Source organism: Streptomyces sp. AC627_RSS907, from assembly GCF_019049165.1.
Map to the genome: position 1 here is coordinate 20,114 of NZ_JAGMUE010000103.1, position 41,509 is coordinate 61,622.

Below are 41,509 nucleotides of genomic sequence, written 5' to 3' on the forward strand. Positions count from 1 at the left end.
CCCGGGACCGAGCCGTCGGCCCTGCCGACCACGGCCCCCTCGCCCTCGGCCCACGACGGCGCGGACGCCGCGGCACGGTGAGGAACACGGCAGAGGGCGGGACGGAGGTGAAAACCTCCGTCCCGCCCTCTGTCCACAGATCCCGCGCTCACCCGTCCAGGGGCGTGGTGCCACCGAGCAGCGCCGAAGCGGTCTGGACCGGCGTGGCGGCGGGCGCCGGCGCCGGCGCGGCCTCCGGGTCGGGGTGGCAGGTGAAGCCGAGGCGGGTCATGGCCCGCACGACCTCGCCGCTGGAGAAGTCGCGGCGGTCCTGCCGGGTGACGACCTCGCCCACCTGCTTGACGGGGTAGCGGCGGCGTCCGATGGTCACGGACTCACCCGTGACCGGTTCGGGCGTGACGCCCTTCATCGAGTCCAGCACCCCGCCCTTGGTGAGGTCGAACGGGTACCGGGCGATGACACAGCGCATGATGCCTCCACAAAGGGGAGTCGGGACTGGGGGGTTGCCGAAACGCCGAAGGCCGGCGGGCTAGGCCGCCGAGCCGTCGGTGGCCTGGCGCCGCGGCCTGCGGCGCGGGGCCTCACCCGCGGGCCGGCCCTGGGCGCCGCGGCCCTGGCCGGTGCGGCTCTGCTGGGTGGAACCCTGTCCGGTGCGGCCCTGCGCGGTCCGGCCGCGGCGGCCACGGGACGAGGAACCCCCGCCGGACGCGGCGCGACGGGGCCGCTCCACGACCGGCACGGTGATGACGACCGGGACACCGGAGGGTTCCTGCGCGCCGGTGATGCGGGTCAGCTCCGCCTCACCCGCACGGACCGGGGTGACCTGCGGGGTGATGCCGGCCGAGGCCATCAGCCGGGTCATGTCGCGTCGCTGGCCCGGCGTCACCAGGGTGACGACGCTGCCGGACTCGCCGGCGCGGGCCGTACGGCCGCCCCGGTGCAGGTAGTCCTTGTGGTCGCTGGGCGGGTCCACGTTGACGACCAGGTCGAGGTTGTCGACGTGGATGCCGCGGGCCGCGACGTTGGTCGCCACCAGCGCCGTCACGTGCCCGTCCTTGAACTGGGCGAGGGTGCGCGTGCGCTGCGGCTGGGACTTGCCCCCGTGCAGACCCGCGGCGCGCACACCGCTCTTCAGCAGGTGCTTCACCAGCCGGTCCACGGCGTGCTTGGTGTCCAGGAACATGATCACCCGGCCGTCCCGCGCCGCGATCTCGGTCGTCGCGCGGTGCTTGTCCGCCTCCTGCACGTGCAGCACGTGGTGCTCCATCGTGGTGACGGCGCCCGCCGACGGGTCGACGGAGTGCACCACCGGGTCCGTCAGGTAGCGGCGCACCAGCCGGTCGACGTTGCGGTCGAGGGTGGCCGAGAACAGCATCCGCTGCCCGTCCGGGCGTACCTGGTCGAGCAGGGCGGTGACCTGGGGCATGAAGCCCATGTCGGTCATCTGGTCGGCCTCGTCCAGGACGGTGATCGCGACGTCGTCGAGTCGGCAGTCGCCCCGGTCGATGAGGTCCTTGAGACGCCCGGGCGTCGCGACGACGACCTCCGCGCCGCTCCGCAGCGCACCGGCCTGCCGGCCGATCGACATGCCGCCGACCACGGTGGCCGACCGCAGGCCCACGGCACGGGCGTACGGGGTGAGCGCGTCGGTGACCTGCTGGGCGAGCTCGCGGGTGGGGACGAGGACGAGGGCGAGCGGCTGCCTGGGCTCGGCGCGCCGGCCCGCCGTACGGGCCAGCAGGGCGAGGCCGAAGGCGAGCGTCTTGCCCGAACCCGTGCGACCGCGGCCGAGTACGTCGCGCCCGGCCAGGGAGTTCGGCAGGGTCGCCGCCTGGATGGGGAACGGCGCGGTCACGCCCTGGTCGCCGAGCGCGGCCAGCAGGCGCGCCGGCATGTCGAGCTCGGCGAACGACTCGACGGCGGGCAGCGCCGGTGTGACCGTCTTCGGCAGTGCGAACTCGCCCTGGGGGGCGGCCGGCCGGCGACCGGAGACCTGGGAGCGCCCCGAGGCCTGGGAACGCCCGGAGGCCTGGGAACGGCGGGGACCGCCGCCGGAGCGTCGGCGGTCGTTGGTGCGTACGCGGTTCATGCGGAACCTTCCTTGATGTGGCACGTATCAAGGGAGACCCGCAGCAGAAGAGCCGCGCAGGGAATCGCAAGAACGAGCCGGCCCCGGTCAATTTCGGCGTCTGGAGCCGAGTGGACCGAGAGAATTGATGAAACCTGGGAAACCTGGGAAACCTCGGAAACCGAGGAAACCGGGCGAACTGAATCCGCGGGGAGGGAAACGGACCCCCGCGGAACGCTCTGCGCCCGGAAACGCGGCGAGCTGGGTCCCGCACCCCAAGGTGCGGGCCCCAGCTGCGAAGTACGCGTGAGCGTCAGGCGGGAACGATGTTCTCGGCCGTCGGGCCCTTCTGGCCCTGGGCGATGTCGAACGTCACCTTCTGGCCTTCGAGCAGCTCACGGAAGCCCTGGGCGGCGATGTTCGAGTAGTGGGCGAAGACGTCGGGGCCGCCGCCGTCCTGCTCGATGAAGCCGAAGCCCTTTTCCGAGTTGAACCACTTCACGGTGCCGGAAGCCATAATTTTCTCCTTCGGTACGGTGCTCGGAGTTCACCCTGTGTGAACTCCGGTCGCCGCGATGATCACCCCGTCGGAAAAACCTTCAGGCAACCACAACTGCAACTTCCCACGACAGTAGCACGCCGTGATCGACCGAGCGCGTGGAATAAACTTGCTCCGGCTGGCCGAGTGAGGAATATTCCCGGGGCGTCCCGTTGATTTCTCCCGCCATGGCGACAGATATTGGCCCGCCCGGGCCGCAGTCTTGCCCCGGGCCGCCCCGCCCGCACCGCCGTGACCTCGCCTTTCGGGGCCCGTGCCGCCGCCGGGACCACCGGCTCGGTGAAAGCGGCGAAATCGCCGAGATCGCGGTACGGAGACAAAGGACACGTTCGGCGGCGCGGCGCGTCGAGCGGCATGCCCGGGGGTCCGGCACCGTGCCGGGGGGTGCCGCCCCGTCCTAGAATCCCGAGCCATGGCCCTGACCGTGAACGACGTGGACCGGTTCGAGGCGTCCAGGCCCCGTCTGGAGGCGATCGCCTACCGTCTCCTCGGCTCGGCGAGCGAGGCCGAGGACGCCGTGCAGGAGACGTTCCTGCGCTGGCAGGCCGCCGACGTCGACCGCGTCGAGGTCCCCGAGGCGTGGCTGACCAGGGTGCTCACCAATCTGTGCCTCAACCAGCTCACCTCGGCCCGCGCGCGGCGCGAGACCTACGTGGGCCAATGGCTGCCCGAGCCACTGCTCGCCGGGGACCCGATGCTGGGCCCCGCCGACACCGCCGAGCAGCGCGAGTCGGTCTCGTACGCGGTCCTCGTCCTGCTGGAGCGCCTGTCCCCCGCCGAGCGGGCGGTGTACGTGCTGCGGGAGGCCTTCGAGTACCCGCACCGGGAGATCGCCGGCATCCTCGGCATCAGCGAGGCGGCCAGCCAGCAGATCTTCCACCGCGCGAAGAAGCACGTCGCGCGGGGCAGGGCCCGCACCGAGATCGACGAGGCCGCCGCCCGGCGGATCGTCGACGAGTTCCTCGCGGCCGCCACCAGCGGCCGGACCGAGCCGCTCGTGCGGCTGCTCACCCAGGACGCCGTCTCGATCGGCGACGGCGGCGGAAAGGTCCCGGCCCGTGCCAAGGCGTTCGAGGGGGCCCGCGCGGTGGCGACGTTCATGCGGGGCCTGTTCAAACCGAGCAAGGCCAAGCGCGCCCTGGTCGGCGGCTCGCCCGAGGTCTACGCCACGACCGCCAACGGCGACCCCGCCATCGTGGCGGTCGTCGACGGCCGGGTCATCGGCGTCCTGTGCCTGGAGGTCACCCCGGAGGGCATCGCCGCGTTCCGCAACCAGGTCAACCCCGACAAGCTCGAACGCGTGAACCGGCGGTGGGCGGCCGTCGACCACGGCGCACCCCTGCTCAACGCCTTCTGACCCGGTGTGACGTGCTTCACATCCTGCTCCTGTCAGGGTTCGGCGGGCTGCCCGGTTCAAGTGGCGAACCCGCCGAAGAACCCGGAGACCCGAAGAACCCGGAGACCCGAAGAACCCGGAGACCCGGAGACCCGGAGACCCGGAGACCCGAAGAACCCGGAGACCCGGGAGACAGGGAGCCAGGAATGCAGCACCGCATCGTCGTCCTCGGAGCCGGATACACGGGAGCCATCGCCGCCGGCCGCCTGGCCAGGCGACTGCACCGCGAGGACGTCACCATCACCCTCGTCAACGCCGAACCCGACTTCGTCGAGCGTGTCCGGATGCACCAGCTCGCGGTCGGCCAGGAGCTCAGGCCCCGGCCGTTCGGCGAGATGTTCGCGGGCACCGGCGTCGAACTGAAGCTCGCGACGGTCACCGGCGTGGACGTCGACCGCAAGGCCGTCGCCGTCCTCGACGCGAACGGCGCCGGGGAACTGACCTACGACACCCTCGTGTACGCCCTCGGCAGCGGCTGGAACCACCAGGGCGTCCCCGGCGCCGACGAGCACGCCCACGAGATCGCCAGCCGCCCCGGAGCGCTCCGGCTGCGCGAACGCCTGGCCCGCCTGGACGCCGGACAACCCGTGGTCGTGGTCGGCGGCGGCCTCACCGGCCTGGAGGCCGCGGCCGAGATCGCCGAGGCCCGGCCGGACCTCGACGTCGCCCTGGCAGCCCGTGGCGCTCTCGGCGACTGGCTCTCGCCCAAGGGCCGCCGCCATCTGCGGAGCGTCTTCGGCAGGCTCGGCATCACCGTGCACGAGCACACCGCCGTCACCGCCGTCGGGGCCGACCGCGTCACCACCGCCGACGGCGGGACCCTCCCCGCGGCGGTCACCGTGTGGACCACGGGCTTCGCCGTCCACCCGATCGCGAGGGCCACCACCCTCCAGGCCGACGACACGGGCCGGATCGTGGTCGACGGGACCATGCGCTCGGTCTCGCACCCGGACGTCTACGCCATCGGCGACGCCGCCCTGGCGATGGGCCCCGGCGACAAGCCGCTGCGGATGTCGTGCGCCTCCGGCACGCCCAGCGCGTGGCAGGCGGCGGACGCCGTCGCGGCACGCCTGACCGGCGGGAAGCTCCCGAACGCACCGCTGCGCTACTTCAACCAGTGCGTCTCGCTGGGCCGCAGGGAGGGCCTGATCCAGTACGTCACCGCCGACGACCGCGCCGTCCGGGCGGCCCTGACCGGACGGCTCGCCGCCGTCTACAAGGAGCTGGTCTGCAAGGGCGCGGCCTGGGGCGTCGCCAACCCGACCCTCGGGATACCGACCCGGCGCCGCCGCGTCGTGCGCGCATCGGTGACCGTCGGCTGAGCGGCGGCCCGCGCCCGTGCGCCGTGACCGGCCGACCGCGCCGGCCGGCCGGCCGGTGCCGGACGACCGGGTGCGCCGCCCCGCCAGGACGGTCAGTTTTCGAGAAGCGCCGCTGACCTGGCCGCCCGTACCGTCGAGGACATGAACTCCATCGACTCCGTCACCCTGGAAGTGGCCGATGCCGCGGCCGCCGCCCGCTTCTGCTCCGCCGCCTTCGGACTGGACCCCGCGCGGGTCCGCGTACGCGCCGGTGACTCCCCTACGACCGGCTTCCGCGGCTTCACCCTGTCGCTCGTGGTGTCCCAGCCGGGCAACGTCGACGCGCTCTTCGCCACCGCCCTCGACGCCGGTGCCACCGTCCTCAGGCCCGCCTCGAAGTCGCTGTGGGGCTACGGCGGAGTCGTCCAGGCCCCGGACGGCACCATCTGGCAGATCGCGACGTCGGCGAAGAAGGACACCGCCCCGGTCACGCGGGACGTCGACGAGCTCGTGCTCCTGCTGGGCGTCGAGGACGTCAAGGCCACCAAGCAGTTCTACGTCGAGCGGGGCCTGACCGTGGGCAAGAGCTTCGGCGGCAAGTACGTCGAGTTCGCGGCGGCCCCGGGCACCGTCAAGCTCTCCCTCTACAAGCGCCGCGCCCTCGCCAAGGTCGCGGGCGTCCCCGCCGACGGCACCGGCTCCCACCGCCTCGTACTCTCCGGCGCCACCGACCCGTTCACCGACCCGGACGGCTTCGTCTGGGAAGCCGCCGCCCCGCTGACGGTCACCCGCTGACCGCCGCGTCACGGGCCGCCGGGGGTGCCGGCCGCGGGGCCCGCGCGTCCGGCCGGGTGGCGGTCAGCGCACCGGGAAGCCGAAGACGTAGCCCTGCTCCTTGAGCCAGGGCAGGACGCGGCGCAGGGCTTCGACGGTCTGGGAGCGGTCGCCTCCCGCATCGTGGAAGAGGAGCGTCGGCCCGTTGGACAGCTCCCGCTCGACGGTGGCCACGATGGCGTCCGTGCCCGGCCGCTCGAAGTCCTTGGTGTCCACGTTCCAGCCCAGCGGGCGCATCCCGTGGGAGGCGGCCAGCTTCCGGCTGTAGGGGGTGAAGGCCCCGCCGGGTGCCCGGTAGTACATCGGCCGTACGCCCCCGGACGCCTCGATGATCATGCGCTCGGCGTCGAGGATCTCCTTCGACTGGTAGGCCTCGGACTTCTTGTCCATGCCCGTGTCGTGCGACACCGCGTGGTCGCACAGCCGGTGCCCGTCCGCGACCACCTTCTTCACGAGGTCCGGGTGGGCCTGCGCCTGTATCCCCGTCACGCAGAACGTGGCCTTCACCCCGTGTTCCCGCAGCAGGTCGAGCACTTGAGGGGTCCACGCGGGGTCGGGGCCGTCGTCGATGGTGATGTTCACGCCGCGCGCCCCCGCGTCCGAGGCGTGCGCGATGGACACGTCGACCGGCTTGGCGTCGCTGCCCGACGTGGCGGACGCGGACGCGCTCGCCTTCGGCGACGAACTGCTCACGCCGTCGGCCTGCGCGGTCCACACCGAGGCGCCGACGGCGAGCATCGTCACCCCGAGCGCCGCCCCGACCACCTTGCCGTACCAGCCCCGTCCGCCGCCGTGCCGTGCCATGTCCGCCCCACTCTCCCGTTGTTGCCGTCGGTCCTCGGTCACCTCGAGTCCACCTGCCAGGACGGAGAACGGTGGCCCCGGGATGCGTCCGTTACCGATCACGGACAATACCGGGAGGGTTCGCGGACAACTCGACCGGTATCGGCCGGAACGGGCCAGGAAGCCCGGGACGGACGTGGCCGTGTAACCGGTCGGTGTCAGCGTCGTCCTGTGACGGCGACGACGGGATCCCCGCGGCTCGTGGCCGCCTCATAGTGGTCGTACAAGCACTGAGCAGCCGAGGACGCTTCGGCCTCACCACCACCGACCCGATCAGCAAGGGGATCTCATGTCCGGCAACCGTCGCAAGGCCGTCCTCGCCTCCGTCGCCCTCGTGAGCGGAGCCGTGCTCATGACCGCGTGTCAGGACTCGGGCGAGACCGCGGACAAGGGGGCCGGCCAGGCATCCACCTCCTCCTCCCCCGTCGCGAACGTGGGCACCCCCTCCGGCTCTTCGGCCCCGGACAGCGGCCAGGGGACCGGCACGACGGGCGACGGTACCGGCACGAGCGGCAAGGGATCCGGCGCGGCCGGCAAGGGAACCGACGGAGCCGGCTCCGGTGTCGACACCGGCAACGGCGAGCGGGTGCCGGTCGAGCAGAGCTGCGGCGCCAACGACCTCTCCTGGAGCGCCAGGTCCGAGTCCCAGGCCGGCGGTTACATCCTGATCAGCGCGAAGGCGAAGCCGGGGATCAGCTGCTACCTGCCCGCCGCCCTTCCGACCGTGGCGTTCGGGTCCGACGGCACCCAGGCGGGTCCGGCGGAGCAGTCCGTCGGCGAGCAGATCAAGCTGGGCGGGAGCACCACCGCCTACGCGGGAGTGAACCCGAAGACCACCAACGGGGACGGCGGCAAGGAACTCGACAGCATCATCGTCGCCGTCGGGGACGGCGACCCCAACCCCGTCTCCCTGCCGGTCGACACCATCCTCGTCGAGAAGCCCGTCGTCACCAACTGGCACACCTCCCCGGCGGACGCGGTTCCCTTCAACTGAACGGAGCGCCCTCCGCGTCCGCTTGCCTCGCCGCGGAACGCCCAAGCCCCAAGCCCCAGGCCATCGGCCTGGGGCTTCGCTGTGGTGCGGGTGGCGAGCACCGAACTCGCGGTCTCAGCACGGGAAGCCGCGGTCACGCGCCGCCGGTACGGGCGCTGTCGTGGGCGGATCGCCACTGGTCCAGCGCGAGTGGTCGGCTCGCGGACGGCAGCCCCCGCCCCTCGCGCCCTGCCTCCTGTCGCCTGTCGCCTGTCGCCTTCGGCAGCCCTGGCCCTGTGTGACCGGCTCGGTGGTGGGCCCAGCGATCGGGACAGCAGGCCGTCCGGGCCGTTCGGGCCGTCCGGGCCGTCCGGGCCGTCCGGGTCGTCCAGCCGCCCGGCGCCCGCTTCGCGCGCGGCCGGGTGGCACCTGCCGGCGGGCACGCCCGCGGCGGGACATGCGTGAGGCCGCCGTCCGGCCGCGGGTGCGGCCGGACGGCGGCTGTGGGGTGGTGCGCCGGGGTGGTTACCAGACGAGGGCGTCCGCCGCGTTGTCCTGCCAGTAGGAGACGGTGGCGGCGCTGTTGAAGACGGTGCCGCCGTTCGGCAGCGTCAGGGTCTTCTCCTTGCCGGTCGCGCCGCCCGACTTGCCGGCGAGGGTCACGCCCAGGGTCTTCGCGTTGCCGCCGCCCTCGCCGTCGGGCGAGTACGTCAGGATGCCCGCGTAGGCGGACTGACCGGGCTTGACCAGCACCACGGCCTGCGGGACGGACTCCTGAGCCCACGGCAGCGGTGCCTGGGCGTCGGCGCCGGCCTTCAGCAGGGGGGCGTTGTAGGCGTAGCAGGGCTTGGCGCCGGTGTTGGTGGCCTTGAGCAGCAGGTGGTTGACCGGGCGGGTCGCCTCGGTGACCGTGAGCTTCATGTTCGCCGCGGTGCAGGCGGCGACCGTGGAGGCCGACTTCGTGGCCGTGGCGGCGGTGGCCGTCTGCCCGGCGGCCTGGACGCCGACGAACGCGAGGGCGGCGGCGACGACCATGGAGGAGGCGGCCGAGCGGGAGAGGAAGCGAGTGGCGGTACGCATGATGAGGCTGCTTTCTGTGAGTGTCGGGAAGTTGCCCGCGTGGTGGTGAACCGTGCGCCGAAGCGCGGGCCGGCAGTGCGGAGCGGGGCGGATCACCGTGTCCGGCGAGGCGCCGTGCTTGCTGACCCAAGCCTGTGCCACGCGTCGTCCCATCCGCCATTCCATCCGCGATCGCGGGACGCTGGGATGCCAGAACCGGCTCTGAACTGCGGGAACGCGATCTGTCTGGGAAGCCGGATGGAATGCGGACGGGGGCCGGACGAGGTGGTCGCTGTTCCCCCGGCGGTGGCGCGTACAAGGGCGCCTCGTCAGGGAACACGCGCCTCCACCGGGGGCGGGTGGCTGCCCGGCCTCCTCCGCCCCCGGGCGCGGACGGCGCCGCTCAGTCCTCGCCTTCGCCTTCGCCCTCGCCCTCGCCCTCGAAGAAGTCCCCCACCTCGTCGACGACTTCGGCGGCGACCATGCCGCCGACGACACCGACGGCGAGCCCGGCCGCGCCGGCCGCGACCGCCGTACCCACACCGGGACCGGAGCGGTGGTGGTGGCCGTCGTGGTGGTGGTCGCCGTGGCCGTGGTGCCCGTGCGGTCCGTGCCCGGCGTACGGAGCGCCCTGCCCGTACGCGGCTCCGGAGCCGTACGCCGCCCGGTGCTCGACGAGTTGCCGGATCCAGCCGTCCACCTCGGCCGTCCAGTCGCGGACGTCATGGTGGCCGACCGTGAAGCGGGTGAGCGCGTCGTGGCCGGAGGAGAAGAGGCCGCCGCGCTTGTCGGCCTCCAGGACGACCTCCAGCCCGCCGGGACCCGCCAGGAAGGTCACCTCGATCTCGTTGACCTGGTGGGCGTACTGGGGGGCCGGGGTGAGCTCGATCTCCTGGTAGAAGGGCAGTCGCTGTCCCGTGCCGCCGATGCGCCCGTACTCCAGGTCGGCCGACCTGAAGCCGAAGCCGAGCTGCCCGAGGGCCTCCAGGACGGCCTCCTGGGCGGGCAGCGCCGTGACGGTGAGCGGGTCGAGGTCGCCCTTGTCCCTGGCGCCGGCGACCGCGACCTCGGTGCGCACGCCCAGCACGATGCCGAGCGCCTGCCCGTACAGCTCGGTGATGGGCGTCTCCCAGGGCAGCGTGACGCTGAAGGACACGCTGTGCGGTTCCTCGGCGGCCAGCCGGAAGCCGCCGCCCACGGTGAACCGGTCGAAGACGACGACGCCCTCGCTCTCGCCGTCCTCGTGCTCCGCCTCGACCCGGGCCACGAGTTCGAGCGTGATGTGCTCGATCTCGAAGTCGGCCTGGCCGCCCTGGAGGTGCACCTGCCCGGTCAGTGTGCCGCCGGGCAGGGCGGGGGCCGGGTCGAGGACCGTGTCGACCGTGGGGGCGCCCACGCCGAGCGAGCCGAGAAGTCGCTTGAACACCATCGTGGCGTCCACTCCTTTTACGTGCGTGTGGTTCGTGAGGCGGTGCCGTCCGGTTGCACGGGGACGAACGGCACCGCGGCCGTCCGCCGGCCGGCTGCCCGGCCGTTCCGGGAGCGACCTTGCTTCTACAAGCACGTAGAAGCATAGGGTGGCTCCGGCGGGCGGGAGCGCGCTCCGGGGCCGCCCCGCCGGGAACGGCCGAAAGACGCTCCTGGTCCGGCCGCAGGCCGTTCATGAGCGGTGGTCCGGTCATGCTCCGGGACACCGCGCGGCGGGCCCGGTACCGCCGGAGTTCCGCGACGGCTCTCTCCGGCCGGGCGCGCCCTCGCGTGAAGGACCGGCCGCGGGGTACTCCGCATGCGTCCGGACCAGTCGGGACCGCGCGTCCCACAGCCGTGGACGGGGATGTCCCCGTCGGGTGAGGACCACCATGGCCGCCTTCGCTGACGACGCTCTCGACGTCCACTTCATCGGCACCGCGACGGTCCTGTTGCGGTACGGCGAGCTCACACTGCTCACCGATCCCAACTTCCTGCACCGGGGTGAGCGCGCGCACCTGGGGTACGGGCTCGTGAGCCGCCGGCTGACCGAGCCGGCCCTGGACCCGGCCGAGCTGCCGCCGCTGGACGCCGTGGTCCTTTCCCACCTGCACGGCGACCACTGGGACCGCCGGGCCCGGCGGCTGCTGGACCGGTCGGTGCCCGTCGTCACCACCCCGCACGCCGCCCGGCGCCTGCGCACCTGGCAGGGGTTCGACCGGGCGGGCGGCCTGCGCACCTGGGAGAGCTGCACCTTCGCGCGCGGCGGCTCCCAGGTCCGCGTCACCTCGCTGCCCGGCCGGCACTCCCTCCAGCCGGTGCTGAGCCGGCTGCTGCCGCCGGTGATGGGCAGCATGCTGGAGTTCGGCCCGCGCGACGGTGCGGCCCGCCTCCGGGTCCACCTCTCCGGCGACACCCTCCTGTACGCCGGGCTGGACGACATCGGCCGCCGCTTCCCCGGCGCCGAGCTGGCCGTGCTCCACCTGGGCGGGACCCGGCTGCCCGGTGGCTTCGTCGTGACGATGGACGGAGCGCAGGGCGCGGAACTCGCCCGTCGTCTAGGAAGCCGCCGGATCCTGCCCGTCCACTACGACGACTACTCCGTCTTCCGTTCGCCTCTGGAGGACTTCCTCGCCGAAGCCGGCCGGCTGGGCCTGCGGGAGCGGATCGTGCACTGCGCACGCGGGCAGCACGCGCGCGTGGAGCCCGGGAGCCGTGTGGGGTGAACCGTCGCCGTCGGCGCCGAAGGTGGCACTGCCAGTGACAGTCTCCGCAGGAGTGGCGTCAAGGGGGATCTGGCCCGCCGCGGTCGTGCGCCGGAGTCTGGGGGCATGACCACCGCTGATACCGCCACGAGCTCCGCAGTCGCGCAGCCGGCCGCCGTCCGGATGACCGGACGCCAGGTCGCCGCCCTGGTGGTGCTCCTGGCCTCGCAGTTCATGATGGCCGCCGACTTCTCCGTCCTGAACGTCGCGCTGCCCGAGGTCGGCACCGCCCTCGGGTTCTCCACCGGCAGTCTCCAGTGGATCACCACGACGTTCGCCCTGTGCGCCGCCGGTTGCACCCTGGTCTTCGGGCGCGTGGGCGACTACGTGGGGCGGCGGCGCATCTTCACCGCCGGCATGGCCGTCCTCGCCGTCTCGTCCCTCGTCGGAGGCGTCGCGGAGTCCCCGACGATGCTGCTGATCGCCCGTACCCTCCAGGGCCTGGCCACCGCCGCCGTCACGCCCGCCGCGCTCGCCCTGCTCACCACCACCTTCACCGAGCCCACCCTGCGCACCCGGGCGCTCGGCCTGAACAGCGTGATGATGAGCTCCGGCTTCAGCGTCGGCGCCATCCTCGGTGGTGTCCTCACGGACGTGTTCTCCTGGCGCTGGGCGTTCTTCATCAACGTCCCCGTGGCCATCGCGGCGATCCTGGTCGTGCCGCTGGTCGTCGACGAGAGCAGGGCCGAGCGGCGCACCCGGATCGACCTGCCCGGTGCCGTGCTCATCACCCTCGGCCTGTTCGCCGGGATCTACGGCGTCACCCGCGTCGGCGAGGAGGGCTTCGACCTGGTAGCGGGCGTCGCCCTGACCGCCGCGGTCGTCCTGCTGGCCGTCTTCTGGGCCGTGGAGACCCGTACCGCCGACGCCCTGGTGCCGGTGCGGGTCCTGAAGAAGCCCGACATCGCGTTCGGCAACCTGGCCGCCCTGTTCATCTTCGGCGGCGAGACCGCGCTGATCTTCTTCACCGGCCTGTACGTCCAGGACGTGCTCGGCCTGTCGTCCCTCGTCGCCGGCCTGGTGCTGCTCGGCATCGGCGTGGGCCAGATCATCGCCGGCACGGTCGGCCCGCGCATCCTCCAGCGCGTCCAGCCGCGCACCCTGCTCGGGGCCTCGCTGTTCCTCCAGGGCGCGTTCATGCTGCCCGCGCTGTGGGCGACCGCGGACTCGCGCTGGCTGGTCCCGCTGATCGCCACCCAGTTCGTGAACGCCTTCTTCTCCATGACGGCGGCGCTGTCCTTCATGGTCATCGCCACCTCCTCCGTCGACTCCGACATGCAGGGCATGGCGACCGGCATGGCCACCCAGAGCCAGCAGGTCGGTATCGCCATCGGCATTCCGCTGATCAGCGCGGTGTTCGCGGCCGTCATCGGACACGGCACGGTGACCGTGGCCGAGGAGCTGAGCGGCATCCACACGGCGATCGGCGTCGCGGGCGGCTGCCAGGTCGTGGTCGGCCTGCTGCTGTGGGCAGCGCTGCGCCGTAGGACGGCCCTGCCGGGCTGAGGCCCGGGCAGTGGCCCCACGCGGCCGGGAAGGCGGGTCCCCCCCGTACCGCCTTCCCGGCCGCCGTGGCATCGGTCACCCCGCTCCGGGGTGGCATTGCCGATGCCGTACAGGACTTCATAATCGGAAGGGTGGAGCACATCGTGAACACGGACCTCGGCAGCTATCTGCGCCAGATGCGCGAGCGCGTCCGGCCCGAGCAGATGGGTCTGCGATCCAGCGGCTCCCGGCGCGTCCCGGGCCTGCGGCGCGAGGAAGTGGCCGCGCTCGCCGGTGTGAGCCAGACCTACTACACGCGGCTGGAGCAGGCGCAGACCGCGCACGCCTCGCCGCAGGTCCTGCTCTCCATAGCCCGGGCGCTGCAACTGAGCGCCGACGAACGGGACTACCTGCTCAAGATCGGTACGCCGGTGCAGAACCCGCAGGAGCCGGCGCCGAGCGGGGACCAGGTCAGTCCGTCCACGAGGATGCTGGTGGAGTCGCTGGGGAACGTGGCGGCCGCCGTGCTGAACTACCGCTGCGACATCCTCAGGTGGAACTCCCTCTACCACCGGCTCTTCGCGCCCCACCTCGACTTCGACGCCCCGGGGCGTCCCGAACAGCGCCCGAACATCATCAAGATGAACTTCCTCGACGACAACGTCCGCTCGTTGTACGCCGACTGGGCCGCCGAGTCGGAGTCGAACGTGACGTACCTGCGGTTCATCTCGGGGAACCACCGGCACGATCCGCAGCTGGCCGAGCTGATCGGGGAACTGACCATCCAGAGCGAGGAGTTCGCCGCTCTGTGGTGCCGTCAGCGGGTGTCCAACTGCATCGAGGGCACCAAGCTCTTCGACCACCCGGTCGTCGGCGAACTGGAGTTGATGTACCAGTCGGCGGATCTCCAGGACGGCAACATCCTGAAGTTCTACCACGCGGAACCGGACTCCCCGCACGAGGCGGCGTTGCAGCTGCTGACGGTGGACCTGGACTCGGTGCACCACCGCTGACCCGCGCGAAGACGGCACCCCGGCCTCACGGGCCGGAGTGCCGTCGGCTGTCGGGGCGGGTCACGTCCGGCGGATCGCCGTGACCCCCCAGGTGAAGCCCGACCCGGCCGTCGCGATGATCACCAGGTCGCCGGAGCCGATCCGGTCCTCCCGTTCCAGCTCTTCCAGGGCCATCAGCGGGTCGACGCCGCCCAGATGGCCGTCGCGTTCGTACTGGAAGACACTGCGCGAGGCGTCCACGTCCAGCGCGTCCAGGTACGCGCGGTGGGTGTCCTGGTTGCCGTGCGTGACCAGGAAGTGGGCCACGTCGGCCACCTTCGCGCCGATGTCCGTGAGGACCTTGTGCGTCAGGGTGGTGAAGTTGTCCAGGAAGGCCTCACCGAGGCCGTCCGGCTTCTCGCCCCGCTCGACCTTGACCTCGCCGTTCCTGATCTCGCCGTAGTAGGAGTCCACCCACCGAGGGTCGGTGTGGTGGGCCCCACCGAGCACCTCGTACCGGATGTCCGGGGCCTCCGGGGTGTCCGCGGCGAGCAGTACCGCGGCCGCGCCGTCCGCGAAGTTGAACAGCTCGATGTGGCCGGTGCCGTACTCCACGAGTTCGCTGAGGCGGTCCGCGACGACCACCAGGGCGTACGCGTGCGTGCCCGCCCGCACCTGCTCGTCGGCCAGCTTGACGGCCACCATGCCGGCGTTGCAGAAGTTGGAGATCTCGTAGCAGTGGGCCTGCGTGATCCCCAGCTCGGCGGCGATCTTGGCCGCGGGTGACCAGAACGGTGTGCCCCATTCGCTGGAGCCCGCGTAGAGGACGAGACCGATCTCGTCCAGCGGCACCGGACTGCGGTCCAGCAGCCTCGCCGCGGCGTCCCGGCCCAGGCCCCAGGCGGTCTCGTCCCCGGCCAGCACCGAGAACTTTCCCGACGGCAGGACCTGCGCGAGCTTGTCCGGGCCGTAGCCCGACTCCCGGCCGACCTCGTCGACGCTGCGTCTGCCACTGGGCATGGCCAGGGCGTAGTCGGCTATTCCCACGGTTCCTCCAGCTGCCTGTCAGACGTATTCCACGACGGTGTGCGGCACGTAGGGCGCCTCGAGCCGGGCCGCCTCGGTGTCGTCCAGTTCCAGTTCCAGGGCGGCCACCGCGTCCTCAAGGTGATGCGGCCGCGTCGCGCCGACGACGGGAGCGGTGACCGCCGGCTGCCGCAGCAGCCAGGCCAGGGCGACCTGCGCCATGGGGACGCCCCGCTCGGCGGCGATCTCCGCGACCACCCGGGCGACCGCGCGGTCGGCCCGCTCGGTCGGGCCGTAGAACCGGTCCTGGACCGGGTCACCCGCCGTGCGCACCGACTCCGTGTCCCAGGCCCGCGCGAGCCGGCCCCGGGCCAGCGGACTCCACGGGGTGACGCCCACGCCCTCGGCCAGGCAGTACGGCAGCATCTCCCGTTCTTCCTCGCGGTTGATCAGGTTGTAGTGGTCCTGCATGCTCACGAACCGGGTCCATCCGTGCAGGTCGGCGACGTACTGCGCCTTCACGAACTGCCAGGTGCGCATCGAGGAGGCGCCGATGTAGCGGACCTTGCCGGAGCGCACCACGTCGTGCAGTGCCTCCATCGTCTCCTCGACGGGCGTCTCGGGGTCCCAGCGGTGGACGATGTAGAGGTCGATGTAGTCGGTGTCCAACCGGCGCAGGCTGGCGTCGAGTTCGCGCATGATCGCCGAGCGGGACAGGCCGCCCGACAGGGGGTTGGCGTCGAGCTTCTCGTACACCTTCGTCGCCACGACGACGTCCTCGCGCCGGGTCAGCTTCTTCAACGCGCGGCCGAGGAACTCCTCGCTGGTGCCGAGGGAGTAGATGTTCGCGGTGTCGAAGAAGTTGATGCCGAGGTCGAGGGCCTGGGCGATGAAGGGCAGGCTCTCCTCCTCGGCCAGTGACCACGGGTGGGCGCCGAGGCCGGGCTCGCCGTAGCTCATGCAGCCCAGCGCGAGGCGGGAGACCTTCAGGCCGGACGAGCCCAGTCGCACGTACCGCAACGCACTCAGCCCTTCACCTGGTCCTGCACCTCGGTCAGCCGGCCCCAGGAGGCGATGCCCTCGTCGAGCGGGATGTCGAGGCTGGCGAGGTACATGGCGGTCATGGCGCTGTGGCCGGCGAGATGGGTGACCTCGGCGATCTCGTTCTGGGAGTAGTGCTTGCGCAGGTCCCAGTACGCCTCCTCGCTCGCCTTGTGGTCGACCATGCAGTCGGTGACGTAGCGGACCAGCGCGGCGCGGGCGGCCGGCAGTTCGTCGTACAGGCCGTCCTCGATCGCCTTGATCTCGGTGTCGTCCAGACCGGCCTTCTTGGCGAGCGGGTAGTGCAGCAGACGCTCGAACTCGCTGTCCCGCAGCTTGGCCACGCGCAGCACGATCACCTCGCGGTCCAGCAGGCTCAGCAGCCCGACGGTGAAGGTGCCGCCGAGCGCGAGGTGCGCGGCGGCCGAGTTCTTGGTCAGCAGCAGCGCGCGGGTCAGGTTGGACTCGAACTTCTCGTACACGGCGCGCTGCTCGGGCGTCATGTCGGCGACTTCGGTGAGGGTGACGCGAGGGGACATTCCAAGCTCCTCGGGTGAGCGGGGTTCGGGTGGTCGGTGGGTCATGCGGGTACGGCGGTGAGGGGCGCCCGCGCCGTGTCGCGCACGTGGCGGGCGAGGGCCCGGGCGACCGTGTGCACACAGGCTTCGGGGGATCCGGCGTCGAGCGGGACCAGGGCGTCCAGGTGACCGTCCGGACGGACGACCAACGCGTGGGGCCCGGCCGGGAGCCTGCCGAGCAGCGGGCCGGGCGGACGGCCCCCGAGGTCGGCGAGCGCCGCGCCGGAGATCCCGGTGCGCAGCGCGTCGACGACCTGCGTCCAGTGCTCGTGGCGGTACTCCAGCCCCGGCCAGAGCAGAACCGTGAAGCGGTCCACGGCGAGCACGGGCTGGGTGCTCGACGTGCGCCAGCCCAGCGGCAGCCGCTCACCCGGCACCAGGGTGCGCCGCCTCGGCCGGGCACCGTAGTGGGTGTCGATCTGGGCGAGCCGGGGCGCGAGGGCCTTCTCCAGGGTCTGGGTCGCGGTGCCCAGCCGGTAGACGGCGTCGCGGGCCAGGGTCCGGCGCCGGGTGGAGTACAGCCCGATCCGGGCGAGCCGGGTGGACAGCGCGGCCACCTGGTCGACGGCCGGCCGGCGCTCGGTGTCGTAGCTGTCCAGCAGCGCGGGACGGTAGTCGCCGCGCACCACACCGGCCAGCTTCCAGCCCAGGTTGACCGCGTCCTGGATGCCGGTGTTCAGGCCCTGTGCGCCGGACGGGCTCATGGCGTGGGCCGAGTCGCCGACGAGGAAGACGCGGTCGGCGCCGTAGGTGGCCGCCGAGCGGACGTGCGCGGTGAAGACGCCGCTGAACCGCATCTCACCGAGGCGCCGGGCTCCGGGGACGCGTTCGGCGAGCAGTGTCTCGAAGAACGCGCGGTCGGGGGTGTCGCCGGTGTAGCCGTCGGGCACGCTCGCACCGACCCGGAAGACGCCGTCGCCGAGCGGCGCCAGCACCATGTTGCCGGTGCGGGTCAGGTAGTACGCGGCCTCGCTGCTGGTCGTCTCGCCCAGGATCTCGGCGTCGGTGATGGCCAGCCGGGTCCGGAGGGTGCGGCCGGTGAAGCGGAAGCCGAACACCTCGCGGACGACGCTGCCGTAGCCGTCGGCGCCCACGACGTAGTCGTAGGTACGGGTCTCCTCGGTGCCGTCGGGCAGGCGGAGCCGGCAGTCCACGCCGTGCGGGTGCCGGGTGCCGTCGAGGAAGGTGTGGCCGTACTCGATGCTGCCGCCGAGCCCGGTCAGGTGCTCTTCGAGGATCGCCTCGGTGCGCCACTGCGGGATGGTGATGGCGAACGGGTAGCCGACGCCCCGCAGCCGGTCGAAGCGGACCAGGCCGATCATTTTCTTGTTCGAGTAGTAGTTCATCTGGTCGAAGTAGTGACCGCCTTCGACCAGCTTGTGGCCCACGCCCACCCGGTCCAGGAGTTCCAGGATGCGGGGCCACAGGATGGTGGCCCGGGAGTGCGGGCTCTGCCTGCGGAGCTTGGAGATGACGTCGGCCCGGACGCCGTGCGCGAGGAGTTCGGTGGCGAGCACCATCCCCACGGGACCGGCCCCGACCACGAGGACGCGCGGTCGCTGCATGTCGCTCACCACGCGTCAGGCGTCGAGCGCGCGCAGGCGGTGGACGTACGGCGGGTGAGTGAACGCGCCCTCGGTGCGGGCGAGGAAATCGGCGACGTACGGCTCCTTCATGTGCAGGTCGATGGCCTCCTGGTCGGCCCAGTCCTCCACCAGGACGACGATGTTCGGGTGCTCCTCGGAGCGCAAGGCGTCGAAGCGCAGCGCGCCCTCCTCCTTCCGGGTCGCCTCGCACAGCTCCTGGAACGCGGCCGTGACCGAGTCCATGCGGTCCGGTACGACGTCGAAGAGAACGGTGATCTCGATGCTCATGTGCGGGTCACTTCCTTGGCGGTGAGGTCGTCGAGGTCGACGAAGGTCACGGGTGGGGAGGGCCGGCCGGTCCCGGCGCACTCCCGCGGGTCGGCGTTCCACCGGACGAGCGCGACGCGGGCACGGCCCCGAGCGGTCCACTCGGTGTCCAGGCAGAGGGCGCGGCAGGTGCCGAGCATGGCCCGGGGCTCGTCGTCGCGAGCGGCGACGAGCGCTGCTGCCAGCAGGTTCAGCACCCCGCCGTGTGCCACGACGAGGAGCCGCTCGGCGGTCCGTTCCGCCGTGAGCACGGCGTGCAGCGCCCGGCAGAAGCGGGCCCGCGCGGCATGGCCGCTCTCGCCGCCCGGCGGGGCGTAACCGGGGTCGGTCAGCAGCCGCCGCACGGTCTGCGGTTGGGTCCGGGCGAGATCGGCGCGGTGCAGCCCGTCGAGGCCGCCGAGATGGCGTTCGCGCAGGTCGTCGACGCGGTGGTGGGGCACGTCGAGCCGGCCCGCGGCGTACGCGGCGGTCTGGGCCGCCCGTGCCATCGGTGAGGAGTAGACCGCTGCCCAGCCGCCGGGCGGCAGTGAGCGCGCGGCCCGCTGGGCCTGGCGTACCCCCTCGTCGTTGAGCGGGATGTCGGCCTGGCCCTGGAAGCGGTCGGCGGTGTTGCGGTCGGTCGCTCCGTGGCGGAGCAGGACGACGCGCACGGCTCAGACGGTGCCGGCGGCGGCCGTCGCGCCGAGGGCCTCGACGGCACGGGCGGCCTCGTCGATGCTCTGCTGGGCGGTCAGCACGCCTTCGGCGATGGGGACGCCGAGCCGCTTCTCCAGCAGCAGTGACATCTCCAGCAGGGCCAGGGAGTCCACCGCCAGGTCCTCGAAGACGGTGCTCCGGGCCACCTCTTCCTGCGGTATGTCGAACTTCCCGGTGAGGATCTCGATGATCATCGTGGTCACGGAACCGGTCATGGGTCACCTCGGGAACGTGGTGGTGTGCAGGGGGAGCCGAGCAGGCCGCGACGGTGCGGCCTGCCGGGTGCGGCCGGCGGGCGGGTGAGCGCGGGTGAGGGTGGGCCGCAGGATCCGGCCGGGGTTCAGCCGGCCGGCAGGTCGGGCCAGACCAGGGTGGCCGAGCCCCAGGTGGCGCCGCCGCCGAACGCGGTCAGCAGGACCCGGTCGCCCTTCGTGAGGGTGCCGTCGGCCAGGCCGTCGGCGAGGGCGAGCGGGATGGAGGCGGCGGAGGTGTTGCCGACGCGCTCGATGTTGAGCACGGCGCGCTCCGGGGGCAGCCCGAGCTGTTCGGCGACGGCGTGGATGATGCGGGTGTTGGCCTGGTGGCCCACGAGCCGGTCGACGTCGGCGACCTCCCAGCCGGTGCGGGCCAGCACCGTGCGTGAGGACTCCGCCATACGGCGCACCGCGGCGAAGAACACGGACTTGCCGTCCATCCGGAAGTACCGGTCCTCCGGACGGGGCGCCCCGCCCCGGGACCGCTCCTCGGCACCGCCGCCGCGCACCGTGATCAGGTCCGTCATGGAGCCGTCGCTGCCCAGGTGGACGTCGAGCACGGCACCCGGCTCGGTGCGCGTCCCGGCCCGCAGCAGCACCGCGCCCGCCCCGTCACCGAAGATCACTGACGTGGTGCGGTCGTCCGGGTCGAGGATGGTGCTGTACGACTCGGCGCCGATGACCAGCACCCGCTCGGCGAAACCCGCGGTCACGGCGGACGCGCCGGCCTGGAGGGCGTAGACGAAGCCGGAGCACACGGCCGCCACGTCGTACGCCGGTACGTCGGTGAGACCCAGGCGGGTGGCCACGGCCGGCGCCGTCGCCGGACACGGTCGGTCCGGGGTCGTGGTGGCGACGATCACCAGGTCGGCTCCGTCCCCACCGGCGTTCTTCAGCGCCCGTCCGCCGGCCTCGACGGCCAGGTCACCGGTGCTGGTCCCCGGGTCGACGACATGGCGCCGCGCGATGCCGGTCCGGGTGCGGATCCATTCGTCGGACGTGTCCAGTCGCCGGGACAGTTCGTCGTTCGTCACCACGCGCGGGGGTACGAAGCCGCCCACGCCGGCGAGCACGGCCGCCCGGGTCATACCGTCACGTTCCCTTCCGGGAGCCGGTGGGCGACCGCCGAGCGCACCTGGAGACCGGCGAGTTCGGCCACGACGTCCAGCGTGCGCCACGTTCCGCCGCCCATGCGCAGCAGACCGGGCTCGTCCAGCCGGGTGGTCACCGGAACGGCCACCGCGGGGCGGTCCGGGCGGGAAGCGGTCAGCGTGGTCTGGCGCATCCACAGGGTGTTGCTGTCCTGGCGGCGCATGCCGTCGAGGTCGTAGAGCATGATCTGGGCGAGCTGGAGGGCCGTGACGAAGGCGTCGATCACCGACACGGACGGCTGGTGCGCCCCCTCCAGGCCCGCGGTGGGCACCGCGGCGCCGTCCTCGTGGGCGACGGTCAGCGCGGCTTCGGCGCGCAGCGCCTGCTGGTCGACCGCCACGTCGCGGACGTACTGGCGCCGGGTGGTGAACCCGGTGCCGAAGTAGCGGCCCGCCGCCGGGCCGAGGAGGGCGTCCAGGCCGGGGTACGCGCGTGCGTCCCGCGCCGTCCCCGTCGGCAGGGCGTGGACGACCTCGCAGCGCACCCGCATGGTGCCGACCGCGCAGTCGACCAGGGACACGGCGCGTCCGGGGTCCTCGGCGAGCGGGTCGGTGCGGCGCAGCGTGGCCTCGGCCGGCAGTCGGCCGAGCTCCTCCTGCGGACTGGTGCCGGCCGTCATCCGGACCCTGCGCAGCCAGCCGTCGCGCAGGTCCGCGACGAGTTGGGTGAGGCACGCCTCGGCCAGCTGGGCGGCCACCACCAGGCCGTCGACGGTGCTGAAGTGGGGGCGCAGATCGGTGCCGGCCGCCTTCTTCGACCAGTCGGCCGGATAGCTGACGCCCACCGAGGAAGCGGCCCGCACGGTCCCGTCCGCGCCGGGGCCGATGCGCAGTTCGCCGATGTCGTAGCCGACCCGGCGGAAGCCACGGCCGAAGAACCGCTGCTCGGCCGGACCGAGGTGATCGTCGACGGACGCCACCACGGTCCGTCCTGTGGTCGGGGTCATCGGTGCTCCGTTCGTCTGGGTTGGTCCCCTGTCGGCCGCGGGACGGATGCCGTGCGCCCGCCCGGTCGGCGGCCGGCACCGCGCCGGATGGCGCAGGTGAGCCGTGCCGTGCAGGTCCGGTTGCCGGAGTCATCGGTGATGACGATCTCGTACGAGGCCATGGCCTGCCGTTCGCTCAGGGGCCGGCACACTCCGGTGACGGTCCCCGAGGAGACCCAGCGGTGGTGGGTGCAGGACAGGTCGACGCCCACCGCGTTGCCGCCCGGGCCCGCGCAGAGGAACGCGGCGAGGGAACCCAGCGTCTCGGCGAACACGGCGTTGGCGCCGCCGTGCAGGATTCCCACCGGCTGGCGATTGCCGGAAACGGGCATGGTGCCCACCACGAGGCCCGGTTCGCAGGTGATGATTTCCACACCCATCCGCCGGGTGAGTTGTTCGCCTTCGTATGCGCCTTCGACCCGCATCGGGCCCAGCATCATGTTCGGCATCACGGTCTCCGTCTGTTTCCGGGGCCCGCACCGGCGGGCCGATCCGAGTCAAACACCGTGGGGCGACCGGCAACAGGCTCATGGCCTGTTGCTGCCACGTGGTTGGCGCCTTTACCGAATACAGGAAGGCTTGTTCTCGGGAAGTAACCCGGTGGGAACCTGAGAATGCTTTGGTGCGCGCGCCCGGCTGTGCTCGGGTGACGATCGGTTGAGGAACAGGAAAGGAGCGCGGTCTCAGTGCAGCGTGTTTCGCTCGGTGGGCTCGAAGTATCACGCATCGGCCTGGGGGCCATGTCGATGTCCGACTACTACACGGGAGCGGGCAGCGACGAGGAGGAGGCCGTCCGCACCATCCGGCGGGCTCTGGACCTCGGCGTCGACCTCGTCGACACCGCGGAGATCTACGGTCCGTTCGTCAACGAGGAACTCGTCGGGCGGGCCGTCGCCGGACGCCGCGACGAGGTGGTGATCGCCACCAAGTTCGGGCTGGTCTCGCACGACGGTGCGGGCCCCGACGTGCTCGACAGCTCACCGGCCAATGTGCGCAAGGCGGTCGAGGGTTCGCTGGGGCGTCTGGGGACCGACCGCATCGACCTGTACTACCAGCACCGCGTCGACCCGGACACGCCGATCGAGGACACCATGGGCGCGCTGGCCGAGCTGGTGCGGGAGGGCAAGGTGCGGCACGTCGGCCTGTCGGAGGCCGGCCCGGAGACCATCCGGCGCGCCCATGCCGTGCATCCCGTGACGGCGGTGCAGACCGAGTACTCGCTGTGGTCCCGTGAGCCCGCCGAGACGCTGCTGCCGCTCCTGCGCGAGGCGGGTATCGGGCTCGTCGCGTACTCGCCGCTCGGCCGGGGCTTCCTCACCGGCGCGATCCGCTCCACCCAGGAGCTCGCCCCGGACGACTTCCGGCTGACCACTCCCCGGTTCGCCGAGGGCAACTTCGAGCGGAACCTGCGGCTCGTCGACGAGGTGGAAGCCGTGGCCCAGGATGTCGGGGCCACGCCCGCGCAGGTCGCGCTGGCCTGGCTGCTGACGCGGGGCGACGACGTCGTGCCCATCCCCGGGACCCGGCGCGCGGCCCGTGCCGAGGAGAACGCCGCCGCGGACGCGGTCGTCCTCACGGCCGGGCAGCTCGCTCGGCTCGACGCCCTCACCCCGCCGGCCGGCGAACGCTACGCCGAGCAGGACCTGGCGCGCACGGGGCTGTAGGCCCGGGTCAGATCCACTGCCGCCGAGCCGCTTCCGCCCCCGCCTGGAAGCGGCTCTGGGCGCCCATCCTGGACATCATGCCCGCGATGGTCCGGCGAACCGTGCGGACCGACAGACCGGTCCGCCGGGAGATGCCCTCGTCGGTCAGCCCCGCGGCGAGCAGCACCAGTGCCTCCCGCTCCCGTTCGTCCAGTCCGTCCGTCCCGTCTGTCCCGGCACGGCCGTCCGCCGGCGCGGAACTCGCCCACACCTGGTCGAAGAGAGCGTGGTGGGCCGCCACCAGAAGCCGCCCGCGCAGCAGCGTCGCCGAGGAGCCGCCCACCCCGGGGTCCGACGGCACGATCGCCAGGTCCCGGTCGGCCACGGCCATCCAGACCGGCAGCCGCGGCAGCGCCCGCACCTGCGCGCCGGACGCGGCGATCCGCCGCAGGTCCTCGGCCTGGGCGGGCTCCTGGGCGAGGTCCTCCAGGTGCAGGACGCGCACCCGCGCCCCACGGCGCACGAGCTCTGCGCTGAGCAGCGCCGCCCGCTCCCGCACCCGGCGGTCGTAAGGGCGACGGGGCAGCGCGAGCCGCAGCTCCCGCACCGTGCGCCGGCGCAGGGTGTCCAGCTGGGCCGCCACGGAGTCCGAGTCGGTCAGTGGCTGAAGTGCCGTCCGGGTGGTATCCGGTCTGACGAGCGTCTGGCTTTCCATGTCCCCGTTCCGCAGCAAAAGAGATACTCGGATCTGGCGCGGGCCCCCCGTGCATGGCAGCCGCCGGCCTCATGAAGAGGCAAAGACCCTTGATAAGAGGTAAAGAACCGGCGGTACGGCCGGAACCAAACGGGTCTCAGGTTGCGCCTGAATGAGGTTGCAAGGGCTGTTTAGCGCTTGTCAAGCGGCAAAATATTGCCGCTTGGAAGCCGTCACTTCCTGTGTAGAGTTGGTCGCGGGGCGGAGGCCGCTACGCCGGCATCAAGGCGACGAAGCGGGCGCCTGGACGGTAAGCGGGGAGGAGGACCTGGGCGGTGACAACCAACTCGGTCTGTGAAATGTGGGGGAGTGTCAGGCGGAATCTTCCGCCCTGCCGGAACGCGATGATGCGTGGCCCGGCATTCCAGAGTTCACGGCACACCGGCTCGTGCTGGACGCCCGTCAGTAAAGCGTTCAGGGTCGGATCGTCCGGACTGCGGAAGAGCGCGAACCTCAGCTGTGCGAGGTACAGCACGGCCTGCTTCTTCCAGTCCACTATCTGCTCACGTGATTCCGGGTCCTGCAGGACCCAGCGCATCAGATTGGCTTCCGGCTCACGGACCCAGGGAAACCACTGGGCCATGAGCGGGTTGTAGGCGATGACATTCCACGCGTGGTCGATGAGGTAGGCGGGAAAGGTTGTCTGTGCGTCGACCAGATCCTTGAGTCGGCCGAACCCGCCGCCGTCCTCCACCGACTGCTTCTCGTCCGACACCTCGGCCAGCCGGTACCAGTACAGAGCCGTACGTTCGTCCGGGCCGAGGGCCAGTGCGTCCGCGAGCAGGGTCAACGTGTCGAGGGTGAGCGGAACCTGAGCACCGCTCTCCAGCGCGCGGTACCAGCGCTCGCTGACCCCCATCCGCTGGGCGACCTCCTTCTGCGGCAGCGCCTTGCCGCGCCCCAGCCTGATGCCCGCCTCGGCGCGCCAGGCGCGCAGCAGGTGCGGAAGGTCGGCGAATTCCAGCTGGAATTCCGCTGGTTCGGGTATGTCTGGATTGCTCGACTCCGGCATGGCTCCCCCGTCCGTGTTCTGTGATGCAACGAACAAACAGTAGTCGGGGGCGCCATCGACCCCTTCAGACGTGAGCATGCCCGAAGATCGTCCGCTCCGCAGCGGGCCGGCCGGTCCGTCGGAAGAACGTGCGGAAATCACACGAGAACGAAGGGAAGTCTTGACATGAGAAATGTCAGGTCCATGTCCAACGTGGTGGTGACCGGACTGGGCGCCATCACGCCACTCGGTGTCGGCACCACCTCCCTCTGGGAGGGGCTGCTCGCCGGCCGGTCGGGCATCCGGCCGCTGACGGGGCCCGAGTTCGCCGGCCACCCGGTCCGGATCGCCGGCACCGTCCCCGCCGATTCCGCCGGGCTGTTGCCCAGGCCACAGGCACGGCGCATGAACCGGGCCGCCCTGTTCGCGGTGACGGCGGCCCGTGAGGCGTGGCGGGACGCGGGGTTCACCGAGGGCGGCACCCGGGCCAGCGGCCTGGACCCGGAGCGGGTCGGCGTCTGCGTGGGCACCATCATCGGCGGCGCCGGCGTACTGGTGGAGGGTGACCGCCGGCTGCGGGACAGAGGCGTCCGGGCGGTGCCGCCGCTCACCGCGCCCATGACCGTGCCCTCCCAGGCGGCCTCCCAGATCTCGCTCGACCTGTGCATCACCGGGGAGGCCCGCACCGTGGTCAGCGCCTGTGCCTCCGGCACCGAGGCCATCGGACAGGCCATCGACCGCATCCGGTACGGCCACGTCGACGTCGTGCTCGCCGGCGGGGCGGAGGCCGCCGTGACGCCCGAGGTCATGGCCGCGTTCACCGCGATGCGCGCGCTGTCCGCCCGCAACGACACACCCGAGGCCGCGTCCCGGCCCTTCGCCAAGGACCGGGAGGGCTTCGTGAACAGCGAGGGGGCGGGCCTGCTGGTGCTGGAGTCGGAGGAACACGCGCTGGCCCGCGGGGCCCGGATCTACTGCGAGGCCGCCGGCTGGGGGCTGTCGGCCGACGCGCACCACATCGCCGCGCCGGACCCGACGGGCACGGGGGTGGCGGCCGCCCTGCGGCGCGCGGTCGAGGACGCGGACGCCGGCACCGCCGACGTGATGCACGTCAACGCGCACGCCACCGCGACCGTCGAGGGCGACCTGGCGGAGGCGGCCGCGCTCGGTGCCGTCCTCGGTGACGCGGAGGGTGTCGTCCCCGTGCCGGTCACGGCGCTCAAGGGTGGCCTGGGGCACCTCCAGGGCGCCGCGGGCGGTGTGGAGGCGGTGGCCACGGCACTCACCCTGCACCACGGGGTCATCCCGCCGACCATCGGCTGCGACGACCTCGACGACGCGATCCCGCTCGACGTCGTCACCCACCTCGCCCGCCCGCTGCCCGCCCGCGGCGACCTGGCCCTCAGCAACTCCTTCGGCTTCGGCGGACACAACGCGGTCCTGGCGCTGCGACGCCGGTGAGGTGGGGGTGCGGGTGGCCGGCGGGGCGCCCGCCTCCGGTGCCTCACCGAGACGGCACCGGCGCCCGCCCCCGCACAGCCCCCGAGGCGAACCGGTCGTCCGGGCCCCCGGGCCACTGGCCTGGGGGCTGACGCAGCGGGTGACGAGGGCGCGAGTGCCCGGGGGCGCATCACCCTCGGGCACCGGAGCCTTGTGCGTGCCGTTCCCGGCCGGTCCTGCCCGGCTACCGCCGAGCCGGCGGGGTGTCAGCCGGCCCAGACCTCGGCCTCCTCGGCCGGAACGGTGGTGGCCAGGCCCAGCTCCTTGCGGGCGGCGACCGACTTGTTCGGGTCGATGTCGGTGAACGCCGGGTCGTAGGCGAGGTAGAACGCGTCGGCGTCGGCGGCGTCCGCCGCCTTCTTCCAGTTGCCGGCCGCCTTCGTCAGCGTCGAACGGAGCTTGCCGACCTCGGTGCCCTTGATGCCGTCCAGGCCCTTGACGTGTGCGTCGAGGGCGGCCCCGACGGCCTTGGCCTGCGCCTTGTAACCGGCCAGGTCGTCCTCGACGGCGTCCTTCTCGGACTGGTTCGCCCACAGGGCCTCGTAGACCGCGTTCGCACCCTTGAGGTACGTGATCTGCTCGGGCTTGAGGGGCTTCCCGGCCTCCAGCGAACTGCTGAACGTGCCCTTCTCCGCGGTGTAGGCGCAGCTCACCGCGCGGTCACCCGTCGCCCAGCTCTCCTTGGTCGGGGTGTAGTAGAAGAGAGCGGCGCCCTTGGGGAGCGCCCAGGTGTCCGGGGCGTACTTCTGGGCCTCGACCGGGCAGCGGGTGTCCGCGATCTCCGAGACGCCGGCGTCACCGGGGTACGCCTTGTCCTTGTCGATCGAGAACTCGCCGACGACCTGGCCCTTGTGGGCCTCGTCGCAGGGCACGATCTCGACGGTGTACGCCGTCCCCTCGGCCTTGCCGGTCGGGTTGTAGCAGTCGCCGATGTCCAGCGAGTACACCGAGCGCTGGCGGGCCACCTTCTTCGCGCCGTCCTTGGCGCTGTCGACGGCGTCGGAGACGTCCGAGCATCCCGCCGCGCCGATCGCGAGCAGGGCGGCAACGGCGGATATGCCGCGAAGGGAACGATACGGGGCACGGACGGTCATGACGTGTACATCCTCTTACGTGTTCTTTAGGAAGGGCATGCGGATCGTATGCCATCTCGGCGGCCCGGATGCCCGGAGGCAGGCCTCACCTCATCGTGGTGACTCTGACTCGCGACGGGCCGCGAGGGTTGTGCCCACGCTGTCCGTGCTGTCCGTGCTGTCCGTGCTGTCCGTGCCGTCCGCGCTGCCCGTGCCGTCCGCGCTGTCCGTGCTGTCCGCGTGCGCCCGGTCCCGGGGGTGAACAGGGGGACAGGCCGCATTCCCGGTTCGAGTGGTTTAAGCGTCTCGTCCGTGTGAAGGCGCTACCTCCGTGTCCCTCGTGCACCAAGAGTGATGCGCGATGAACACTCAGAACGCGAACACCTCGGGCGTGAGCACGCCGTCCGGGAAGACCCCCCGTCCCGTGGACGAGGGACACCCGCCCGTATCCGGCACTCACGACCCGTCGCCTCGGTCACCGGCACCGCGTGTCACCGCGCCTTCGCGGCGTTCCGTGGTCACGGCGACCGGCGCCTCGGCGCTCGCCGTCGGTCTCACCGCCGCCTCCGCCGCCTCCGCGACCGCGCTCAGCCCCGCCACCGCGCCCGCGATCACGCCGGCCGCCGCACCGCCCGGCACCGACCCCAAGGCGTACAGGACGGTCGCCCGCGCCGTCGTCGTCCACGACGAGCAGGACAAGCCCCTGGTCCCGGCCTACGTGAAGGCCGTCAACGACGGCCTGCCGGCCAGCCGGGCGAAGGCCACGAAGCGGGTCCTGATCGTCGGGGCCGGACCGGCCGGCCTGCTCGCCGCCGACCTGCTCAACCGGGCGGGCCACGACGTCGTCGTGATCGAGGCCAACGGCAACCGGGTCGGCGGCCGTATCAAGACCTTCCGCAAGGGCGGGCACGAGAAGGGCCGGCAGCCCTTCGCCGACCCCCGGCAGTACGCCGAGGCCGGAGCCATGCGGCTGCCCGACAGCCACCCGCTCCTCATGGCCCTGCTCAAGAAGTTCGACCTCCCCCGCCAGGAGTTCTACCTGGTGGACGTCGACCCCGACGACCCGGCGAAGAAGACCAACCGCGCCTGGATCCACGTCAACGGCATCCGCGAGCGCCGGGCCGACTACGAGAAGAACCCGGAAAGGGTCAACGACACCTTCGGCATCACCGGCGCCGACCGGAAGCGGACCGCCGCCGCGATCCTCGCCGACGCCCTCGAACCCGCACACCGGCTCGTGCGGGGCAAGGAGGGAACGGCTCTCGTCGACGGCTGGACCGAGGTCCTCAAGAAGTACGGGCACTGGTCCATGTACCGGTACCTCACCGAAGCCGCGGGGCTCGACACCAGGACCGTCGACCTGGTCGGCACCGTCCAGAACCTGACCTCGCGGCTGCACCTCTCCTTCCTGCACAGCTTCCTGTCCGCCGCGCTGATCGACCCCAAGACCAAGTTCTGGGAGATCAAGGGCGGTACGGCGCGGCTCGTCGACGCGCTGTACGCGCCGGTGAAGGGAAAGGTGCGGCTCGACCGGCGTGCCGTGCGCATCGAACGCACCGGCGGCAAGGTGCGGGTGCACACCGTCTCCGAGGCCTGCCAGACGGGCAAGGGGGGCACCACGGAGGTCTTCGAGGGCGACGAGGCGATCGTCACCGTCCCCTTCTCCGGTCTGCGTCACGTCACCTTCGACCCGCCGCTGTCGTACGGCAAGCGCCGGGCCGTCACGGAGCTGCACTACGACGCGGCGACCAAGGTGCTGCTGGAGTTCTCCCGGCGCTGGTGGGAGTTGACCGAGGAGCAGTGGAAGCGGGCCCTCGACACCATCGAGGACGGCCTCTACGACAAGTACCGGGCGGGCAAGATCACGGACGCCAGGTACCTCGGCGCCCACAAGTCCGTGAAGGACCTGGGGGTGACGGTCCCCGACCACTACAAGCACTGCTTCGCCGCCTTCCGGCCCGCCATGGAGGGCGAGGTCGCAGCCGCCCACATCCGCGGTGGCGGCTCCGTCAGCGACAACGCCAACCGCTTCATGTACTTCGAGCACGCCCACCCCATGGAGGGCAGCGACGGCGGCATCATGCTCGCCTCCTACAGCTGGGCCGACGACGCCCTCAAGTGGGACTCCTACGCCGACGAAGAGCGCTACCTGCGCGCCCTCGCCGGAGTACAGGCGGTCTTCGGCCGCCGGTGCGAGGTCTTCTTCACCACCAAGTGCCGCACCCAGTCGTGGACGCGCGACCACTACGCCTACGGCGAGGCGTCCGTGCTCTTCCCCGGCCAGCACACGGAGCTGTTCCCCGACATCCCCACCTCCGAAGGACCGCTGCACTTCGCGGGGGACCACACCTCGATCAAGCCCGCCTGGATCGAAGGGGCCCTCGAGTCGGCCGTCCGCTCCGCCCTGAAGGTCCACACGGGCTGACCGAGGCGGGCGCACCCCCTGCCCCAGGTCGCGTCCGCGCGCCGGAACGCGACCTGGGCACGTCCACGGCGGCCTGCCCCACGCGCCGCCCTACAACCGACGACGCCCTATACCGAACCCGCCCCATACCGACACCGCCCTACAACCGACGACGCCCTGGCCGCCGAGTCGGCCGCCGGCCACCTGCAGCCGGGCCGTGCCCGCAGGTGCGACTGACCGCGTCGGAACCCCGAGCAAATGAGATGGTTCACAGAAAAACCGCGGCCTACGCGGGCAACTGTGCCCTTCCGTGCCGTTTGTCCGTACCCTGCGGAGGCGCTTCCGGCAAAGGCGCGAAAAGTCACCTGTGGCCGTGATCAGGCAGGTCATACGATCACCGGGGCGTCGCACCGCGTGAGCATTCCGCAAGCGCGAGGCCCCCCGCACCTTTCGCCACCCGACCAGGGGTCCATGTGAAGATTCGCCGTGTTCTCGCCACCGCCGTCGCCGCCGCCGTGACCGCCCCGGTCGTTCTCCTCTCGGCCGCGCCCGCCTTCGCCGACGACAAGCCTGCCGCGCAGACGCAGAAGGCGAAGCCGACGATCGAAGAGCTGGAGCAGGCCGTCCAGCGCGCGCAGAAGGAGTACGACGCCGCCGTCATCGCGGTGAACGACGCCGTCCGGTTCCTCAAGGAGGGCTTGGAGGCGGAGACCTCCCCGACCAAGACCGCGGTCATCGAGGCCAAGAAGGCCGCCGAGGACGCGGCCGAGGCCAAGACCGAGGCGGACCAGGCTGTCGTGGACGCCCGGGCCGAACTGGACGCCGCCACCACCGACGAGGACAAGGCGGCCGCACAGACGGCGCTGGACGAGGCCGAGAAGGCCGCCCAGCAGGCCGCGGAGGCCAAGAAGGCCGCTGACACCAAGGTCGCCGAGGCGACGACCGCCCACGACGACGCTCGCGTGGCCCAGTCCCGGAAGATCGGCCTTCTTCAGAAGGCGAGGGACGAGGCCAAGGAGAAGCTGGTCAGCGCAGAGAAGGCGCTCGCGGACGCCGAGGGCGAGGAGGGCGAGGAGGGCGAGGAGCCGGGTGGCGAGTGCGTCCCCGAGACCAGGCTCACCGCCGTCGTCCGCGGGCTGCCGGACAAGGTCGTCGGTGGAACCACGGAGCACTTCACGCTCCGCATCACCAACGGCACCGACAGGACGATGGACGCGGTGTACCCGTACGCAGCCGTTCACGCCTTCGACGACAAGGGTCTCAAGGAACTCGACTCCTCTCTCGACCTGGAGTGGTCCACCGCCGCGGACCCGGACTGGCGCGACGCCGACCTGCTGGACGGAACGTCCCTCGGCGCCCTCAAGGCGAAGTCCTCGGTCGACGTCAAGCTGCGGCTGAAGGTCGACGCGGACATCCCGTCCGGGCAGGGCACCGCGTTCGCCACGGCCGACTACGTCAACGAGGACGACTCCTGCGGCGGTTACCCGGACCTCGAGCACTACGACTTCCAGATCCTGGCCAAGGGCAGCGGCAGCGCCGGCGACCCGGACAAGGACGGGAACGAGGACTCCGGGGGCAAGCCCGGCACTCCCAACAAGCCCACCGGGCAGGGCGGCACGTCCACCACTCCGGCGAACACGACGGCCGGCCGCGGCTCGCTCGCCGACACGGGCTCGAGCGACGCCCTGCCGAAGGTCGCCCTGGCGGGCGGCGCGGCGCTCGTGCTCGGCGTCGGCACGGTGATCGTCGCCCGCCGCCGCAACCGGGCCGCCGACGCCTGACCGGAACGAACCACAGACAGACAGCAAGCAGGCCCAGGTCTCTGACCTGGGCCTGCTTCGTGAAGCGGGTGGCGAGAACCGAACTCGCGCTCTCAGCTTGGGAAGCGACGGCGCTTGGACGGGCTCTGTAGCTCCGACCAGCACAGGCAGTCCGATGCCAGGGGCGGGCGCCGGCAACAGTCGTCACCCTGGACCATCACACCCGGGTGAGCGCAGCCGGTCCGCCGGCCGGGTCTACTTGGTGAGGTGCTCCTCCAGGTCGGCGAGCACCTTGTCGGCGGCGGTCACGCCGAGGCCGAGGTACCACGTCTCGTCCGGGACGTCATAGGCGTGGCCTGCCTTGACCGCACCGAGGTTCTTCCACAAGGGGTTGCCCTGGGCCTTGGACTTGTCCGTGGCCTTCGGGTCGCCGTAGACGCCGGTGAAGACGTAGTCGGCGTCGGCCTGGTCGATGTTCTCGGCGCTGATCTCGGCGGCCAGGTCGTTGATGTCCTGGTTCTTGGGCCGCGGAATACCGGCGTCCTTCAGGATCGTGCCGATGAACGAGGCGTTGGCGTACAGGCGGATCACGCCGTCCGGCAGGTAGCGGACCATCGAGACGGTGGGCTTGTCGGTGCCGAGCTTCGTGCCCAGCGCCTTGGCCTTCTTCTCGTAGGCCGCCAGCTTCTGCTTCGCCTCGGCGGTCTTGTCGAGGGCGGCCGCGTTGAGGAGGTAGTTCTCCTTCCAGGTGAAGCCCGGGCGGAGGGAGAAGACGGTCGGTGCGATCCGGGACAGCTCGTCGTACTTGTCGGCGGCCCGCAGCTGGCTGCCCAGGATCAGGTCCGGCTTGAGCGCGGCGATCGCCTCGAGGTTGAGGGTGTTGATGGTGCCGACGTTCTTCGGGCTGCCCGCGTCCTTCTTCAGGTAGGACGGCAGCTCGGGGGAACCCTCGGTGGGGGCGAGGCCGACCGGCTTGACGCCCAGCGAGACCACGTTGTCGAGCTCGCCCACGTCGAGGACGACGACACGCTCGGGCTGGGCTTTGAGCTCGGTCTTGCCCATGGCGTGGGTAATGGTGCGCGGCCACTCGCCGGCCTTGGCGTCGGTGCCCATCGCGGCGGTCTTCTTCGCCGCGTCGGCGAACTCGTGCCCGCCCTTCGCGACCGCCTTCTTGTCGCCGGAGCCGGCCCCGGCCCCGGCGGACGTGCCCTCCCCGTCGGAGGAACCACCGCACGCCGTCAGGGCGAGGGCGGCGGCGAGAGCGAGGGCTGCTGCGGCGGTGCCGCGGCGGCGGACGGACATGGAGGACTCCCGTCGGACAAGGACAATGTGGCCGAAAAAATAGGCAAGCCTTACCTTATGTGAATCTTGTGACCGGTCATACCCCGGGAGGCAGGGGTTCCGGTCACACTCCGCCTCGACGCTCCGTCGGCCCTGGAGGACCGGGCACCACCAGCGGATCCCCCGTCACCGGATCCGGTACGACGACCGACGCCAGACCGAAGACCTCCCCGACGAGTTCGGCGGTGACGATGTCGGCGGGCGGCCCCTGCGCCACGATCCGCCCGGCCCGCATGGCTATCAGGTGGTCGGCGTAGCGCGCCGCCTGGTTCAGGTCGTGCAGCACCGCCACCACCGTCCGGCCGCGCTCGCGGTTCAACTGACGTACAAGATCCAGGACTTCGACCTGGTGGGCGATGTCCAGATACGTCGTCGGCTCGTCGAGCAGCAGCAGGTCCGTGTCCTGGGCCAGGGCCATGGCGATCCACACGCGCTGGCGCTGGCCGCCCGACAGTTCGTCGACCTGACGCTCCGCGAGGTCGACGGTCGAGGTGCGTTCCATCGCCTCGGCGACCTGCGCCTCGTCCGCCTCGGACCACTGCCGCCACCACTTCTGGTGGGGCATCCGGCCACGCGCGACGAGGTCCGCGACCGTGATCCCCTCCGGCGCCACCGGAGTCTGCGGCAGCAGCCCGACCACCTGGGCGATCCGCCGGCTCGGGATGCGGGACAGGTCGGTGCCGTCCAGGAGCACCGCGCCCTCACGGGGCTTCAGCAGCCGGCCCAGCGCGCGCAGCAGCGTGGACTTGCCGCAGGCGTTGGGGCCGACGATGACAGTGACCTTGCCGTCCGGGATGTCCACGTCCAGGTCCTCGACGACCACCCGGTCCTCGTAGGCGAGGGTGAGTCCCCGTGCGGTGAGGCGAGCGCCGGTCACGGGGGTGCTCGGCCGGTCCTCGGTCATGTCGGCGGTCGGGGGGTTGCCGGTCACGCGGTTCCTCCGGTACGGCTGCTACGGGTGCGGACGATCAGCCACATCAGGTAAGGGGCGCCCACCAGGGCGGTGAACACGCCGACCGGAAGTTCCAGCGGCGACAGCAGGCGACGGGCCAGCAGGTCCGCGACGACCACGATCAGCGCGCCCATGAGCGCCGAGCACACCAGCGGGATGTGCGGGGTGCGGGTGAGCCGGCGGGCGATCTGCGGGGCGAGCAGCGCCACGAAGTCGACGGGGCCCGCGGCACCGGTCGCCACGGACGCGAGGACGACACCGAGGAGGCTCAGCCCGAGCCGCGTCCGCCCGAGCCGGATGCCGAGGGCGGTGGCCGTGTCCTCGTCGAACGCCGACCCGCGCTGCGCCCGCGCCGCCCACAGCAGGAACGGCAGCAGCAGGACGAGGACCGTCGCGAGCGGTGCCGCCTGGTCGTAGCCGCGGCCGTTGAGGGATCCGGTGAGCCAGGTCTTGGCCTGCTGGGCGACGAGGTAGTCGCCCTTGGTCACGAACAGCCGGGTCAGCGAGCCGAGCGCCACCGAGATGCCGATGCCGATCAGGACGAAACGGGATGCGGCGAGCCCGCCCCGCCACGCGAGCAGGTAGACCAGCAGGGCGGCGAGGAGACCACCCGCCACGGACACGTAGGGCAGGGCGGCGTACGAGGTGACCCCGAAGGTCATCGCGGCGACCGTCGCCGCGCCCGCCCCGTGCGTCACGCCGATGACGTCGGGGCTGGCGAGCGGGTTGCGGGCCACGGTCTGGATCAGCGCCCCGGAGACACCGAAGGCGGCGCCCACGAGCAGCCCGGCCACCAGCCGCGGCAGCCGGAGCGTGCCCACGACGAGCTCGTCGGGGCTGGGCAGACCGAGCAGCACGCGGACGACCTCGCCCGGAGAGACGTACGACTCCCCGACGCACAGCGACACCACGACGGCGCCGGCGAGCAGGACGGCGAGGACGCCGGCCACGGTCAGAGCCCGGCGGTGCAGCAGGAAGCTGCTGCTGCGCCCGGCCCGCAGGGCCCAGTGCCCGGCGGGCCGGAGGGGAGCGCGCTGGGGAACGTGCGTCATGCGACCGTCACCGCCTTCTTCCGCCGCACGATCACGACCAGGAACGGCACCCCCGCCAGCGCGGTCATCACGGCCACCGGCACCTCCGACGGAGGTACGACGACCCGGCCGAGGACGTCCGCCAGGAGCAGCATCACCGGCCCGAGCAGCGCGGCCATGGGCAGCAGCCAGCGATGCTGCGGACCCACGAGCGCGCGGGCGATGTGCGGTACGGCGAGGCCGGTGAAGGCGATGGGGCCCGCCGCCGCGACCGCAGCGCCCGTCAGCACGGTCGCGCCCAGGGCGCCGGTCGCCCGCAGCAGTGCGACATTGCGGCCGAGTCCCCGGGCGATGTCGTCCCCGAGCGCGAGGGCGTCCAGGCCGCGGGCCATACTCAGCACCAGGAGCAGTCCGGCGAGCAGGAAGGGCCAGACCTGCCCCGCGATCGACGCGTCCCGGCCGCTGATCGAACCGACGTCCCAGAAGCGGAACTCGTCCAGGGCCCGGGCGTTGGTCGTCAGGATCGCCGAGATCAGGGAGGCGAGGAACGCGTTCACGGCGGCCCCCGCGAGGGCCAGCTTGACCGGGGTGGCACCGTCCCGACCGCTGCCTGCGACGGCGTAGATGCCCACCGCGGCGACGCCGGCGCCCGCGAACGCGTACCAGACGTATCCGGTCAGTGAGTGCACCCCGAGGAAGGCGATGGCGCAGACGACACCCAGCGATGCCCCCTGGCTGATGCCCAGGATGCCCGGCTCGGCGATCGGGTTGCGGGTGATCCCCTGCAGAACCGTTCCGGCGACGGCGAGCGCGATGCCGACCAGCACCCCGATGACCGTCCGCGGCACCCGCAACGACCGTACGACCTGAGCGTCGTCGCTCACCCCGCCGTGCACCAACGCGTCCCACACGACTGAGGGCGCGATCGCGCGGCTGCCGACGGCGAGACTCAGCACCACCGCCAGCAGCAGCAAGAGAAGGCCGGCGGCCATCCACCCCACGCGGCGGCTTGCGGCTCTCGACATGCGCCCTCTCTCTGTTGGTTAGCCAAGGCTGGCCTAAGAGTACGTTGTGTCGAAAGTGGCGATTCCGCTGGTTGTGCCGGGGCCCCGCAGTCCCCCGTCGGCTGCCCCGTGGAGGCGCCGTGGTCGACGGGGCTCAAGCAGCAGCCGGTACTCCGGCGGCCCGATGGGACAGTGCCTGCGGGTAGCGGTGCGGCAGAAGCAGGGCGGTGGCCGCGAGGCCGGTGAGGAGGCCGAGCCGGACGCCGACGGTGTCCAAGCCGGCGAGCCGGCCGAGCAGCCAGCAGCCGACGAGGGTGATGCGCAGGCCGCTCCTGGTGTCGTCCAGGCCGCGCAGCAGGCCGACGCCGATGTTCTGTCCGCAGCCGAAGAACTGCAGCACCGCGATCAGGAGGAGGCTCGCGGCGACGTCCGTCGCGCTGCTCCCTTCGGGGGCCTGACGGGTCGAGGAAGGGGCAACAGGACCAGGCCGCGGCGGACGGTCAGGTGGACGGCGCCCACCACCGCCACCACCCCCGCCGCGCAGGCCGGCGCCGTGATCCTGACGCCCCGGTCCGCCGCGATCCGGCCCGGGCGACGAGAACCGAACTAGCGCTCTCAGCTTGGGAAGCGACGGCGCTTGGGCGGTCGCACCCTCTTGACCTGCGTATAAGGGCTCATCGATGGTGGTGTGAACCTACGGGTCGCACTCCTGCTGACTGTGGTTGTCCGCGCTGAAGGGCACACGGTGGGCACGACCGCACCGAGCGGTCCGCTCAGGGGTGCGGAGACGCCGACGCAGGCTGGACGCCTCGATGTTGCGGTCGGACGAGGAGACTCGTCGTTTTGGCATAGCAGGAATCAGGCGGGCGCTGGGCCGCACCCCGGGCAGCCTTCGTGCCCGAAGTGCGACGGTTCAGATCTGACTGAGGTCGATCTCCACCGCGAAGGGGGCGGTGATCTTCAGAACGCCAGCGAACACATCCCCCTCGCGGTACGTCCTCGTGGCGGGGTCGAGCAGGTACGTGTACACCAACGGTGCACCCGTCGCGGCTTGCTCGACACGCCAGTAGAAGCCGATCCCGGCCCTGGCGTACTGCTCCACCTTCACGATCCGGTCGGTGGTCTCCGAGCCCGGCGAAACGACCTCGGCCACGAGCAGTACGTGCTCGGGCCGGGTGGGCATGATGTCGATCGTGTCCGCACGGTAGACGATGACGTCGGGGCGGCGATTGGTCAGCGGGACGTCCTGGAGCCGGACATCGAAATCAGTGTCGGCGTTCCAGTCCGGGCCCGCGGCGGCGTCCAGGGCGTTGGCCAGGAACCGAGCCAGCCGATTGTGCCGCTTGGACGCGCTGGGACTCACGACGACCATTCCATCCACGATCTCGATGCCGGCGCACTGCTCCCCGGACCACGACTCGTACTCCTCCGCCGTGATCTGCTCGTGCATCCACGCCGGGGCCACCATCTCGGCAGTCATGACACGCCTCCCGGACACTGTGCGGCGGGCCTGGTCCCGCGCGACTCAGCGTACTGCGTTCGTTCGTCCGGCGTTCCGGCTCGCGATGGCCTCTCATCAGCCACGCGAACGTTCTGCTGCCCCTTCCGGCCCCGGTAGTAGCCCCGGTGCGGGCGGGTGTCTGCAGGCACCGGGCTGATAGGCGGAGCGGGTACCTCGCCTGTCAGGCACCCGGACCGGTGTAAGTCAGTCCCAACGCACCGCTGCGTGTGGTCCCTTTCGTCGCCTGGTCTCCCAACCATGTGGTAAAGAGCAGCTACCGGCGATATGCATTCGAGCACTCTTCTCTTCTTCAAAAGAAGAAACTAGACCTAAACGATCGCAAGCGCCCCGGAGTGCATGACTCGAAGACGCAGGGGGGAACCGGGGCGGCTTTGAGCATCTTGAGCCCGGCTGCCGCCGCCTGGTCCCAGCCGTTCTGCTCGACGTCGTCGCGCAGTATGCGGGCGAGCGCGCGAGGCGGGCGCGAACGGCGGGCAACCGGACAGGGCGGACCGGGTGCTGGGGACAGCGGCCGACGCTCAGCGGAAGGCGTTCCGTCCCGGCCCGGACACCCGGTCGATGAGGTCGTACAGCGGCGCCGGTGACACCAGACGGTCACCGCGCAGGCGCCGGCGCCAGAACACGCCGGGCGGTCGGGTGCGGGTCAGCGGCGGGAGGGAGAGAACGTGCGGCTGGCCGAGACACGCCGCGTCCCCGTGCGGCTGCCACCGCTCGCTGGTGCCGGGCGGCACGAGCCAGAACAGCCAGCCATGGTCGGGGTCCTCGATGACCGGACCGCAGGCGAGTTCGTGGGCACCCCGGTCGTCGCACTCGATCTCGTCCATCATCGTGATCACCCGGCTGCCCATCTCGCCGCCCGCCGTGATCACCACGTCGAACAGCTGGCCACCGAGCGGTACGAGGGCCCAGCCGCCGCTCTGAGGACCCTGCAGGTCACGCACACGATCCACGAGGGTGCGTGATGCCGGGACCGGGACCGGGGCCGGGATCGGGGCCGACCGGGGCGCGGGGCGATCGTCGGTCGTCGGGAGGTTCTCCCGCGGGACACGGGGGCGGTCCCCGGCCGGGGCGAAGGTGTGGCGCCGTAGCTCGGTCGTCGTCGGCATCGTCATGTCGGCACTTCCCCATCGGCTGGAAGGTTGTGCGGAAGGTCTGGCGGTAGGTGGAGCGATCGGGCGTCGGACTGGTGGATCGGTAGGCGGCACTGCCTGCTAGGAGCGTGACAAGTCCGGTCGGACGGCTCCATCCCCGGACTGCCCCCGGACTGCCCCGGACCGTCCCGGACCGCGCTTGGCCGGGGGCCGCACGGACCCGCGACCCTCGATTTGACCTCTGATACACCTCGGACAGACCTCGGAACCACTAAGAGGGGCCCGAGCGGGGCAAGTTGAGAAGCAGAACGCTCTAATCTCGGCACGGCGGTGACGCGGGCGACGCGTCCGGTGGACGGTTCGTGGGGAGGTACCGTGCTGTTCTTCCGGCTGGAACTTCAGAGGCGTGGCATTCGGAGCGCCGAAGAATTTCTCCCGCACTACAGGAAGGCGGCGGAGCGGCTCGGCCTGAAGCACGTGGATCCGGCTCCGAAGACCTTCGAGGGATGGTTCTACGACGGGCGCAGGCCGCAGCGGGTCTTCCGTCCCGTCATTGCCGAGATGCTCGGCAGCACCATCGACGCACTGTGGACCGAGGTGCCGGCAACCAGCGCCTCACCCTCCCTCCCCGTGGCCGGCCCGCAGTCGCCGGTCGCCTCGCCTGCCCGACCCGGCATGGATATGAGCGAGATGAGAAGGAGCGGTGCCATGGCCGTCCGACGTGCACGGAAGTACGTTCTCCAGACGGACCGCGAGAGGCTCGGTGACAGCACGCTCCCGGTGCTGCACGATCATGTGGCCCGACTGATCACCGACTATCCGCGCGTCCCGCTGGCGGCGATCTGGGACGACCTGCTGGACGCCCAGGACCAGGTGATCTTCAACCTGGAGACCGGCAGGCACCGCCCCTCGCAGCTTGGTGATCTCAACTTCCTGGCCGGGATCCTGGGGTTCCTCGTGGCCAAGGGCTTCAACGACATGGAGGACCGGGAGCAGGCCAGGACCATGAGCTTGCTCGCCACCTCCTTCGCCAAGGACGCCGAGCATCCAGGGCTCCTGGCGCTGGTCCATGGGCTGCAGTCCCTGATCGAGTACTGGGCGGACCGCCCCGGGGACGCCCTGTTCTACGCCGAGAAGGGCGCGGCGCTCTCCGCGGACCTGCGCGGCACGGTCGGTCTGTGGCTGCTCGGCCTCCAGTCGCGGGCTGCCGCGATCCTGGGCGACGAGGAGACCGTACGGATCGCCAACCGGGCGGCGTTCGACCGGCGCGAGAGCTTCGTCCCGGACGACTTGGACGAACTCGGCGGCCTGCTCACCTACTCGTTGGAGAAGCAGATGTACTACGCGGTGGAGTCCGAGGCCCACCTGGGCCACGGCGACGCCGTCCTGCTCGGCGAGGCGGAGGGGGCCGTACGGGGATTCAGCGACCCGGCCGACCCGAACTGGGCCTTCGGGGATCTGGCCGGAGCCCAGTGCAACCAGGCCCTCGTCCTCCTCCACAGCGGGGACGTGGATGGGGCCGCACAGGTCATCCGCCCGGTGCTGGACCTGGAGCCGATGTACCGCAACAACGGCATCATCGTGTCCGCGCAGCGGGTCAGGCATGCGCTGACGACATCCGGTGCGCGCACCGCGGTCGTGGCCCGCGACCTGGGAGAGGAGATCGCCGTGTTCCCGCCCCGGCGGTCGTCGTTCCCTTCTCCGCCGCGGCGATAGGGTTCCCGCATGTACCCGGTCCAGCGTTCCGGCCGGCGCCTCGGCCTCCGCGAACTCACCGTCGACGACGTCGACGCGGTGTTCGCCGTCTACGGTGACCCCAAGGCGACGGAACACCTGTCGTTCGAACCCCGCACCCGGGAACAGACCGGCCACATCGTCGCCCGTTCCCTCGCGGCAGCGACGGCGGAGCCCCGCACCGAGTACGCGCTCGCCGTGGTCGCCCCGCCCTCCGGCCGTCTGATCGGCTTCGCCCGGCTGGCGATGGATCCCCATCAGCAGCGCGCGGCCACTATGGGCTTCGCCCTTCGCCCGGACACCTGGGGCGTCGGCTACGGTACCGAGACCGTACGCCTCCTGCTGGCGCTGGCCTTCGAGGATTTGTCCCTCCACCGCGTCTGGGGCGCCCGTTCCCCCCTCAACGCCGCCTCGGCACGCACGATGGTCGCGGCAGGCATGACGGAGGAGGGCACGATCCGCGGTCACATCCAGAAGGCGGGCCACTGGCGGGACTCGGTAGTACACGCGATCCTGGCGGAGGAGTGGAAGCCCCAGCCCGACTGACCGCCCCGGACGAGAGAGCCGAGCCTCCGTTGGCCAACAAAACCCCGGGCCAGTGGCCCGGGGTTACACATGGAGCGGGTGACGAGAATCGAACTCGCGCTCTCAGCTTGGGAAGCTGATGTTCTACCATTAAACTACACCCGCGTAAGACGCCGACCGTGGTCGGTGCCTGGACGCTCGCTCACTCTACCCCATCGCAGGCCCCCGGTGTTCGCGCCGTGGGGTCTGCGGGGGTTTCGGGGGGTGGGATCCGGCTGCGTCGGGGCGGAGTTGGGG

At 71.6% G+C, this 41,509-nt stretch carries 39 protein-coding genes and 1 tRNA gene; 13 read left to right on the plus strand and 27 right to left on the minus strand.

The genetic code is table 11. The features are described 5' to 3' along the window. Nucleotides 1-148 precede the first annotated feature (148 nt). From KUM32_RS22855 to KUM32_RS22865, 3 genes are all read right to left on the minus strand, one after another. Nucleotides 149-469, minus strand: coding sequence for an SCO5918 family protein (locus KUM32_RS22855; protein ID WP_217143810.1), 321 nt, complete (start codon nucleotides 467-469; stop codon nucleotides 149-151). 60 nt (nucleotides 470-529) lie between these two features. Next, nucleotides 530-2,089: a DEAD/DEAH box helicase gene (locus KUM32_RS22860; protein WP_217143811.1), complete on the minus strand. Its 1,560-nt coding sequence runs from the start codon at nucleotides 2,087-2,089 to the stop codon at nucleotides 530-532. A 292-nt stretch (nucleotides 2,090-2,381) separates the two neighbouring features. Beyond that, a complete protein-coding gene (locus KUM32_RS22865) occupies nucleotides 2,382-2,585 on the minus strand; it encodes a cold-shock protein (protein WP_217143812.1) in 204 nt (67 codons plus the stop codon). 454 nt (nucleotides 2,586-3,039) lie between these two features. Here KUM32_RS22865 and KUM32_RS22870 point away from each other — a divergent pair, with 454 nt between their 5' ends. The 3 genes from KUM32_RS22870 (at nucleotide 3,040) to KUM32_RS22880 (ending at nucleotide 6,119) form a co-directional block, all read left to right on the plus strand. Then, a complete protein-coding gene (locus KUM32_RS22870; protein ID WP_217143813.1) occupies nucleotides 3,040-3,984 on the plus strand; it encodes an RNA polymerase sigma-70 factor in 945 nt (314 codons plus the stop codon). Nucleotides 3,985-4,169: 185 nt separating this feature from the next. Continuing rightward, nucleotides 4,170-5,345 (plus strand): NAD(P)/FAD-dependent oxidoreductase, encoded by a 1,176-nt coding sequence (locus tag KUM32_RS22875; RefSeq protein WP_217143814.1) that lies wholly within the window; start codon nucleotides 4,170-4,172, stop codon nucleotides 5,343-5,345. A 141-nt stretch (nucleotides 5,346-5,486) separates the two neighbouring features. Beyond that, entirely contained in the window at nucleotides 5,487-6,119 is a 633-nt protein-coding gene (locus KUM32_RS22880; RefSeq protein ID WP_217143815.1) for a glyoxalase, read from the plus strand. A 63-nt stretch (nucleotides 6,120-6,182) separates the two neighbouring features. On the opposite strand, the gene KUM32_RS22885 is transcribed toward KUM32_RS22880, so the two are convergent. Next, nucleotides 6,183-6,962, minus strand: a complete 780-nt coding sequence (locus KUM32_RS22885; protein WP_217143843.1) for a polysaccharide deacetylase family protein — start codon at nucleotides 6,960-6,962, stop codon at nucleotides 6,183-6,185. Nucleotides 6,963-7,290: 328 nt separating this feature from the next. Here KUM32_RS22885 and KUM32_RS22890 point away from each other — a divergent pair, with 328 nt between their 5' ends. Beyond that, a complete protein-coding gene (locus tag KUM32_RS22890; protein ID WP_217143816.1) occupies nucleotides 7,291-7,995 on the plus strand; it encodes a DUF4232 domain-containing protein in 705 nt (234 codons plus the stop codon). 504 nt (nucleotides 7,996-8,499) lie between these two features. On the opposite strand, the gene KUM32_RS22895 is transcribed toward KUM32_RS22890, so the two are convergent. Together KUM32_RS22895 and KUM32_RS22900 are read right to left on the minus strand one after the other, a co-directional pair. Further along, nucleotides 8,500-9,054, minus strand: a complete 555-nt coding sequence (locus tag KUM32_RS22895; RefSeq protein WP_254405977.1) for a DUF4232 domain-containing protein — start codon at nucleotides 9,052-9,054, stop codon at nucleotides 8,500-8,502. 382 nt (nucleotides 9,055-9,436) lie between these two features. Then, the gene (locus tag KUM32_RS22900) at nucleotides 9,437-10,462 is read right to left on the minus strand and encodes a sporulation protein (RefSeq protein WP_217143817.1); all 1,026 of its coding nucleotides are present in this window, start codon (nucleotides 10,460-10,462) and stop codon (nucleotides 9,437-9,439) included. Between the two features lie 430 nt (nucleotides 10,463-10,892). Between KUM32_RS22900 and KUM32_RS22905 the strand changes: the two genes are divergently transcribed. The 3 genes from KUM32_RS22905 (at nucleotide 10,893) to KUM32_RS22915 (ending at nucleotide 14,263) form a co-directional block, all read left to right on the plus strand. Then, entirely contained in the window at nucleotides 10,893-11,726 is an 834-nt protein-coding gene (locus tag KUM32_RS22905) for an MBL fold metallo-hydrolase (protein ID WP_217143818.1), read from the plus strand. 105 nt (nucleotides 11,727-11,831) lie between these two features. Next, nucleotides 11,832-13,271, plus strand: coding sequence for an MFS transporter (locus KUM32_RS22910; protein ID WP_254405978.1), 1,440 nt, complete (start codon nucleotides 11,832-11,834; stop codon nucleotides 13,269-13,271). Between the two features lie 131 nt (nucleotides 13,272-13,402). Next, complete coding sequence (locus KUM32_RS22915; RefSeq protein ID WP_217143819.1) at nucleotides 13,403-14,263, plus strand: helix-turn-helix transcriptional regulator; 861 nt, start codon at nucleotides 13,403-13,405, stop codon at nucleotides 14,261-14,263. 60 nt (nucleotides 14,264-14,323) lie between these two features. Here KUM32_RS22915 and KUM32_RS22920 read toward each other — a convergent pair whose 3' ends face one another. From KUM32_RS22920 to KUM32_RS22965, 10 genes are all read right to left on the minus strand, one after another. Continuing rightward, complete coding sequence (locus KUM32_RS22920; RefSeq protein ID WP_217143820.1) at nucleotides 14,324-15,262, minus strand: 3-oxoacyl-ACP synthase III family protein; 939 nt, start codon at nucleotides 15,260-15,262, stop codon at nucleotides 14,324-14,326. A gap of 45 nt (nucleotides 15,263-15,307) precedes the next feature. Further along, a complete protein-coding gene (locus KUM32_RS22925) occupies nucleotides 15,308-16,288 on the minus strand; it encodes an aldo/keto reductase (RefSeq protein ID WP_217143821.1) in 981 nt (326 codons plus the stop codon). Between the two features lie 5 nt (nucleotides 16,289-16,293). Next, nucleotides 16,294-16,848: a carboxymuconolactone decarboxylase family protein gene (locus KUM32_RS22930; protein ID WP_217143822.1), complete on the minus strand. Its 555-nt coding sequence runs from the start codon at nucleotides 16,846-16,848 to the stop codon at nucleotides 16,294-16,296. Nucleotides 16,849-16,889: 41 nt separating this feature from the next. Then, on the minus strand, nucleotides 16,890-18,452 hold the full coding sequence (locus KUM32_RS22935; RefSeq protein WP_217143823.1) for an NAD(P)/FAD-dependent oxidoreductase: 1,563 nt from the start codon (nucleotides 18,450-18,452) through the stop codon (nucleotides 16,890-16,892). 15 nt (nucleotides 18,453-18,467) lie between these two features. After that, entirely contained in the window at nucleotides 18,468-18,761 is a 294-nt protein-coding gene (locus tag KUM32_RS22940; RefSeq protein WP_217143824.1) for a putative quinol monooxygenase, read from the minus strand. Beyond that, nucleotides 18,758-19,450 carry a histidine phosphatase family protein gene (locus KUM32_RS22945; RefSeq protein WP_217143825.1) on the minus strand — a complete coding sequence of 231 codons (693 nt, stop codon included), beginning with the start codon at nucleotides 19,448-19,450 and terminating at the stop codon, nucleotides 18,758-18,760. The genes KUM32_RS22940 and KUM32_RS22945 overlap by 4 nt, the downstream gene beginning before the upstream one ends. A gap of 3 nt (nucleotides 19,451-19,453) precedes the next feature. Then, complete coding sequence (locus tag KUM32_RS22950) at nucleotides 19,454-19,711, minus strand: phosphopantetheine-binding protein (protein WP_217143826.1); 258 nt, start codon at nucleotides 19,709-19,711, stop codon at nucleotides 19,454-19,456. 125 nt (nucleotides 19,712-19,836) lie between these two features. Then, complete coding sequence (locus tag KUM32_RS22955; RefSeq protein ID WP_217143827.1) at nucleotides 19,837-20,838, minus strand: beta-ketoacyl-ACP synthase III; 1,002 nt, start codon at nucleotides 20,836-20,838, stop codon at nucleotides 19,837-19,839. Beyond that, complete coding sequence (locus KUM32_RS22960; protein WP_217143828.1) at nucleotides 20,835-21,848, minus strand: AvrD family protein; 1,014 nt, start codon at nucleotides 21,846-21,848, stop codon at nucleotides 20,835-20,837. The genes KUM32_RS22955 and KUM32_RS22960 overlap by 4 nt, the downstream gene beginning before the upstream one ends. Next, the gene (locus KUM32_RS22965; RefSeq protein ID WP_217143829.1) at nucleotides 21,845-22,336 is read right to left on the minus strand and encodes a hotdog fold thioesterase; all 492 of its coding nucleotides are present in this window, start codon (nucleotides 22,334-22,336) and stop codon (nucleotides 21,845-21,847) included. Before KUM32_RS22965 ends, KUM32_RS22960 begins: the two co-directional genes overlap by 4 nt. A 237-nt stretch (nucleotides 22,337-22,573) precedes the next feature. Between KUM32_RS22965 and KUM32_RS22970 the strand changes: the two genes are divergently transcribed. Further along, nucleotides 22,574-23,551: an aldo/keto reductase gene (locus KUM32_RS22970; protein ID WP_217143830.1), complete on the plus strand. Its 978-nt coding sequence runs from the start codon at nucleotides 22,574-22,576 to the stop codon at nucleotides 23,549-23,551. A 7-nt stretch (nucleotides 23,552-23,558) separates the two neighbouring features. Here the strand turns inward: KUM32_RS22970 and KUM32_RS22975 are convergent, their stop codons facing one another. Together KUM32_RS22975 and KUM32_RS22980 are read right to left on the minus strand one after the other, a co-directional pair. Continuing rightward, nucleotides 23,559-24,245 carry a helix-turn-helix transcriptional regulator gene (locus tag KUM32_RS22975; protein ID WP_217143831.1) on the minus strand — a complete coding sequence of 229 codons (687 nt, stop codon included), beginning with the start codon at nucleotides 24,243-24,245 and terminating at the stop codon, nucleotides 23,559-23,561. Between the two features lie 250 nt (nucleotides 24,246-24,495). Next, nucleotides 24,496-25,374, minus strand: a complete 879-nt coding sequence (locus KUM32_RS22980; RefSeq protein WP_217143832.1) for a helix-turn-helix domain-containing protein — start codon at nucleotides 25,372-25,374, stop codon at nucleotides 24,496-24,498. 87 nt (nucleotides 25,375-25,461) lie between these two features. On the opposite strand from KUM32_RS22980, the gene KUM32_RS22985 reads away from it, so the two are divergent. After that, nucleotides 25,462-26,736 carry a beta-ketoacyl synthase gene (locus KUM32_RS22985; RefSeq protein ID WP_254405979.1) on the plus strand — a complete coding sequence of 425 codons (1,275 nt, stop codon included), beginning with the start codon at nucleotides 25,462-25,464 and terminating at the stop codon, nucleotides 26,734-26,736. Between the two features lie 245 nt (nucleotides 26,737-26,981). Here the strand turns inward: KUM32_RS22985 and KUM32_RS22990 are convergent, their stop codons facing one another. Then, the gene (locus KUM32_RS22990; protein ID WP_217143833.1) at nucleotides 26,982-27,869 is read right to left on the minus strand and encodes a septum formation family protein; all 888 of its coding nucleotides are present in this window, start codon (nucleotides 27,867-27,869) and stop codon (nucleotides 26,982-26,984) included. 340 nt (nucleotides 27,870-28,209) lie between these two features. On the opposite strand from KUM32_RS22990, the gene KUM32_RS22995 reads away from it, so the two are divergent. Together KUM32_RS22995 and KUM32_RS23000 are read left to right on the plus strand one after the other, a co-directional pair. Next, a complete protein-coding gene (locus tag KUM32_RS22995; protein ID WP_217143834.1) occupies nucleotides 28,210-30,273 on the plus strand; it encodes an FAD-dependent oxidoreductase in 2,064 nt (687 codons plus the stop codon). Nucleotides 30,274-30,725: 452 nt separating this feature from the next. Then, complete coding sequence (locus tag KUM32_RS23000; protein ID WP_217143835.1) at nucleotides 30,726-32,033, plus strand: peptidase; 1,308 nt, start codon at nucleotides 30,726-30,728, stop codon at nucleotides 32,031-32,033. A gap of 234 nt (nucleotides 32,034-32,267) precedes the next feature. Here the strand turns inward: KUM32_RS23000 and KUM32_RS23005 are convergent, their stop codons facing one another. The 7 genes from KUM32_RS23005 to KUM32_RS23035 form a co-directional block, all read right to left on the minus strand. Next, nucleotides 32,268-33,314 carry an ABC transporter substrate-binding protein gene (locus KUM32_RS23005; RefSeq protein ID WP_217143836.1) on the minus strand — a complete coding sequence of 349 codons (1,047 nt, stop codon included), beginning with the start codon at nucleotides 33,312-33,314 and terminating at the stop codon, nucleotides 32,268-32,270. Nucleotides 33,315-33,417: 103 nt separating this feature from the next. After that, entirely contained in the window at nucleotides 33,418-34,257 is an 840-nt protein-coding gene (locus KUM32_RS23010) for an ABC transporter ATP-binding protein (RefSeq protein ID WP_217143847.1), read from the minus strand. A 23-nt stretch (nucleotides 34,258-34,280) separates the two neighbouring features. After that, nucleotides 34,281-35,357, minus strand: coding sequence for an iron chelate uptake ABC transporter family permease subunit (locus KUM32_RS23015; protein ID WP_217143837.1), 1,077 nt, complete (start codon nucleotides 35,355-35,357; stop codon nucleotides 34,281-34,283). Next, the gene (locus tag KUM32_RS23020; RefSeq protein WP_217143838.1) at nucleotides 35,354-36,361 is read right to left on the minus strand and encodes an iron ABC transporter permease; all 1,008 of its coding nucleotides are present in this window, start codon (nucleotides 36,359-36,361) and stop codon (nucleotides 35,354-35,356) included. The genes KUM32_RS23015 and KUM32_RS23020 overlap by 4 nt, the downstream gene beginning before the upstream one ends. Nucleotides 36,362-36,494: 133 nt before the next feature. Then, complete coding sequence (locus tag KUM32_RS23025) at nucleotides 36,495-36,740, minus strand: hypothetical protein (protein WP_217143839.1); 246 nt, start codon at nucleotides 36,738-36,740, stop codon at nucleotides 36,495-36,497. A 513-nt stretch (nucleotides 36,741-37,253) separates the two neighbouring features. Then, nucleotides 37,254-37,820, minus strand: coding sequence for a Uma2 family endonuclease (locus KUM32_RS23030; RefSeq protein WP_217143840.1), 567 nt, complete (start codon nucleotides 37,818-37,820; stop codon nucleotides 37,254-37,256). 560 nt (nucleotides 37,821-38,380) lie between these two features. Continuing rightward, nucleotides 38,381-38,803 carry a hypothetical protein gene (locus KUM32_RS23035; RefSeq protein ID WP_217143841.1) on the minus strand — a complete coding sequence of 141 codons (423 nt, stop codon included), beginning with the start codon at nucleotides 38,801-38,803 and terminating at the stop codon, nucleotides 38,381-38,383. Between the two features lie 525 nt (nucleotides 38,804-39,328). Here KUM32_RS23035 and KUM32_RS23040 point away from each other — a divergent pair. Together KUM32_RS23040 and KUM32_RS23045 are read left to right on the plus strand one after the other, a co-directional pair. Next, complete coding sequence (locus KUM32_RS23040) at nucleotides 39,329-40,669, plus strand: hypothetical protein (protein WP_308408700.1); 1,341 nt, start codon at nucleotides 39,329-39,331, stop codon at nucleotides 40,667-40,669. Between the two features lie 9 nt (nucleotides 40,670-40,678). Continuing rightward, entirely contained in the window at nucleotides 40,679-41,233 is a 555-nt protein-coding gene (locus KUM32_RS23045; protein ID WP_217143842.1) for a GNAT family N-acetyltransferase, read from the plus strand. 70 nt (nucleotides 41,234-41,303) lie between these two features. Here KUM32_RS23045 and KUM32_RS23050 read toward each other — a convergent pair. Beyond that, nucleotides 41,304-41,377: transfer RNA gene (locus KUM32_RS23050), tRNA-Gly, on the minus strand. Nucleotides 41,378-41,509 lie beyond the last annotated feature (132 nt).

What these genes read in the sequence shown, in the direction of transcription:
- KUM32_RS22880 (WP_217143815.1), top strand. Translation starts at nt 5,487, where the DNA reads ATGAACTCCATCGACTCCGTCACCCTGGAAGTGGCCGATGCCGCGGCC.
- KUM32_RS22940 (WP_217143824.1), bottom strand. Translation starts at nt 18,761, where the DNA reads ATGAGCATCGAGATCACCGTTCTCTTCGACGTCGTACCGGACCGCATG.
- KUM32_RS23005 (WP_217143836.1), bottom strand. Translation starts at nt 33,314, where the DNA reads ATGTCCGTCCGCCGCCGCGGCACCGCCGCAGCAGCCCTCGCTCTCGCC.
- KUM32_RS22985 (WP_254405979.1), top strand. Translation starts at nt 25,462, where the DNA reads ATGAGAAATGTCAGGTCCATGTCCAACGTGGTGGTGACCGGACTGGGC.
- KUM32_RS22930 (WP_217143822.1), bottom strand. Translation starts at nt 16,848, where the DNA reads ATGTCCCCTCGCGTCACCCTCACCGAAGTCGCCGACATGACGCCCGAG.
- KUM32_RS23010 (WP_217143847.1), bottom strand. Translation starts at nt 34,257, where the DNA reads ATGACCGAGGACCGGCCGAGCACCCCCGTGACCGGCGCTCGCCTCACC.
- KUM32_RS22885 (WP_217143843.1), bottom strand. Translation starts at nt 6,962, where the DNA reads ATGGCACGGCACGGCGGCGGACGGGGCTGGTACGGCAAGGTGGTCGGG.
- KUM32_RS22980 (WP_217143832.1), bottom strand. Translation starts at nt 25,374, where the DNA reads ATGCTCACGTCTGAAGGGGTCGATGGCGCCCCCGACTACTGTTTGTTC.
- KUM32_RS22870 (WP_217143813.1), top strand. Translation starts at nt 3,040, where the DNA reads ATGGCCCTGACCGTGAACGACGTGGACCGGTTCGAGGCGTCCAGGCCC.
- KUM32_RS22955 (WP_217143827.1), bottom strand. Translation starts at nt 20,838, where the DNA reads ATGACCCGGGCGGCCGTGCTCGCCGGCGTGGGCGGCTTCGTACCCCCG.
- KUM32_RS22995 (WP_217143834.1), top strand. Translation starts at nt 28,210, where the DNA reads ATGAACACTCAGAACGCGAACACCTCGGGCGTGAGCACGCCGTCCGGG.
- KUM32_RS22855 (WP_217143810.1), bottom strand. Translation starts at nt 469, where the DNA reads ATGCGCTGTGTCATCGCCCGGTACCCGTTCGACCTCACCAAGGGCGGG.
- KUM32_RS22990 (WP_217143833.1), bottom strand. Translation starts at nt 27,869, where the DNA reads ATGACCGTCCGTGCCCCGTATCGTTCCCTTCGCGGCATATCCGCCGTT.
- KUM32_RS22960 (WP_217143828.1), bottom strand. Translation starts at nt 21,848, where the DNA reads ATGACCCCGACCACAGGACGGACCGTGGTGGCGTCCGTCGACGATCAC.
- KUM32_RS22900 (WP_217143817.1), bottom strand. Translation starts at nt 10,462, where the DNA reads ATGGTGTTCAAGCGACTTCTCGGCTCGCTCGGCGTGGGCGCCCCCACG.
- KUM32_RS22895 (WP_254405977.1), bottom strand. Translation starts at nt 9,054, where the DNA reads ATGCGTACCGCCACTCGCTTCCTCTCCCGCTCGGCCGCCTCCTCCATG.
- KUM32_RS22920 (WP_217143820.1), bottom strand. Translation starts at nt 15,262, where the DNA reads ATGCCCAGTGGCAGACGCAGCGTCGACGAGGTCGGCCGGGAGTCGGGC.
- KUM32_RS22875 (WP_217143814.1), top strand. Translation starts at nt 4,170, where the DNA reads ATGCAGCACCGCATCGTCGTCCTCGGAGCCGGATACACGGGAGCCATC.
- KUM32_RS22890 (WP_217143816.1), top strand. Translation starts at nt 7,291, where the DNA reads ATGTCCGGCAACCGTCGCAAGGCCGTCCTCGCCTCCGTCGCCCTCGTG.
- KUM32_RS23015 (WP_217143837.1), bottom strand. Translation starts at nt 35,357, where the DNA reads ATGACGCACGTTCCCCAGCGCGCTCCCCTCCGGCCCGCCGGGCACTGG.
- KUM32_RS23020 (WP_217143838.1), bottom strand. Translation starts at nt 36,361, where the DNA reads ATGTCGAGAGCCGCAAGCCGCCGCGTGGGGTGGATGGCCGCCGGCCTT.
- KUM32_RS22975 (WP_217143831.1), bottom strand. Translation starts at nt 24,245, where the DNA reads ATGGAAAGCCAGACGCTCGTCAGACCGGATACCACCCGGACGGCACTT.
- KUM32_RS22950 (WP_217143826.1), bottom strand. Translation starts at nt 19,711, where the DNA reads ATGACCGGTTCCGTGACCACGATGATCATCGAGATCCTCACCGGGAAG.
- KUM32_RS22905 (WP_217143818.1), top strand. Translation starts at nt 10,893, where the DNA reads ATGGCCGCCTTCGCTGACGACGCTCTCGACGTCCACTTCATCGGCACC.
- KUM32_RS22910 (WP_254405978.1), top strand. Translation starts at nt 11,832, where the DNA reads ATGACCACCGCTGATACCGCCACGAGCTCCGCAGTCGCGCAGCCGGCC.
- KUM32_RS22865 (WP_217143812.1), bottom strand. Translation starts at nt 2,585, where the DNA reads ATGGCTTCCGGCACCGTGAAGTGGTTCAACTCGGAAAAGGGCTTCGGC.
- KUM32_RS23030 (WP_217143840.1), bottom strand. Translation starts at nt 37,820, where the DNA reads ATGACTGCCGAGATGGTGGCCCCGGCGTGGATGCACGAGCAGATCACG.
- KUM32_RS22935 (WP_217143823.1), bottom strand. Translation starts at nt 18,452, where the DNA reads ATGCAGCGACCGCGCGTCCTCGTGGTCGGGGCCGGTCCCGTGGGGATG.
- KUM32_RS22965 (WP_217143829.1), bottom strand. Translation starts at nt 22,336, where the DNA reads ATGCCGAACATGATGCTGGGCCCGATGCGGGTCGAAGGCGCATACGAA.
- KUM32_RS23045 (WP_217143842.1), top strand. Translation starts at nt 40,679, where the DNA reads ATGTACCCGGTCCAGCGTTCCGGCCGGCGCCTCGGCCTCCGCGAACTC.
- KUM32_RS22860 (WP_217143811.1), bottom strand. Translation starts at nt 2,089, where the DNA reads ATGAACCGCGTACGCACCAACGACCGCCGACGCTCCGGCGGCGGTCCC.